Annotated in this window: 54 protein-coding genes and 2 pseudogenes (1 of these 56 only partly in view); 28 read left to right on the forward strand and 28 right to left on the reverse strand. The window is 71.0% G+C overall.

The genetic code is table 11. The features are described 5' to 3' along the window. Nucleotides 1-65: 65 nt before the first annotated feature. Nucleotides 66-767 (reverse strand): annotated as a pseudogene (locus ACFXC1_RS28845) (nitrate- and nitrite sensing domain-containing protein); the annotation flags it as partial. 106 nt (nt 768-873) lie between these two features. Between ACFXC1_RS28845 and ACFXC1_RS28850 the strand changes: the two are divergent. The 8 genes and pseudogenes from ACFXC1_RS28850 to ACFXC1_RS28885 all read left to right on the forward strand — a co-directional run bounded on the left by ACFXC1_RS28850 (nt 874) and on the right by ACFXC1_RS28885 (nt 8,031). Next, a pseudogene (locus tag ACFXC1_RS28850) lies at nt 874-2,243 on the forward strand (IS1380 family transposase). A gap of 151 nt (nt 2,244-2,394) precedes the next feature. Beyond that, complete coding sequence (locus ACFXC1_RS28855) at nt 2,395-2,751, forward strand: zinc-binding dehydrogenase (RefSeq protein WP_381247588.1); 357 nt, start codon at nt 2,395-2,397, stop codon at nt 2,749-2,751. 162 nt (nt 2,752-2,913) lie between these two features. Next, nucleotides 2,914-3,684, forward strand: a complete 771-nt coding sequence (locus ACFXC1_RS28860; RefSeq protein ID WP_381247591.1) for an SDR family NAD(P)-dependent oxidoreductase — start codon at nt 2,914-2,916, stop codon at nt 3,682-3,684. Nucleotides 3,685-3,690: 6 nt separating this feature from the next. Continuing rightward, entirely contained in the window at nt 3,691-4,104 is a 414-nt protein-coding gene (locus ACFXC1_RS28865) for a VOC family protein (RefSeq protein WP_381247594.1), read from the forward strand. Nucleotides 4,105-4,115: 11 nt separating this feature from the next. Continuing rightward, complete coding sequence (locus ACFXC1_RS28870) at nt 4,116-5,648, forward strand: MFS transporter (protein WP_381247597.1); 1,533 nt, start codon at nt 4,116-4,118, stop codon at nt 5,646-5,648. Between the two features lie 144 nt (nt 5,649-5,792). Continuing rightward, complete coding sequence (locus ACFXC1_RS28875) at nt 5,793-6,431, forward strand: YciI family protein (protein WP_381247600.1); 639 nt, start codon at nt 5,793-5,795, stop codon at nt 6,429-6,431. 2 nt (nt 6,432-6,433) lie between these two features. Beyond that, on the forward strand, nt 6,434-6,775 hold the full coding sequence (locus ACFXC1_RS28880) for a YciI family protein (protein ID WP_381247602.1): 342 nt from the start codon (nt 6,434-6,436) through the stop codon (nt 6,773-6,775). Next, nucleotides 6,772-8,031 (forward strand): RNA polymerase sigma factor, encoded by a 1,260-nt coding sequence (locus tag ACFXC1_RS28885; protein WP_381247605.1) that lies wholly within the window; start codon nt 6,772-6,774, stop codon nt 8,029-8,031. The genes ACFXC1_RS28880 and ACFXC1_RS28885 overlap by 4 nt, the downstream gene beginning before the upstream one ends. Nucleotides 8,032-8,044: 13 nt before the next feature. Here the strand turns inward: ACFXC1_RS28885 and ACFXC1_RS28890 are convergent, their stop codons facing one another. Then, on the reverse strand, nt 8,045-8,887 hold the full coding sequence (locus ACFXC1_RS28890) for a helix-turn-helix transcriptional regulator (protein ID WP_381247783.1): 843 nt from the start codon (nt 8,885-8,887) through the stop codon (nt 8,045-8,047). A 154-nt stretch (nt 8,888-9,041) separates the two neighbouring features. Between ACFXC1_RS28890 and ACFXC1_RS28895 the strand changes: the two genes are divergently transcribed. Next, on the forward strand, nt 9,042-10,001 hold the full coding sequence (locus tag ACFXC1_RS28895) for an NADP-dependent oxidoreductase (RefSeq protein ID WP_381247607.1): 960 nt from the start codon (nt 9,042-9,044) through the stop codon (nt 9,999-10,001). A 10-nt stretch (nt 10,002-10,011) separates the two neighbouring features. On the opposite strand, the gene ACFXC1_RS28900 is transcribed toward ACFXC1_RS28895, so the two are convergent. Next, on the reverse strand, nt 10,012-10,494 hold the full coding sequence (locus ACFXC1_RS28900) for a MarR family winged helix-turn-helix transcriptional regulator (protein WP_381247610.1): 483 nt from the start codon (nt 10,492-10,494) through the stop codon (nt 10,012-10,014). Between the two features lie 127 nt (nt 10,495-10,621). On the opposite strand from ACFXC1_RS28900, the gene ACFXC1_RS28905 reads away from it, so the two are divergent. Beyond that, nucleotides 10,622-11,587 carry a zinc-binding dehydrogenase gene (locus tag ACFXC1_RS28905; protein ID WP_381247612.1) on the forward strand — a complete coding sequence of 322 codons (966 nt, stop codon included), beginning with the start codon at nt 10,622-10,624 and terminating at the stop codon, nt 11,585-11,587. A 55-nt stretch (nt 11,588-11,642) separates the two neighbouring features. Further along, nucleotides 11,643-13,442, forward strand: a complete 1,800-nt coding sequence (locus ACFXC1_RS28910) for an FAD-dependent oxidoreductase (RefSeq protein WP_381247615.1) — start codon at nt 11,643-11,645, stop codon at nt 13,440-13,442. A 49-nt stretch (nt 13,443-13,491) separates the two neighbouring features. On the opposite strand, the gene ACFXC1_RS28915 is transcribed toward ACFXC1_RS28910, so the two are convergent. From ACFXC1_RS28915 to ACFXC1_RS28950, 8 genes are all read right to left on the reverse strand, one after another. Next, a complete protein-coding gene (locus tag ACFXC1_RS28915; protein ID WP_381247618.1) occupies nt 13,492-14,262 on the reverse strand; it encodes an SDR family NAD(P)-dependent oxidoreductase in 771 nt (256 codons plus the stop codon). Nucleotides 14,263-14,300: 38 nt separating this feature from the next. Further along, nucleotides 14,301-15,281: a LysR family transcriptional regulator gene (locus ACFXC1_RS28920; protein ID WP_381247621.1), complete on the reverse strand. Its 981-nt coding sequence runs from the start codon at nt 15,279-15,281 to the stop codon at nt 14,301-14,303. A 157-nt stretch (nt 15,282-15,438) separates the two neighbouring features. Beyond that, nucleotides 15,439-16,395 carry a fumarylacetoacetate hydrolase family protein gene (locus ACFXC1_RS28925; RefSeq protein WP_381247624.1) on the reverse strand — a complete coding sequence of 319 codons (957 nt, stop codon included), beginning with the start codon at nt 16,393-16,395 and terminating at the stop codon, nt 15,439-15,441. Nucleotides 16,396-16,398: 3 nt separating this feature from the next. Next, nucleotides 16,399-17,769 (reverse strand): FAD-binding oxidoreductase, encoded by a 1,371-nt coding sequence (locus ACFXC1_RS28930; protein ID WP_381247627.1) that lies wholly within the window; start codon nt 17,767-17,769, stop codon nt 16,399-16,401. Nucleotides 17,770-17,777: 8 nt separating this feature from the next. Continuing rightward, nucleotides 17,778-18,758, reverse strand: a complete 981-nt coding sequence (locus tag ACFXC1_RS28935) for a cyclase family protein (protein ID WP_381247629.1) — start codon at nt 18,756-18,758, stop codon at nt 17,778-17,780. Further along, on the reverse strand, nt 18,755-19,762 hold the full coding sequence (locus ACFXC1_RS28940) for an amidohydrolase family protein (protein WP_381247632.1): 1,008 nt from the start codon (nt 19,760-19,762) through the stop codon (nt 18,755-18,757). Before ACFXC1_RS28940 ends, ACFXC1_RS28935 begins: the two co-directional genes overlap by 4 nt. After that, nucleotides 19,759-20,883 carry an FAD-dependent monooxygenase gene (locus ACFXC1_RS28945; RefSeq protein WP_381247634.1) on the reverse strand — a complete coding sequence of 375 codons (1,125 nt, stop codon included), beginning with the start codon at nt 20,881-20,883 and terminating at the stop codon, nt 19,759-19,761. The genes ACFXC1_RS28940 and ACFXC1_RS28945 overlap by 4 nt, the downstream gene beginning before the upstream one ends. 38 nt (nt 20,884-20,921) lie before the next feature. Further along, on the reverse strand, nt 20,922-21,227 hold the full coding sequence (locus ACFXC1_RS28950) for an antibiotic biosynthesis monooxygenase family protein (protein WP_381247636.1): 306 nt from the start codon (nt 21,225-21,227) through the stop codon (nt 20,922-20,924). Nucleotides 21,228-21,455: 228 nt separating this feature from the next. Here ACFXC1_RS28950 and ACFXC1_RS28955 point away from each other — a divergent pair, with 228 nt between their 5' ends. From ACFXC1_RS28955 to ACFXC1_RS28975, 5 genes are all read left to right on the forward strand, one after another. Continuing rightward, nucleotides 21,456-22,421 (forward strand): fumarylacetoacetate hydrolase family protein, encoded by a 966-nt coding sequence (locus ACFXC1_RS28955; protein WP_381247639.1) that lies wholly within the window; start codon nt 21,456-21,458, stop codon nt 22,419-22,421. Then, nucleotides 22,418-23,353, forward strand: a complete 936-nt coding sequence (locus ACFXC1_RS28960; protein ID WP_381247642.1) for a VOC family protein — start codon at nt 22,418-22,420, stop codon at nt 23,351-23,353. Before ACFXC1_RS28955 ends, ACFXC1_RS28960 begins: the two co-directional genes overlap by 4 nt. An 18-nt stretch (nt 23,354-23,371) precedes the next feature. Then, entirely contained in the window at nt 23,372-24,691 is a 1,320-nt protein-coding gene (hisD, locus tag ACFXC1_RS28965) for a histidinol dehydrogenase (RefSeq protein WP_381247644.1), read from the forward strand. Next, nucleotides 24,688-25,458, forward strand: a complete 771-nt coding sequence (locus tag ACFXC1_RS28970; RefSeq protein ID WP_381247647.1) for an SDR family NAD(P)-dependent oxidoreductase — start codon at nt 24,688-24,690, stop codon at nt 25,456-25,458. The genes hisD and ACFXC1_RS28970 overlap by 4 nt, the downstream gene beginning before the upstream one ends. A gap of 296 nt (nt 25,459-25,754) precedes the next feature. Further along, the gene (locus tag ACFXC1_RS28975) at nt 25,755-27,665 is read left to right on the forward strand and encodes a hypothetical protein (RefSeq protein ID WP_381247649.1); all 1,911 of its coding nucleotides are present in this window, start codon (nt 25,755-25,757) and stop codon (nt 27,663-27,665) included. Between the two features lie 58 nt (nt 27,666-27,723). Here the strand turns inward: ACFXC1_RS28975 and ACFXC1_RS28980 are convergent, their stop codons facing one another. Beyond that, nucleotides 27,724-28,122 (reverse strand): nuclear transport factor 2 family protein, encoded by a 399-nt coding sequence (locus tag ACFXC1_RS28980; protein ID WP_381247651.1) that lies wholly within the window; start codon nt 28,120-28,122, stop codon nt 27,724-27,726. A 70-nt stretch (nt 28,123-28,192) separates the two neighbouring features. Between ACFXC1_RS28980 and ACFXC1_RS28985 the strand changes: the two genes are divergently transcribed. Further along, on the forward strand, nt 28,193-28,756 hold the full coding sequence (locus ACFXC1_RS28985; RefSeq protein ID WP_381247653.1) for a PadR family transcriptional regulator: 564 nt from the start codon (nt 28,193-28,195) through the stop codon (nt 28,754-28,756). 5 nt (nt 28,757-28,761) lie between these two features. Next, the gene (locus ACFXC1_RS28990) at nt 28,762-29,487 is read left to right on the forward strand and encodes a class I SAM-dependent methyltransferase (RefSeq protein WP_381247656.1); all 726 of its coding nucleotides are present in this window, start codon (nt 28,762-28,764) and stop codon (nt 29,485-29,487) included. A gap of 15 nt (nt 29,488-29,502) precedes the next feature. Here ACFXC1_RS28990 and ACFXC1_RS28995 read toward each other — a convergent pair whose 3' ends face one another. Both ACFXC1_RS28995 and ACFXC1_RS29000 read right to left on the reverse strand, forming a co-directional pair. Continuing rightward, nucleotides 29,503-30,309, reverse strand: coding sequence for an alpha/beta fold hydrolase (locus tag ACFXC1_RS28995; RefSeq protein ID WP_381247658.1), 807 nt, complete (start codon nt 30,307-30,309; stop codon nt 29,503-29,505). A 74-nt stretch (nt 30,310-30,383) separates the two neighbouring features. Beyond that, the gene (locus tag ACFXC1_RS29000; protein ID WP_019068970.1) at nt 30,384-31,217 is read right to left on the reverse strand and encodes an alpha/beta hydrolase; all 834 of its coding nucleotides are present in this window, start codon (nt 31,215-31,217) and stop codon (nt 30,384-30,386) included. Nucleotides 31,218-31,360: 143 nt separating this feature from the next. Here ACFXC1_RS29000 and cynS point away from each other — a divergent pair, with 143 nt between their 5' ends. Beyond that, nucleotides 31,361-31,807: a cyanase gene (gene cynS / locus ACFXC1_RS29005; RefSeq protein WP_019068971.1), complete on the forward strand. Its 447-nt coding sequence runs from the start codon at nt 31,361-31,363 to the stop codon at nt 31,805-31,807. 14 nt (nt 31,808-31,821) lie between these two features. Here cynS and ACFXC1_RS29010 read toward each other — a convergent pair whose 3' ends face one another. Next, nucleotides 31,822-32,967, reverse strand: coding sequence for an RNA polymerase sigma factor (locus ACFXC1_RS29010; protein ID WP_381247661.1), 1,146 nt, complete (start codon nt 32,965-32,967; stop codon nt 31,822-31,824). Then, nucleotides 32,964-33,383: a YciI family protein gene (locus tag ACFXC1_RS29015; RefSeq protein ID WP_381247664.1), complete on the reverse strand. Its 420-nt coding sequence runs from the start codon at nt 33,381-33,383 to the stop codon at nt 32,964-32,966. Before ACFXC1_RS29015 ends, ACFXC1_RS29010 begins: the two co-directional genes overlap by 4 nt. A 261-nt stretch (nt 33,384-33,644) precedes the next feature. Between ACFXC1_RS29015 and ACFXC1_RS29020 the strand changes: the two genes are divergently transcribed. Further along, nucleotides 33,645-34,880 (forward strand): glycosyltransferase, encoded by a 1,236-nt coding sequence (locus ACFXC1_RS29020; RefSeq protein ID WP_381247666.1) that lies wholly within the window; start codon nt 33,645-33,647, stop codon nt 34,878-34,880. A gap of 143 nt (nt 34,881-35,023) precedes the next feature. Next, complete coding sequence (gene helR, locus ACFXC1_RS29025) at nt 35,024-37,198, forward strand: RNA polymerase recycling motor ATPase HelR (RefSeq protein WP_381247668.1); 2,175 nt, start codon at nt 35,024-35,026, stop codon at nt 37,196-37,198. Nucleotides 37,199-37,251: 53 nt separating this feature from the next. Here helR and ACFXC1_RS29030 read toward each other — a convergent pair whose 3' ends face one another. The 4 genes from ACFXC1_RS29030 to ACFXC1_RS29045 all read right to left on the reverse strand — a co-directional run bounded on the left by ACFXC1_RS29030 (nt 37,252) and on the right by ACFXC1_RS29045 (nt 40,795). After that, entirely contained in the window at nt 37,252-37,992 is a 741-nt protein-coding gene (locus ACFXC1_RS29030) for a GntR family transcriptional regulator (protein WP_381247671.1), read from the reverse strand. A gap of 154 nt (nt 37,993-38,146) precedes the next feature. Continuing rightward, the gene (locus ACFXC1_RS29035) at nt 38,147-39,313 is read right to left on the reverse strand and encodes a serine hydrolase domain-containing protein (RefSeq protein ID WP_381247673.1); all 1,167 of its coding nucleotides are present in this window, start codon (nt 39,311-39,313) and stop codon (nt 38,147-38,149) included. Between the two features lie 98 nt (nt 39,314-39,411). Continuing rightward, entirely contained in the window at nt 39,412-39,816 is a 405-nt protein-coding gene (locus ACFXC1_RS29040; protein ID WP_381247675.1) for a nuclear transport factor 2 family protein, read from the reverse strand. A 10-nt stretch (nt 39,817-39,826) separates the two neighbouring features. After that, complete coding sequence (locus ACFXC1_RS29045) at nt 39,827-40,795, reverse strand: acetylxylan esterase (RefSeq protein WP_381247677.1); 969 nt, start codon at nt 40,793-40,795, stop codon at nt 39,827-39,829. A gap of 103 nt (nt 40,796-40,898) precedes the next feature. Here ACFXC1_RS29045 and ACFXC1_RS29050 point away from each other — a divergent pair, with 103 nt between their 5' ends. Next, nucleotides 40,899-42,257 carry an 8-oxoguanine deaminase gene (locus ACFXC1_RS29050; RefSeq protein ID WP_381247679.1) on the forward strand — a complete coding sequence of 453 codons (1,359 nt, stop codon included), beginning with the start codon at nt 40,899-40,901 and terminating at the stop codon, nt 42,255-42,257. 36 nt (nt 42,258-42,293) lie between these two features. On the opposite strand, the gene ACFXC1_RS29055 is transcribed toward ACFXC1_RS29050, so the two are convergent. The 3 genes from ACFXC1_RS29055 to ACFXC1_RS29065 all read right to left on the reverse strand — a co-directional run bounded on the left by ACFXC1_RS29055 (nt 42,294) and on the right by ACFXC1_RS29065 (nt 44,378). After that, nucleotides 42,294-42,878, reverse strand: coding sequence for an Rv1733c family protein (locus tag ACFXC1_RS29055; protein WP_463294410.1), 585 nt, complete (start codon nt 42,876-42,878; stop codon nt 42,294-42,296). A gap of 146 nt (nt 42,879-43,024) precedes the next feature. Beyond that, complete coding sequence (locus tag ACFXC1_RS29060; protein WP_381247685.1) at nt 43,025-43,780, reverse strand: ferredoxin reductase; 756 nt, start codon at nt 43,778-43,780, stop codon at nt 43,025-43,027. Then, complete coding sequence (locus tag ACFXC1_RS29065; RefSeq protein WP_381247688.1) at nt 43,773-44,378, reverse strand: sulfite oxidase-like oxidoreductase; 606 nt, start codon at nt 44,376-44,378, stop codon at nt 43,773-43,775. The genes ACFXC1_RS29060 and ACFXC1_RS29065 overlap by 8 nt, the downstream gene beginning before the upstream one ends. Nucleotides 44,379-44,605: 227 nt before the next feature. Between ACFXC1_RS29065 and ACFXC1_RS29070 the strand changes: the two genes are divergently transcribed. Both ACFXC1_RS29070 and ACFXC1_RS29075 read left to right on the forward strand, forming a co-directional pair. Continuing rightward, nucleotides 44,606-45,532, forward strand: a complete 927-nt coding sequence (locus ACFXC1_RS29070; protein ID WP_381247691.1) for an NADP-dependent oxidoreductase — start codon at nt 44,606-44,608, stop codon at nt 45,530-45,532. Further along, the gene (locus tag ACFXC1_RS29075) at nt 45,529-46,251 is read left to right on the forward strand and encodes a GNAT family N-acetyltransferase (protein WP_381247694.1); all 723 of its coding nucleotides are present in this window, start codon (nt 45,529-45,531) and stop codon (nt 46,249-46,251) included. Before ACFXC1_RS29070 ends, ACFXC1_RS29075 begins: the two co-directional genes overlap by 4 nt. A 10-nt stretch (nt 46,252-46,261) precedes the next feature. Here the strand turns inward: ACFXC1_RS29075 and ACFXC1_RS29080 are convergent, their stop codons facing one another. Next, nucleotides 46,262-46,666, reverse strand: a complete 405-nt coding sequence (locus ACFXC1_RS29080) for a MarR family winged helix-turn-helix transcriptional regulator (RefSeq protein ID WP_381247786.1) — start codon at nt 46,664-46,666, stop codon at nt 46,262-46,264. 283 nt (nt 46,667-46,949) lie between these two features. On the opposite strand from ACFXC1_RS29080, the gene ACFXC1_RS29085 reads away from it, so the two are divergent. After that, complete coding sequence (locus ACFXC1_RS29085; RefSeq protein WP_381247697.1) at nt 46,950-47,753, forward strand: putative protein N(5)-glutamine methyltransferase; 804 nt, start codon at nt 46,950-46,952, stop codon at nt 47,751-47,753. Here ACFXC1_RS29085 and ACFXC1_RS29090 read toward each other — a convergent pair. Continuing rightward, a complete protein-coding gene (locus tag ACFXC1_RS29090) occupies nt 47,743-48,474 on the reverse strand; it encodes a hypothetical protein (RefSeq protein WP_381247699.1) in 732 nt (243 codons plus the stop codon). The two genes, ACFXC1_RS29085 and ACFXC1_RS29090, sit on opposite strands and share 11 nt — an antisense overlap. 198 nt (nt 48,475-48,672) lie before the next feature. On the opposite strand from ACFXC1_RS29090, the gene ACFXC1_RS29095 reads away from it, so the two are divergent. Next, complete coding sequence (locus ACFXC1_RS29095; protein ID WP_381247702.1) at nt 48,673-50,688, forward strand: FAD-dependent oxidoreductase; 2,016 nt, start codon at nt 48,673-48,675, stop codon at nt 50,686-50,688. Between the two features lie 21 nt (nt 50,689-50,709). Continuing rightward, the gene (locus ACFXC1_RS29100; RefSeq protein WP_201047635.1) at nt 50,710-51,246 is read left to right on the forward strand and encodes a PadR family transcriptional regulator; all 537 of its coding nucleotides are present in this window, start codon (nt 50,710-50,712) and stop codon (nt 51,244-51,246) included. A gap of 54 nt (nt 51,247-51,300) precedes the next feature. Here the strand turns inward: ACFXC1_RS29100 and ACFXC1_RS29105 are convergent, their stop codons facing one another. The 3 genes from ACFXC1_RS29105 to ACFXC1_RS29115 all read right to left on the reverse strand — a co-directional run bounded on the left by ACFXC1_RS29105 (nt 51,301) and on the right by ACFXC1_RS29115 (nt 54,003). Beyond that, nucleotides 51,301-51,846, reverse strand: a complete 546-nt coding sequence (locus ACFXC1_RS29105) for a hypothetical protein (RefSeq protein ID WP_381247705.1) — start codon at nt 51,844-51,846, stop codon at nt 51,301-51,303. 186 nt (nt 51,847-52,032) lie between these two features. Then, entirely contained in the window at nt 52,033-52,986 is a 954-nt protein-coding gene (locus ACFXC1_RS29110) for a LysR family transcriptional regulator (protein ID WP_381247708.1), read from the reverse strand. A gap of 21 nt (nt 52,987-53,007) precedes the next feature. After that, entirely contained in the window at nt 53,008-54,003 is a 996-nt protein-coding gene (locus ACFXC1_RS29115; protein ID WP_381247711.1) for a fibronectin type III domain-containing protein, read from the reverse strand. 392 nt (nt 54,004-54,395) lie between these two features. Here ACFXC1_RS29115 and ACFXC1_RS29120 point away from each other — a divergent pair, with 392 nt between their 5' ends. Continuing rightward, nucleotides 54,396-54,800 carry the 5' portion of a glycoside hydrolase family 75 protein gene (locus ACFXC1_RS29120; protein WP_381247713.1) on the forward strand. Its footprint extends 333 nt past the window's final position, so only the first 405 of its 738 coding nucleotides appear in the window; the start codon lies at nt 54,396-54,398; its stop codon lies beyond the right edge, outside the window.

Here is a 54,800-nt window from a genome sequence, read left to right on the forward strand (position 1 = left end):
GCGACCACCGTGTTCTACACCTCTCATTTCGACGGCAGGCTCAGATGTGTATAAGAGACAGGTTCTCACACCGTCCAGAGAGCGGCAGCGGCCGCGACGAGGGCGGCGATCACCAGCAGGCCAAGGGCGAGGTAGCCGATTAGGGCGGCAGCGGCATCGGCACTGAGGGCCTTGGCGCGGGCCCGCGCGTCGGCGTCGACCCTGCGTTGCGCGTCGTACACGGTGCGGTCGGCGCGAATCATGTTGTTTGTGAACCCCGTGGCGTCGGCGTCGATCTTCGACCCGTCGGCGGCCTTGAGGGCCGCGTTCTCGATGACGTCGAGGCGCTTGGTCACCGGCGAGGAGAACATCTTCACGACGGCATCGCGCTGGGAGGGGGTGGCGATTCTGAAGAAGCGCGTCATGGCGGATACACGGGTCGCCCGCACCTCCGCGAAGTCCAGGTAGTTGGTTCCCCGGAACGAACCCGCGGCGAGAACACCGCTGAGCCGGCTGCCTTCCTGGCTACCGGCCTCCTTCGCGTCGGCGAGGGCCTGCAGGGCGGCAAGGTCGTCCCGCAACTGCCGGTCGCCGCGCGCGGCCTTCTCCTCGGTGGGGTCCGCGGCATTGAGCGCGCTGATCACGCCGGTGTAGTACGCGTAGGTGTTCTTCGGGTCGGCAGAGCCCGCGTCCACGGCGGCGCGGAACGTGGCCAGCCGGTCCAAGCGGCTCATCGCCCCTGCTACGACCGGCTCGTCGCGAAGCTCACTGCGGAAGGCGTCGACCTGCCCCCGGCTGCTGACGACCTGTCAGGCAGTAACTCAAGTGCTCCTGACCTGCAACGATAGGGCTTGTCGAAGGTCCTGTCGTTGCGAGGGAAGAAGCACTTCCCAGGTGAAGAAGCGTATCGGGTCCTCTCCGCGTGTCCGCGTCGAGGGCGGTGGAGTGGTCAGCCAGGCGGGCGGCGTGCTGCTGGTGGAGACCGTCCGTAAGACCGGGCTGGATCAGGCGATATCGAACGCGCTGACGCCCTGGTGCAAGCCGCGGACTGTGCACGACCCGGGCAAGATCCTGCTGGATGTGGCCCTGGCGGTCGCGCTGGGTGGGGACTGCCTCGCGGACGTAGGCATGTTGCGGGCCGAGCCGGGCGTGTTCGGGCCGGTGGCCTCAGACCCGACGGTCTCCCGCCTCGTCGATGCCCTCGGCTCGTCCGGGCTGAAGGCCCTCGATGTGCTCTGGACGGCACGGGCGGAAGTCCGCGAGCGGGTGTGGAAGTTGGCCGGCGAGGAGGCTCCGGACGCGGGCGGGCAAGTGATCGTGGACCTCGACGGAGTGCTCGTCATCGCTCACTCCGACAAGCAGGACGCCGCCGCGACCTGGAAGAAGACGTTCGGGCACCACCCGCTGATGGGCTTTGTCGACCACGGCCCAGGCGGCAGCGGGGAGCCGGTAGCCGGTCTGCTGCGGCCGGGCAACGCGGGCAGCAACACCGCCGCCGACCACATCGACGCCGCGAAGCTCGCTTTGGCCCAGTTGCCCAAGAAGTACCGGCGCGGACGGCAGACACTGATCCGTACCGACTCCGCCGGCGGTACCCACAAGTTCGTGACCTGGCTGGCGGCGAGGGGCCGGTGGCTGTCGTACTCGGTCGGCATGACCATCACCGATGCCATCCACGCCGCGGCGCTCCGCATCCCGGCCACCGCCTGGACGGTCGCCGTCGAGCCGGGCGACGAGATCCGCGACGGAGCCTGGGTGGCCGAACTCGACGGCGACTGCCTCAAGGGCCGGCCGGCGGGGATGCGGCTGATCGTGCGCAAGGAACGCCCGCATCCGGGCGCCCAGTTGCGCTTCACCGACGCCGACGGCACGCGACTGACCTGCTTCGCCACCAACACCAAGGACGTGCCGATCGCCGCACTCGAACTGCGCCACCGCCAGCGCGCCAGAGCCGAGGACCGCATCCGCGCCGCCCGCGCCACCGGCCTGCGCGACCTCCCCTCCACGACACCGCGCAGAACCGGATCTGGCTGGAGATCGTCCAGATCGCCCTGGACCTGCTGGCCTGGATGCCGATGCTCGCCCTGATCGGCACGGCCCGGCTGTGGGAACCCCGCCGCCTGCGGCTGCGGCTGCTGTCCACCGCCGCCCAGCTCGTCACGACCGGCCGCCGACACATCCTCCGCCTCGCCAAGCACTGGCCCTGGACCCACCTGATCACGGAAGCCCTGGCCCGGCTCGACACCCTCCCGAACCCCGGATGACCAGCACTCTCCCGTCCCCGCGAGCGGCACCATCCCGGCGGAGCCGTGGAACCCGGCGCCCACCCGACGCGACAGCCGGGCCCTCAGCCTGCCCCTCACCAGCCCGACAAGCCGAAACGGCCCGCCAATTGAACTGACGAGCCGTCACGACATGCCGAGGCTGGACGTCGTGATCGACATCGTGGGCGGGGCCCAACTGGTGTCCGCCTACGGCCTGTTGGCCCCGGGCGGCAGTCTGCAGAGCGTCGGCTGGGCCGCCGGGCGGGAGGCCGTGCTGCCCGTGGGTGTCACGCTCGGCAGCAGCACACCCAAGGCGATCGTGTCGGTCTACAACGGCGGTGGACTCACCGACCGGCAGGCGCAGTTGAGGCGGCTGCTCGCGCTGGTCGGCGACGGCCGGCTGCGGGTGCCGGTCGGCTGGCGCGGCCCGTGGGACCGGATCGCGGAGGCCGCCGAGGCGCTGAGCGGTCGCAGCCTGCGCGGGAAGGCCGTCCTCGACGTGCTCTGACGTTTCCTGTGAAACGCGGGGCGAGTCCGCCGCTCCGCGCCTCATACCAGCCATACGAACCCCCGATGGCCCTTCGCCGACCCATTTCTTGTTCTCGCCAATGGCCGTACCTACGCTGCCACCACCGCACCACGGCGGCACGGGACAAGGGACTTGGCAATCATGGGTCGACTGGCCGGGAAAATCGCTTTCATCAGTGGAACGGGGGCAGGAATAGGGCGGGCCGCGGCGCAGATATTCGCGACGGAGGGCGCCGAGGTTTTCGGCTGTGACATCGACGAGGACAGTGCCGCGGAAACCGTGGAACTCGTCGAAAAGGCCGGCGGAATCATGTGGTCCCTGGCCCCCGTGGACCTGTCCACCCAGGACGGCGCCCGCGAGTGGATCGAGGCCGGGATCGCGGCCTTCGGCGGGATCGACATCCTCTACAACAACGCCTCCGCGCTGCGGAACGGCCCGTTCGAGGCCATGCCCGCCGAGGACTGGTACTTCACCATCAAGAACGAGCTGGACATCCCCTACTTCTGCACCCAGGCCGCCTGGCCGCACCTGATCGCCCGTGGCGGCGGGGCCGTCCTCAACGTCGCCTCCGTGGCCGCCGTACGCGGGGCGCCGTTCATGCCGATGGTGCCCCACGGAGCCGCCAAGGGCGGGGTGTTGGCGATGAGCCTGCACCTGTGCGCGGCCGGTGCCCCGCACCGCATCCGCGTCAACACCATCGCCCCCGGCATGACCCGCACCTCCGCCACCGCGCCCTTCCTCGACGATCCGGACGGCCCCAGGGCCCAGTTGGAGGCGCGGATCCCGGTCGGGCGGGTGGGGCAGCCCGAGGACATCGCGCGGGCCGCCGCCTTCCTCTGCTCCGACGAGGCGGCCTTCGTCAACGGCGCCAACCTCATGGTCGACGGCGGCGACAGCGCGATGGCCGGCTGAGCCGCCGTGACCGTCCGACTCGACCACGTGGGCGTCAACGTGCGCGACCTGACCGCCCAAACCGCCTGGTACCAGGGCGCGTTCGGCCTGAAGACCGTCTTCGAGTTCCGCCTCGAAGGGCCCGGTCTGAGAGGTGTCGTACTGGAGCATCCGCGGGGTTGGCGCATCGAGCTGCTCGCCAGACCCGGCTCCGCCCCCGGCCTTCGCGCGCCGGACCCGATGACCGCCGTACTCACCGAGGGATACGGGCACTTCGCGGTCACCACCCCCGAACTCGACCCCGTCCACGAGGCGTTGGTGGCCCGTGGCGCGGGCGAGGTCATGGCACCCGGGCCGTCCCCCGAGCCCGGAGTGCGCATGGCCTGGGTCAGCGACCCCGAGGGAAATCTCATCGAACTCATAGAGAAAAACGCAGAGTGAGGGCACGCACGATGACGGAATCGATCTCCTTGAAAAGACTGGACCCCGGAACACTCATAGCATGCTGTCTCGCGGTCGCGGCGGCACAGTTGTGCATTACCGTTCCCTCGCCCATCAACGGGGAAATCCAGGCCGCATTCGGCGCCTCGGGTTCCCAGGTCGCCTGGGTCACCTCCGCGTTCATTCTCCCCACCGCGATTCTGGAACTGAATTTCGGTGTGGTGGGCGATCTCTTCGGCCGCAAGCGGCTGCTGGTGCTCGGCGGACTCGTCCTCGCGCTCGGTGAACTCCTCAACGCCACCTCGCAGAACATCACCATGATGTGGACCGGGCAGGCCCTGGCAGGCATCGGCGCCGCCGCGCTGTTCCCCAGCTCCCTCGCGGTCATCGCGGCGGCCACACCGGACGGCAAGGACCGGGCGAAAGCCGTCTCCACCTGGGCGCTGTCGATCTCCCTGGCCTCCGCGCTCGGCCCGCTGTCCTCCGGGGTCCTCGCCACGGTCGCCGACTTCCGCTGGGCGTTCGTGCCGCCGGTCGTCCTCGGTCTGATCGTCGCGGTCGCCTGCTGGAAGCTGGTCACCGACTCCAAGGCGCCCGAGGGCCGCGCGCTGGACTGGCCGGGCCAGATCACCATCGCCGTCGGCCTCACCGCCCTGCTCTGGGGCGTCATCGAGGGCGGCGACCGCGGCTGGGGCAGCGCGGCGATCGTGGGCGCGTTGACCCTGGCGGCCGTCGCGCTCGTCGGGTTCGTCGTCGCGGAGACCCGCGCGGCCTCCCCGATGTTCAACCTCGGCCTGCTGAAGATCCCCTCGTTCGCGGCGGCGGCGGTCGTCGCGCTGGCCGGCATGTTCGGCTTCATCGGCACCGCCTACTGCGTCTCGATCCGCCTCGGCGCGGTCATGCACCTGAGCCCGCTGCGGGCCGGAATGCCCTTCGTGATCCTCCAGTTGATCCCGCTGCTGCTCGCGCCGATGCTCAGCAGGATGCTCACCAGGATCGACGCCCGCTGGCTCCTGATGGGCGGCCTGCTGCCCATGGCCGCCGGCCAGTTCTGGATCGCCGCGCTGCCCATCACCACCACCTCCCTCGCCGCCTTCATCGGCCCGGTGCTGCTCCTCGGCGTCGGCTTCATCTGCGTGGTGTCCTCGCTGACGTCCGCCGCCGTGAACGCCGTACCGATCAACATGACCGGCATGGCCAGCGGCGCGACCAGCCTGGTCCGCGAGTTCGGCCAGGGCCTCGGCCCGGCCGTCATCAGCACCATCGCGATGAGCGCGGCCTCCTCCGCCCTCGTCGGCAAGCTCAGCGGGGCCGACGCGGGCATGGAGAAGGCGGCCGGACCCCTCGCCGTCGTCAACGCGGGCAGCGCCCAGGCCAAGGCCGCCGCGCAGACCGCCCTCGGCCACGGCATGGCCCTCGGCGTGGTCATCTGCGGCTGCGCCTCCCTGCTGGGCGCGGTCGTCACCCTGCTGCTGGTGCGCAAGAACACCGAGCGCGCGGCGGTGGGGGCGGCGGAGCCGTCGGTACAGGCCGCCACCGCGTAGGACGTACGTCGTAGAAGGAGGCCGGGGCCTTGTCGCCCCGGCCTCTTCGCGTTCTCCCGAAGAAATTCTTCGAAGGGGGTGTCGATCCGGCCCGGCCGCGTTCGTCGGTGGGGTGTAGGAAGCTCATGAGGACCGGGAGGATCCATGAAGTACATGCTGCTCGTGTGCGGAGACGACACCGCCGACGCCTCCGGTATGGCGCCCGTCGAACCCTGGGTGGAGGAACTGGGCGACCGCGGCGTACGGCTGCACGGCCACCGGCTCGCGCTGCCCGCCGACGCCGTCACCGTACGGGTGCGCGGCGGGGAGGTGCTCCGTACGGACGGGCCGTTCGCGGAGACCAAGGAGTACGTCGCCGGATTCGACATCCTGGAGTGCGACACCCTGGAGGAGGCCGTCGAGGCCGCCGCCAAGCATCCCGTGGCCACCATCGGTGCCATGGAGGTGCGCCCCTTCTGGCCGATGGACGGGGAGGAGGACGGCGAGACACAGATCCGCGCGCTCGACGCCGAACGGCCCGGGACCGCCGCCTTCCGCAAGGCCGTGGAGGACGTCGTCGGGGGCGTGACCTGGCCGCTGACCCGCGAGGTGCTGGAGTTCAGCGTCCACGTCGACGAGTCCGTCGCCTTCGGCCACGCCCTCGTCCGGCTGCGCGGCACCCGCAGCGACGGCCGGCCGCTGGACGACGTACTGCGCGTGACCACCGGCTACCGCAACACCGGCCTGCGCTGGGAGATCATCCACGAGCACATCTCACTCGCCACCGAGAAGACCGGGGAGTAGCCGTGAAGTACGTCCTGCTCATCTGCACCCCCGTCGGAGGCGAGGAACTCAGCCCCGCCGAGATCGCCGCCGACCCCCGTTTCACCTCGTACATCGAGGAGGTCCGCGGTCGTGACCTGATGCGCGGCGGGGCCCGGCTGCGGCCGGCCTCCGACGCCACCACCGTCCGCGTCCAGGGCGACGAAGTCCTGCTCAGCGACGGGCCGTTCGTCGAGTCCAAGGAGTACGTGGCGGGCATCGACATCATCGAGGTCGCCGACCTGGACGAGGCGATCTCACTCGCCTCCCGGCACCCCGCCGCGCTCGCCGGCGGCTCGGTCGAGGTGCGGCCGGTCTGGGAGTGAACGTGCCGGACGTCGAGGAGGCGGTCGCCGCCGCCTTCCGCGAGGAGTGGGGCCAGGTCGTCGCCACCCTGATCCGGGTGACCGGCGACTGGGACCTCGCGGAGGAGTGCGCGCAGGACGCCTTCGCCCAGGCGCTCGACCGGTGGCGGCGCGACGGTGTCCCGCGCCGCCCCGGCGCCTGGCTGACCACCACCGCCCGCAACCGCGCCCTCGACGTCCTGCGCCGGGAGGCGGTCGGGGCGGCGAAACTCCGGGAGGTCGCGGTGCTGGGGCGGGACGAGGGACCGTACGACCCGGAGTACGACGGTGACGACAGCGGGGTCGAGGACGACCGGCTGCGGCTGCTCTTCACCTGCTGCCATCCCGCGCTGCCCATCGAGGCCCGGGTCGCGCTGACGTTGCGCACGCTCGCGGGGCTGACCACTCCCGAGATCGCCCGTGCCTTCCTCGTCCCCGAGGCGACCATGGCGCAGCGGCTGGTGCGCGCCAAGAAGAAGATCCGCAACGCCGGTATCCCCTACCGGGTACCGCCCGCGCATCTGCTGCCCGAGCGCACAACGGGTGTGCTCGGCGTGGTCTACCTCCTCTTCAACGAAGGCTACGCGGCCACATCAGGCGCAGACCTCGTCCGGACGAACCTCTGCGCGGAGGCGATCCGACTGGCCCGTGTGCTGGCCCGGTTGATGCCGGACGAGCCCGAAGTGCTGGGCCTGCTGGCGCTGTTGCTGCTGCACGACGCCCGCCGCGACACGCGCGTGGACGCGGCGGGTGAGTTGGTGACACTAGAGGACCAGGACCGTACGGCGTGGGACCGGTCGGAGATCGACGATGGCGCCGCCCTCCTGGAGACGGCCCTGCGCCGGGGCCGCCCCGGGCCGTACCAGATCCAGGCCGCCATCGCCGCCTGTCACACCACCGCGCCCACGGCCGAGGAGACGGACTGGGCCGATATCGCGGGCCTGTACGGCGAGTTGGAGCGCCTCGTGCCCTCGGCCGTGGTGCGCCTCAACCGCGCCGTGGCGGTCGGCATGGCCCAACACCCGCAAGCGGGGCTTGAGTTGGTGGCCGAGCTGGAGCGCTCGGGTGAACTGGCCGACTACCACCTGCTGCCCGCGACCCGCGCCGATCTGCTGCGCCGCAGCGGTCGTACGGCGGAGGCGGCCGAAGCGTACGGACGGGCGCTGGAGTTGGTGGAGAACGCGGCGGAGCGAAGGTTTCTGGAGCGGCGGCTCGCGGGACTCCGGCCGGGCGGCTGACCGAGGGCCGGCCTCAGCGGACGTCGAGCAGGCCGGCGAGGAGTTGGAGTCGTTCGGCGTCGAGGCTGCCTTCGGCGGCGGTGCAGACCATGAGGGCGGGGCCGGGGTTGCCCGGTATCGGGTAGGCGTCCCAGTCCAGGTTCAGTTCGCCGACCCGGGGGTGGTCGAGGCGCATCTGTCCGCGGGTGGGTTCTTCCACGTCGTGGAGGGCCCACAGGGCCGCGAACTCGTCGCTGCGGACGGCGAGTTCACCCACCAGCTCGACGGCACGCGGGTGGCCGGGATCGGCGGCGACGTGCGTCCGCAGCATCCCGATCAGTTCCGCTACCGTGGCCGCCCGGTTCGGACAGGTCCGGTCGGCCTCGGGGCGGAGGAACAGTGCAAGCAGGTTCCGCTCCCGCTGGGGCTGCCGGGTGAAGTCGCCCAGCAGGGCGCCGCCGAGCGGGTTCCAGGCCAGTACGTCGAGGAAGCGGCCGACGACCAGAGCGGGCGCGGTCATGCCGTGCAGCAGCCGTAGCGTGGTGTCCGGTACCTCCTCCGGCTCGTACGAACGCGGCGGGCGGCCCGGAGTACGCGCGGCGGCGGCGAGGCTGTGCAGGTGGCGCGACTCCTCGGCGGAGAAGTTCAGGGCGCGCGCGAGGGCGTCGAGGACCTGTTCGGAGGGGCGGACGTCGCGTCCCTGCTCCATGCGCTGGTAGTAGTCCGAACTCACCCCCGCCAGCAGGGCCAGCTCCTCGCGCCGCAGCCCCGCCACGCGCCGCCTCCCGCCGGGCTCCAGTCCAACGTCCTCCGGCCGCAGCCGAGTTCGGCGGGTGCGCAGGAACTCCGCGAGTTCGCGTCGGGGATCGTCGCTCATGGCGTGGGAGGAGTCGGTCACCGCGCCAGTATGCCGTCGGTGCGGCCCGCGAGGGTGGGTCTGCCGGACCCAGGAAAGGGAGAACGACCGTGATGTCGCGTGCGGGGTCCAGCATCGGATCAACCACACAGCGGGCCACGGAAGGAACAGCGACATGAAGGCCGTTCAGATCACGGGTTTCGGTACGGCGGACGTACTGCAGGTCAACGAGGTCGACCGTCCCACCCCCGACGCGGGAGAGGTCCTCGTGTCGGTCGAGGCGTCCAGCGTGAACGGGCACGATGTGATCGTCCGGGCAGGGGAGTTGAAGCTGGTGTCGGGGCGCCGCTTCCCGATCGGTGTGGGGCTGGACTTCGCCGGTGTCGTCGCCGCGACCGGCGCCGGTGTCGAGGGCTACCGGGTCGGTGACCGGGTGTGGGGCATGGTGCATCCCCGGCAGCGGCACTCCGTCGCGGGGGCGGCGGAGTACGTCGTGGTTCCGACGGAGCGCATCTCGCACGCCCCGGCGGACCTCTCGTCGGTCGAGGCGGCCGCCCTGGTGGTCGCCGGTTCCACGGCGCTGATCGCGCTGCGCGACAGTGTGCGCCTGGCGAGCGGGGAACGGGTCCTGGTGCGGGGTGCGGCCGGCGGAGTCGGTACGGCCGCCGTGCAGTTGGCGCACGCGATGGGCGGCCACGTGACCGCGCTGGCCCGCGACCGGCACGCCGAGCTCCTCACCGACCTCGGCGCCGACGAGGTGCTGGACTACGGCTCCACCACCTCGGAGCAGATCGGGCCGTTCGACGTCATCGTCGACACCGTCGGCACCGAACTGCACTGCTACCGAGGCCGGTTGGCCAAGGGCGGCCGCATGGTCACCGTGGGACTCTCCCCGTCCGCCATTGCCGCGATCGCCGCGTCGAGCGTGCACGGCTCCCGCCGTATCCGCACCTTCAGCGCCAACCCCGAGACGCCCGTGCTGCGCGAGGTGGCCGACCGGGTCGCCTCGGGTGCGCTGCGCCCTGTGATCGACAGTGTGTATCCGCTCGCGGACATCGCCGCGGCGCACCAGGCGTTCGAGCGCGGCGGTGTCGTGGGCAAGCATGTAGTGACGGTGCCGCGCGGCTCCCTCTGACGGAGTCCGGTCAGCGGGGATCGGTGCGCAGGTCGATGCCGCGGGTGTGGGCGTCGGCGGTCACGATCCGCGTCGCCATCCGCGACAGCCGCTCCCGGTCGGTGCCTGGAAGAGGCTCGACACACCTCTCGATCCGCTCGGCGAACTGCGCGGCGACCTGCTCCACGAGCTGTCGGCCGGCGTCGGTGATCGACACCTGGAACGAGCGGCGGTCGACGGTACTGGCCGTACGGGTGACCAGGCCCCGGCGCTGCGCCCGGTCGACGAGGCCTGTCATCGAGGACTTGTCGAGGCCGAGGTGCCGGCCGAGCTGGTTCATCGTCGGCTCCCGGTCCCGCAGTATCCCGAGCATCCGGGTCTGGACGAGCGACAGGTCGTACTGCGCCGCGATTTCGGCGAGTGCGCTCTGCACCAGGAACGACAGCTGGGCGAGGGCGTCGACCAGGCCGAGGTCCTCGGCCGCCGGGGGCGGGGTGTCGTGCGGTGGGGTCATGTTCCGGATTCTACTTGCAAAGGTACGTGGCACCTACTAATTTAATTTGTGCGACGTACTTTCCGCATCACGTACTTTCTGTGTCGCGTACTTTCCGTGCCACGTACCACACCTGAGGAGAGCTCTCATGGACGTCCACGCCGCGGTGGTCAGCTCGTTCGACAACCCGCCCCGCTACGAGCCCTTCGACCTGCCCGCGCCGACCGACGAGGACCAGGAGATCGTCGACGTCCTCGCCGTGGGCCTGCACCCCCGAGTCCGCACCGGCGCGTCGGGCAGCCACTACACCAGCACCGGGAAGCTGCCGATGGTGCCGGGCGTCGACGGGGTCGGTCGGCGTGCGGACGGGAGCCTGGTGTACTTCGTCGCCGACGACGAACTGGTCGGCCCGATGGCCACCCGGACCGTCATCGACAGTCGGCACAGCATCCCGCTGCCCGACGGCGCGGACGTCGTGAAGATCGCCGCCGCGATGAACCCCGCCATGTCGTCCTGGGTGGCGCTGCGCCGCCGCGTCCCGATCGAGGCAGGGCAGTCGGTGCTCATCCTCGGCGCCACCGGCAACGCCGGACAGATGGCCGTCCAGGTCGCCAAGCGGCTCGGTGCCGGGCGGGTCGTCGGCGCCGGACGCGACCGGGCCCGCCTGGCGGCCCTGCCCGGAATCGGCGCGGACGCGACCGTCGCGCTCACCGACGACGCCGAGGCCACCGCGACGGCGCTGGCCAAGGAGGCCGCCGAAGTCGACCTGGTCATCGACTACTTGTGGGGCAAGCCCGCCGGTGACGCGATCATGGCGGTGCTGCGGGCCCGCGCCGACCGGAGCCGTGCCCTGAACTGGATCCAGATCGGCGCCATGGCGGGTCCCACCATCGAACTCCCGTCAGTGGCACTGCGCTCGGCCAACTTCCGGCTCCAGGGCAACGGCCAGGGCGCCGTGTCGACCAGGACGTACCTGGAGGAACTCCCGTCCCTCGTCGAGGAGATCGAGAGCGGCGGCATCGCGGTCACCGCCAAGGCGGTACCTCTCGCCGACGTCGAGAGCGTCTGGAACGCGCCCGAGGTCCCGGGCGTGCGCACCGTCCTGGTGCCCTGACCCCGGCGTCCCCTTCATGCAACTCGTACTGGAATTACCCAAGGAGCCTGGAGCCATGTCCCACACCACGGACACCGACGTCATCATCTGCGGCACCGGCGCGGCCGGTCTGACCCTCGCCCTCGACCTCGCCCGCAGGAACATCGCCTTCCTGCTGATCGACAAGGCGCCGCAGCCGTTCGTAGGGTCCCGGGGCAAGGGCATCCAGCCCCGCAGCCAGGAGGTGTTCGAGGACCTCGGCGTGATCGACCGGATCGTCGCCTCAGGCGGCGAGTATCCCGTCCAGCGCGTCTACACCGCCGACGGGCCCATCGACCAGGTCGGCGTGGAGATGTCGGAGCCGACGCCCGAGGAGCCGTACCAAATACCCTTGCTCGTCCCGCAGTTCCTCACCGAGCGCCGACTGCGCGAACGGCTGGTCGAGCTGGGTCACGTCCCGCACTACGGCCACGAACTCGTCGGATTCGACCAGGACGGCGACGGCGTGACCGCGCGCATCACCACCCCGGACGGCCAACAGGCCGTACGCGCAAAGTACTTGATCGGCGCCGACGGCGGATCGAGCTTCGTCCGCAAGGCACTTGGCATCGGCTTCCCCGGCAAGACCCTCGGGGTACGGGCGATCGTGGCCGACGTGTACGTCGACGGCGTCTCGGCGGACGCCTGGCACCGCTGGGGCGAGGACACCGCGGGACAGGTGTCGATGTGCCCGCTCTACGGCACCGACATGTTCCAGCTCCAGGCCCCCGTCCCCTTCGACGTCGACCTGGACCTCTCGGCCGAGGGACTCACCGCCTTCTTCCGCGAACGCACCGGCCGCGACGACGTCGTCATCCGCTCCGTGTCCTGGGCGTCCGCCTTCCAGATGAACGCCCGGCTGGCCGACACCTACCGGCGGGGTCGCGTGTTGCTGACCGGGGACGCCGCGCACTGCCACCCGCCGACCGGTGGACAGGGCCTCAACACCAGTGTCCAGGACGCCTACAACCTCGGCTGGAAGCTCGCCGCCGTACTCGACGGCGCCCCGGACTCCCTGCTGGAGACGTACGAGCAGGAACGCCGGCCCATCGCCGAAGCCGTCCTCGGCCTGTCCGAGAAGCTGCTCGAAGCCGCCAAGAACCGTGACATCCACCGGGGCCGCGAGGTCAGCCAGCTCGACCTCGGCTACCTGAACTCGCCCCTCTCGCTGCACAGTTCAGCGCGCGACAAGGGCGTACTTGCCGGCGACCGCGCGCCCGACGCGCCCGTCGCCGGCGCGGGCGGCCTCCCCACCCGCCTGTTCAGCCTGTTCCAAGGACCTCACTGGACCCTCCTCGGCCACGACGTCGACGAGGCTTCCGCCCCGGCACCGCGCCCCGGCCTGCACATCCACACCATCGGCACCCGGGGCGACATCGTCGACAGCGGCGACCGCGTCCAGAGCGCCTACGGACTCTCCTCCGAGCAGTGGGTGCTCGTCCGCCCGGACGGATACGTCGCCGCCGTGGTCGACACCGCCGAACTCCCCACCGTAGAAGCCTACTTGGACACCGTCGGCGTACGGCCCCTCGCGGCGACCCGACCCACCGCCACGGAAGCGAGCACCGACATGCCCACAGAGACCTCGTCCGACAGCACCGGCACTCCGCGCACCCGGCGCGAGCACCGGCAGGCCCGAAGCGCCGCCGAGCAGCGGCTCGCCACCGCCCAACGCGAACTCCACCAGCTCTCGCGCCAGGTCCAGCGCGACCTGCGCAGCGTCCGGCGGCACGGCGAGACGACCGCCATCGTCGCCCGCTCGAACTTCGCCGAACTCGCGGTCAAGAGCATCAACCGGCTGACCGCCAACTTCCGCACCGACCGCACCGATCAGTAGCGCCGCACTCCTCGCCCACGACGGCCGGTGTCGCTCAGGACGCCGGCCGTCACGTGGCGTCGAGGGCGTTCGTGATCGCCTTCACCCCGCCGTGCGCCGCGTACCCGCCGTCCACGGTGATCTCCGCGCCGTTGACGTACGACGCCTCGTCCGACAGCAGATAGACGACCAGCGGCGCCACTTCGTCCACCGTCCCCGCCCGGCCCTGGGGCGTCAGCGACAGATGGGCCTGGACGAACACCGGGTTCGCGGACGCCATCAGCGGGGTCTCGATGTAGCCGGGGTGGATCACGTTCGTACGGATGCCGCGCGGCGCCAGCTCCAGTGCGGCGACCTTCGAGAGGCCGCGCAGCGCCCACTTGCTCGCGGTGTACGCGACCGCGTGATGCGCGGTGAGACCCGCGACCGAGCCGACGTTCACGATGGACGATCCGGCCGGCATCAGCAGGGTGAGCGCCTGGATGCCGAGCAGGGCGCCCGTGGTGTTCACCGCGAACGCCTGGTTCCAGTCGGCGAGTTGGACGTCGCCGAGCCGCGCCCGCATGGGGATGCCCGCGTTGTTGACCAGGCCGTGGACTTCGGTGAGGGAAGCCGCGAGGTCCGCCCAGTCGTCCTCGGACGACACGTCCAGGTGCCGGTAGACGACGTCCAGGCCGTCGGCGCGCAGGGACGCGGCGAGCTTCTCGCCCGCCTCGTCCAGGACGTCGGTCGCGATCACCGTCGCCCCCTCCCGGGCCGCGGCCGTCACCTCGGCGGCTCCCTGGCCCTGCGCGGCCCCGGTGACGACGACGGTACGACCGGCCAGACGCGTGCGGCTCACGGTTGCCTCCAAGGGGTGCGGGCTGTCTCCCGTCCACGCTAGGAAGCCGCGGTCAGCTCCGGAAACGCACGATCGGCATGGGTGGCATCCGCGCCGGCGATCTCGCGCGCCACCGGGTCGTCCAGCGACGCGCCCACCTCGCGGACCGTCTCCCGCAGCCAGCGGTGCGCCGGGTCCGCGTGCCGGTTGTGGTGCCAGTACATGGCCTCCACCAGCGGTACGTCCGGGAAGGGCGTCGGTACGACGGCGCAGCGCGCGAAGCCCTCGTAGCGCCGGGCGAGCCGCTCGGGCACTACGGCGACCAGGTCGGTGCCACTCACCAGGAACGGCAGCACGTTGAAGCCGGGCGTGCTCACCTGCACCCGAGGTGTGATGCCCAGGGTCTCCAACTGCCGGTCGGCGGGCGTGAGTTTGCCGACCGCGCAGGCCGCGTGGGGCATCTCGGCGAGGTCACGCAGCGAGAGCCGACCGTCCACCAGACGAGGGTTGTCCGGGTCGACGAGACATACGAACCGGTCGTGCATCACGGCCTCGCTCACCCCCGGCAGCTGATAGCCGAGCGGCACGATCATCAGGTCGTGACAGCGCAGATGCGTCTCGGTCTCCAGTTGCCCCATGACGATCGGGTGGAAGTCGATCCGAATGCCGGGGGCCTCCTGCGCGAGGGCCCGCAGCAGCGGTTCCACGAACACCGTCATGACGTAGTCGGACATCACGACCGAGAACCGCTGCCGACTGCGCGAGGGATCGAAGTGCCTGGTCAGGGACAGTGCCTCCTCCGCCTTGTGCAGGGAGGACCGGACGACCGGCAGCAGCCGCTCCGCGAGCGGGGTCAGCTCGTACTCGCGGCCCACCCGCACCAGCAGCTCGTCGTTGAAGTGCCGCCGCAGCCGGGCCAGGGAGCCGCTCATCGCGGACTGGCTGGTGGACAGCCGCACCCCCGCGTGGGTGACGTTCTTCTCCTCCAGGAGGGCTTCCAGAGCCACCAGAAGATTCAGGTCGATTGCTCCCAGACCCATGCGCCTGTCCTTCCGGCCGCGTCGTTGAAGCTCGGTGAAACCGGAGCGTAACGACCGCCTTCCCGCCGAGGAAGAGTTCGGGAGGCAAGTCACAGGGATCCGATAGCTGCCATCGGATCCCCGGATGATTGCAGGTCGGAAGGGTTGGCGATCGGGTCTACGGCCGTGGGGTCCGGCCGCGCTTGCGGGCGCGCGGCAGGTATACGTCCGTACGGCCGGGCACCACGCGGTTGGAGAGGGTGCCGAGGCGCTCCACCGCGAGGGTGACCTCGTCGCCCGGCTTGAGTGGTGGCGGGGTGCGCTCGCCGACCCGGCCCCAGAACTCGGCCAGCGCGCCCCAGCCGCAGGTGCCCGAGCCGAGGATGTCCCCGGGGCGCACCCAGGCGTCGCGGGAGGCGTAGGCGATCATCTCCTCGAAGGTCCAGGAGACGTTGGCGAGGGTGTCGCGGCCGATCAGTTCGCCGTTGAGGGTGACCGTCATCTCCAGGTCCAGGAAGCCGTCCGGGTCGCGCCGGTCCTCGACCTCGTCGGCGGTGACCAGACAGGGACCCAGCGTGTTCGCGAAGTCCTTGCCCTTGGAGAAGCCGAGCCCGAGGTTCTTCTCCGGCTTCTGGAGATCGCGAGCCGACCAGTCGTTGAAGACCAGATAGCCGGCGATGTGCTCGCGCGCCCGCTCCGGCGTGAGATCACGCCCGGCGCCGCCGATGACCACGCCGACCTCCAGCTCGAAGTCGAGCACCGAGCAGCCCGCCGGGACAGGTATGTCGTCATGCGCGCCGTACGCGGCATGGGGGTTGGTGAAGTAGAAGTTCGGAGCCCGGTACCACTCCTCGGGCACGTGCTCAAGACCGTCCAGTGACTTCGACACCCCCTCGATGTGCGCCTCGAACCCGACGAAGTCCCGGATGGACGGCGGCTTCAGCGGAGGCAGCAGCCGCACCTGATCCACCGTCAAGTCGCTTGCCTGGCGCAGCGCTTCGGTACCGGCTGCGTGCAGCACCTCCTGCTCCAACAGGGTCAGTACGGTGACGCCCTCGGGCAGCGGATGGACGGTCCCGTCCCGGACGACCCCGGCGCGCTCCACGCCCTCGTACTCATATGTCGCGAAACGCATCGCTCACTGCTCCCAGTGGTTGGTGTTGGTGACGGTCTCCGCGCTCAGATAGCCGGCGAAGAGCCCCTTGGGGTCGCGTGCGGTCCTGATTTCCCGCAGCCGCCGCCACTGTTCGTCGCCCATGAACCTCAACTGCCGCACGGTGAAGTCGGAGTCGCCGAGGTACTGGCCGGCCGTGACCGGTCGCATGTCCGCCATCGCTTCGTCCAGCCAGGTGCGCAACTCCGCGTCCCGTGCGGGGTCGTCGTGGATGACGTACGTGGCGCAGTAGATCTCCGACTGCAACGAGAAGGCCATGTCGGGGAGTTGGCGCAGCGGGGCCATGGAGAACCAGATGGTGAAGGTCTGCCGGGTGGGCTGCTCCGTGAACGCCTTGCGGATAGCCGGTACGACCTCGTCGGCTGGGCCCGTCAGCCAGGCGTTGTCGACCAGGTAGCGGTGGCCCTCGGGGTTGGCGATGCGCTGGCCCGCCAACTGCGCTGCCAGCGTGGTCTGTTGGGCCTCCACGCGGAACAGGGCCCGGTCCGCGTACGGGTTGGCGTGCAGTGGCGCCAGCGCCTCGGCGGCCTGCTCGGCGGTGTCGGTCATCGACACGCCCGTGACCAGCAGCACCGGTTCGTCCAGGTCGGGTGGTGTCTGTGTGAGCGCGACGATCTCCACCAGGCCCGAGACCGTGTGATGCATGCCGTGCAGCCAGGTCATGACCTCGTCGAACAGATCCAGCGGATACGCGTGCACCGTGTGTCCGAGGTACTTCGGCAGCGGGCGGGTGCGCAGATGGAAGCGGGTGACGATGCCGAAGAAGCCCGGGCCCGCGCCGCGTGCCGCCCAGAACAGGTCGCTGTGCCGGCTCTCGTCGGCGCGTACCAACTCGCCCTCGGCGGTGACGACATCGATCGCCACGATGTTCTCCGCCGCCCAGCCCCAGCCCCGCGCGTTCCAGCCCTGCCCGCCCTGGAGCAGGAAGCCGCCGATGCCGACGGAGGGACAGTGCCCGCCGTTGAAGAAGCGTCCGAACTCCCCGAGATACGGGTTGAGTTCGTCGCCGCCCCTGACGCTGGGGGTCGCCGTCACGATCCCGGTCCCCGGGTCGTACGCCATCTCGCGGAAGCCCCCGAGGTCGATCAGCAGCGCGTCCTCGCGCACCGACCAGGCGGCCCAGCTGTGGCCGCCGGAGCGGACGGCGACCTGCCAGCCCCGCTCCAGAGCGAGTCGTACTCCCTCCACCACGTCCTGCTCCGACTCGGCCATCAGGACGGCGGCCGGTGAACGGTCGTACGGGCGGCGGGCGTTGAAGACCCGGCCGAAGCACGCCGTCTCGAAGTCCTCGTCGTCGGGGAGGTGGAGGGTGCCGGAGAATCGGTTGAGATTCATGCGCGTGCTCACTTGATCGCGATCGGGTTGACGGGGGCGCCCACCGCGCCGGTCACCGGCAACGGCGCGGCGACCAGCAGGAACTCGAAGACACCGTCGGCCGCGCAGTCCTCCGCCAGTGCCTCCAGGTCCCACATCTCGCCCAGTGGGAGGCCCATGTTCGGGATCGCGATCTGGTGCAGCGGAGACATCGCGGGCTGCGGGAACTCGTACGGCCGTACCTCAAGTCCCCAGGTGTCGGAGGCGATCGCCGCGATCTCGGTGCGGTGCAGCCAGCCGAGGGTGGTGAAGGAGAGGCCGGGGGCGTCACCGGCGGCGTAACCGCCCCACGCGCCGAGCCGCCGTACGCGGCCGAGTTGGCCGGTGCGGATCAGGACGAGGTCGCCGCGCCGGACCGAACTGGTGGCGCCCTGCGTCTCGATCGTGGCGCGCAGATGCTCCTCCAATATGGGGAATCCGTCCGGGAGTTCACCGTGCTCGTCGCCGACCGCACGGCCCACGTCGAGGAGGACTCCGCGGCTGGTGAAGGCGTCCTTCATGTGCTCGATGCCGGTGACGGAGTCGCCGTCGCCGTTGACGATGGTGCACGGACGGCCGTTCCACGCCTGCTTGTTGTCGTAGATGTGGCCCAGGCCGTCCCACTGCGTGGAGGCCTGCAGGGGCATCACGATGTGGTCGTCGGCGCCGCCGAAGCCGTGCGGGAAACCCTGGGTGCCGGCCGCCGCGTCGGAGCCGGTGTCCTTCATGTAGTGCACGGGGTTGATGCGGCCGCGGAAACCGCGTTGCGGACCCGACTCGTTGAACTCCTGGGCGAGGGAAAAGGACCGCCCGCGCCGCACCAGGCCCACCGCGTGGGCGCGGATCGCGTCGTCGATGAAGTTCAGGGTGCCGAGCACGTCGTCCTCGCCCCAGCGGCCCCAATTGCGGTAGGCGGAACGGGCCTTGGCGAGCTCTTCCTCGATCGGGCCGAGAGCGGGGCGTGTCGTCATCGGGTGTGTCCTTTCAACAGCAGGTCGAGAGCGTTGCCCCCGGCGATCGCGGCCCGGTCGGCGGGGTCGAGCCCGGCCGCGTCCAGGCGGGCCACCGGGTCGTCGACGCCCATGTCGAAGGGATGGTCGGTACCGAGGACGACCCGGTCCACGCCCACCTCCTCGACGAGTCGGCGCAGTCCGCGCGGGGTGTACACCAGCGCGTCGAACCACATCCGCCGCAGATAGGAACTGGGCAACTCGGCGCAGCCGCGCGCGTCCTCACGCACCCCCCAGGCGTGGTCCGAACGGCCGATGTACGTCGGCAGATAGCCGCCGCCGTGCGCCGCCACCAGCTTCAGGCGCGGGAAGCGGTCGAGGACACCGGTGAAGATGAGCTGCGAGAGCGCGACGGTCGTCTCGACGGGCTGACCGACCGTGTTTCCCAGGTAGTTGGTCGCCAGGCGTTCGCCGAGTGAGCAGCCCCAGGGGTGGACGAACACGACCGCGCCCAGTTCCTCGGCCCGCTGCCACAGCGTGTCGTGTGATGGGTCGGCGAGTTCGCGGCCGTCGACCGTGGTGGAGACGCTGATGCCGTACAGGCCATGGTCGTTGACCGCCTGGTCGAGCAACGCGACGGCCAGGTCCGGGTGTTGGAGCGGGACGGTGCCCAGGCCGAACAGGCGGTCCGGCGCGGTGGCGCAGTGGGCGGCCACGGCCTCGTTGACGGTACGGGTGAGCCGGATCGCGAGGTCCTGGTCCGCCCAGTAGTGGTGCATCGGCATCGGGCCGACCACCTGGATGTCGACGCACATCGCGTCGAGGTCCGCGAGACGGGCGGTGACGTCCGTCAACTTGGTTGCCAGGCGCTGGAGTTGGGCGCGATTGACGGCCAAGGACGCGGGGGAGTGGGCGCGCTGCTCGGCGGCGAGTTCGGTGGCGAGACCCGGGGTGCCCGCCACCAGGGTGTCGGCGGCGGGGACGGCGAGGTGGCCGTGGAAGTCGACCACCGGTGAGCCGGTCACGCCGCCGCCGTCAGGTTGGCCAGCGTCTCCGACATGATGCGGGCCGGGTCGGCGCCGGGTGTGCCCGGGTGGATCTCCCAGTCGGCTAGCCGCAGGGAGTTCTCCAGGACCATCCGCACCCGGGGGAGCCGCCTGGCCATGAAGCGGTCCAGGGCCTTCTCCGTAGGCTCGTCCGCCGTCACCAGCTCCGCCAGCAGCACCGCGTCCTCCATGCACATCGCCGCGCCCTGCGCGATCAGCGGGGGGCAGGCGTGCGCGGCGTCACCGATGACCATCGCGCGGCCCCGGTGCCAGGGTTCGTCGACGAGGATCGCCTCGATCCAGCGGTAGTCGACCGCCGTGTCGTCGGGCAGCGAGGCGAGGATCTTCCCCCAGGTCCCGCCGTACCCGGCGCCGCGCTCGCGCAGCAGGGAGAGCGGGGCGCGCGGGCCGATGAGCGAGGCGTCGAGGTTCTCGTCGAGGAGGTAGGCGTAGCACTGGTCCGGCGAGATCGGGCTGTAGCCGGCCTTGAAACGGGGGCCGCCGTAGTACACCTCGGCGCAGTCCATCTCGGCCGGGCGCTCCGCGACGACCCGGAAGATCGACATGCCGACGGGAGCGGGCTTGGCGTCGATACCGATCAGGGCGCGCATCGCCGAGTTGATGCCGTCGGCGCCCACGACGAGGTCGTAGCGGCCGGTCGAACCGTCCGTGAAGGACACGTCCACATGGCCGGGCGACTGGTCGAGCCCCTCCACGCTCAGCCCGAGGCGGACCCGCACCCCGTGTCCGCGCACCGCGTCGCACAGCGCGTCCTGCAGATCCGACCGCAACGCGCCCGCCGTGGACGGCAGTTCGGGCCCTCCGGTGTGCGGGGTGTTCAACTCGGTGATCAGCCCGCCGTCGGCCGTACGCAGCCGCATGATGTCGAACGGCACCGCCCGGGCCAGCACCCGGTCCAGAACACCCACGGAACGCAGCGCCTTGAGCGCGTTGCCCTGGACGGTGATGCCATGGCCCACACCGAACCACTGCGGAGAGATCTCGACGAGCTCCACCTCGGCGCCCCGCTGGGCGAGCGCGAGACACAGCACGCTACCGGTGATGCCGCCGCCTACGACGAGCACCTTCTGTACGGGCATGGGCGATCCTTGAGAACGTAGACAGCGGAGCGGGGGTGTCAGCCGGAGAAGCGGGCGCCGAGTTCGTGGAAGTGCTCGACCGCCGGCGCCCCGGCGAAGAACGGTCCGACCAGGGCCCGCCAGCGCGCGAAGGCCTCGGACTCCCGGAAGCCGGCCATGTGTGCCTCGACCGAGTCCCAGCCGACCAACAGCAGGAAGACTCCCGGCCGTTCGACGCCGCGCAGCAACTCGGCCCAGCGGAACCCCTCGGCCTCGGCCAACACCTCGCGGGCCTTGCCGAACACCTCCGCGAACTCCCGCTCCCGACCCGCCTCGACGGTCAGCTCGGCATGCTCGACTATCACGTTCTTCTCCTCGGGAAAGTGGGTGCTCCGAGCCTGCGTGGGCGGTCGATCCACGGTCAACGGATCGAGGCATCGGCAAGGGGGACGTCATGCATCCCGTACGGCGATGGAGGCCCAGTTGAGGGCCTGCGCGGCCGGTGATGGCAGGCATCGCGGATCGTCATTTCCGCCGGATGTCCGGGCTGCCTAGCGTCGAGGGCGAGCCCCCACCCGTACGAGGAGAGCGCCGTGCCCGATCCACAGCCCACCCATGCCGGACCCTTCGCACTCGGTACGTTCGCTGCCGGCGCGGCGGTCTTCCCCGGCCTGGTCACCGGTTCCCGAGTGCGCGACCTCTCCGACCTCGTGCCCTCGGTCCGGGCGCTCGTCGAGGACTGGGACGACTGGCTGCCCCGGTTGGGTGACATCGCCCGGTCTTCCGAAGGCACGTGGCACGAGCTGGCCGCCCTGCGGGTCCTGACCCCGATCGAGCCCGGCCAGATCCTGCAGAGCGGCGCCAACTACCGCAAGCACGTGGTCGATCTGGTCGCCGCCGAGAAGGAGAGCGTGCACGGCGCCACCCCCGAAGAGGCCCGTGCCGACGCCGAGTCGATGATGGACGAGCGCGCCCGCAACGGCGTTCCGTACGTCTTCCTGGGCTCCCCGCGCGCGATCAGCGGTCCCTACGACGACATCGTGCTCCCCGCGCTCGGCGAACAGCACGACTGGGAACTCGAACTCGCCCTGGTCATCGGCAAGTCGGGCAAGAACATCCAGGCCGAGGACGCGATGGATCACGTCGCCGGATACACGATCTCGAACGACCTCACCACCCGCGACCGCCTCTACCGGCCCGACCTGAAGGCCATCGGCACCGACTGGTTCACCGCCAAGAACGCCGACACCTTCCTGCCGACCGGGCCCTTCCTGGTACCGGCGGCCTTCGTCGGAGACCCCGGAGACCTGCGGATCACCCTGCGCCACAACGGAGTTGTCCGCCAGGACGAGTCCACGAAGGACATGATCTTCGACATCCCACGGCTCATCGCCTACGTCTCCACGACCACCACGCTGCGCCCCGGCGATCTGCTGCTCACCGGTTCCCCGGCCGGCAACGGCGCGCACTGGGGCGTCTTCCTGAAGCCCGGCGACGTCCTCGAGTCGGAGATCACCGGTCTCGGGCACCAGCGCAACACCGTCAGGAGCGGACAGTGACCTTTCAGCCCATCACCCATCTGCGCCATGTCGACCTGGCCGTACCGGACTTCGCCCGCCAGCGCGCCTTCTACGGCAGCACCTGGGGCCTGACCGAGGTCGCCGGCGACAGCGGTGTCGCCTTCTTCGCGGCCGAGGGCAGCCCCGAGCAGTACATCGTCCGCATCCGCGAGGACGAGCGGAAGCGGATGGACCTGGTGGCATTCGGGGCCGTCTCGCCGACTGCGGTGGATGAGTTGCATGGGCGCCTCGGGCGGGCTGGCGTCCAACTCCTGGGCGAGCCGGGCGCGTTGGACACCCCGGGCGGTGGCTACGGTTTCCGGTTCTTCGACCCGGACGGCCGGGTCGTCGAGATCTCGGCCGACGTCGCCACCCGCAGCCACCGGAAGATAGCGGAGCGCGAGGCGATCCCCGTCCGGCTCTCGCACTGCGTGGTCAACTCCCAAAACCCGGAAGGGCTCAGGGACTTCTACGTCCAGCACCTCGGGTTCCGGCTCACCGACACCCTGTACTCGACGCACATGGGCGACCTCATGTACTTCCTGCGGTGCAGCCCGCTCCACCACTCCTTCGCCATCGCCCGAGGGCCCCATGTCTCCCTGCACCATGCCTCGTTCGAGATGCGCGGGGTCGAGGAGTACATGCGCGGCACCGGGCGGGCACTGCGCGCCGGGACCCGGTTGACCTGGGGGCCCGGCCGGCATCTCGCGGGCGACAACACCTTCTCCTACTTCCACGACCCGCACGGCAACACCGTCGAGTACACGACCGAACTCGCCGTCCTCGAAGAGGACTTGTGGCACCCCGGCCGCCACGACGTCGACGACCCGATCACCCAGGACCAGTGGGGCACCGCCGACCCGATGAGCGAGTCGGTCGCCAAGGAGCAGTTCAACGACCCCGACGTGCTGTTCGAAGCGCCGCCGGTCTGAGCAGAACACCCAACCCGCATGAGAAAGGCCGCAGTTGTGGCAACGATCCTGAAGCACGCCGTGCCCAAGTCAGAGGTGACCGCCTCCCTCGACCAGGTGCGGGAGACGGTGACCGGCGTCATCGCGGACATCCGCGCGCGCGGCGACGAGGCGGTGCGCGCCTACTCCGAGAAGTTCGACAAGTGGAGCCCCGACTCCTTCCGGCTGACGGACGAGGAGGTCGAGAAGATTGTCGCGTCGGTGCCGCAGCAGGTCATCGACGACATCCGCTTCGTCCAGGACCAGGTGCGTACCTTCGCCCGCCATCAGCTGGACTCCCTGCGGGAGTTCGAGGTCGAGACGCTGCCGGGCGTGCGCCTCGGCCAGAAGCACATCCCGGTGCAGGCGGCGGGTGCCTACATACCCGGTGGCCGCTACCCGCTCACCGCCTCCGCCCACATGACCATCGTCACCGCCAAGGTCGCGGGCGTGCCGCGGGTCGTCGCCTGCACACCGCCCATCCACGGCGAGATCCCGGCCGCCACCGTCGCCGCCATGCATCTCGCCGGCGCCGACGAGATCTGGCTGCTCGGCGGAGTGCAGGCGGTGGCCGCCATGGCCGTCGGGACGGACACGATGCGGCCGGTGAACCTCATCGCCGGACCCGGCAACGCCTATGTCGCCGAGGCCAAGCGGCAGTTGTTCGGGGAGATCGGCATCGACCTGTTCGCCGGGCCGACCGAGATCCTTGTCCTCGCCGACGAGCAGGCCGACCCGTTCGTCTGCGCCGTCGACCTGCTCTCCCAGGCCGAGCACGGCCCGGACTCCCCGGCCGTCCTCATCACCACCTCCCGCGAGGTCGCCGAGCGGACCATCGCCGAGGTGGAACGCCTCCTGCCCGGCATGCCCACCCGCGACTTCGCCGGTCCCGCCTGGCGCGACCACGGCCAGGTGCACGTCGTCGACACGCTCGACGAGCTGTACGCCCTCGCCGACGAGTTCGCCTTCGAGCACGTCGAGGTGCTGACCGCCGAACCCCGCCTCGCGCTGGAGCGGATGACCCAGTACGGCGCCCTGTTCCTCGGCGAGGGCACCTGTGTGTCGTTCGGCGACAAGGTCATCGGCACGAACCATGTGCTGCCCACACGTGGGGCCGCGCGCTATACGGGCGGCCTGTGGGTGGGGAAGTACCTCAAGACCGTGACCTACCAGGAGGTCACCGACACCCACTCCCAGACACTGCTCGGCCGCCTGTGCGGACGGGCGGCCCGCGTCGAGCTGTTCGAGGGGCATGCACGCTCCGGTGACGTACGGGCGGCGAAGGCGGCGGGCGACGAGCTGCCGTGGAACACCGCATGACCCTGGACGGACGTACGGCGCTGATCACCGGTGGCGGCGGACCGCTGGGGCGCGCCTTCGCGCTCGCCCTCGCGGACGCCGGCGCCCGGGTGATCCTGGTCGGGCGCAACGAGGCGGCGCTGGCGGAGGCGGCGGCACGTGTGGTCAAGGACGGCGGACAGGCCCGTACGGCTTCCTGTGACGTCTCCGATCCGTCGGCGGTGAGCGGCCTGGCCGCCCAACTCGCCGACGAGGACGTGTCGTTGCTCGTCAACAACGCCGGAGTCGCAGGCCCCGTCCGGCCCCTCGTCGACATCGAGCCGGACGAGTGGGACGACGTGTTCGCCGCCAACGTCCGGGGCGTCTATCTGATGTGCCGGGCCTTCCTGCCCCCGATGCTCGCGGCCGGACGCGGCGACATCGTCAACGTGGCCTCGGTCAGCGGCAAACGCCCGCTCCTCAACCGCACCCCGTACACCGCCTCCAAGATGGCGCTGCTGGGACTGACGCGGACCCTCGCCGGGGAGGTCGGCCCGCAGGGGATCGCGGTCAACTCCCTTTCCCCCGGCCCGGTTCGGGGCCCGCGTATGGACCGCAACTTCCGGCTCACCGCCGAACTGACCGGCTGCACCGTGGCCGAGGCAGAACGCGACTTCGCCTCCCGGGCGGCCCTCGGCCGGCTCGTGGAGGAGCACGAGGTCGCGCAGGCGCTGGTGGCGATGCTCGCGATGCCCGGCCTGTGCGGGGCCGACATCGACCTGTCGGCGGGGATGATCGCCCCGGCGTAGCCGCGGCGCGTACGAGAACGGTGAGGTGGACGGCCGACGAGCCGCCCGCCTCACCGTCGTGCGTACGGGCGTTGCCCCCCTATGACGACTCTGTGTGACCGCCATGAAATGGTCGGCACGATCCGAGGCATCGGGCTCCCGTATGTGTGTGCCGCCCGCCTGTTCCCTGGTTCTCATGGCTGCTTCACTCCCTCGTGCGCACCTTCGGTGCCTCCGCCGGGCCCGTCCGCGTCCCGCGTTCGACGGCCGGCCGGTCACACTGCGCAACGGCGCATCGATCCCTGGGAAGGCAAGCAATGACGCTGATCACCCGACGCTCGGTCCTGATCGCCGGTACCGCCACGGCCGGAGCCGTACTCGTGCCGACGGTCTCCGCCACCGCCGCGCCGAGCGCGACGAAGGCTTCGGGCACGCGGATCTCGGTCGGATCCGGTGAGACGTACACGGTCTCCGCGACCACCCGCGTGAGCGAGCTGACCATCGTGCCCGGCGGGAAGATCGTCGCCCCGGACGGCGCCGGCCTCTCGCTGACCGTCGGCGGCGTGGAGACCGGCCAGCTGCTCACCGCCACCGGCGCCACGGCCACCCTGATCCAGGCCGGCACCTACCGAGGCGACGTCGTCCTGACCGTCACCGCCGCCAACGAGGTGACGTACGAGACGCTCACCTTCCCCTTCCGGCAGGCGGTGTACGTCGACGGCGACGGCGTGGTCAAGGACAGGTCCGTCCTCGCTGCCGTCCTCGGCGGCAGGCTCACCGATGCCTACGCCAGGAACGTGTCGATCACCTCGACCGGCGAGTGCTTCGACGGCGTGTACGTCCAGGACGCCACCTACACCCTCGACCGGCCCTCCATCTCCCTGACCGGCAACGGCCGTTGCGACTTCGCGGGCTACGGTGCCGCAGTCGTCGGCGACGGTGCCTCGACCACGCTCGTCGTGGACGGCGCCCGGATCGACAACAAGGGAGTCGTCCGCACCGCAGTCATCGCCAACGACGGCGCCAACGTCATCGTCAAGGACTCCGTCCTCCGAGCCCGCAACGGCGTACTGCCCGCCGACTACCAAGCCACCGTGGAAACGCCGTACATGGAGTCCGTGCCCTGGATGCTGGGCCTCGACGGCAATGTCCGCGCCACCAACCTGATCGGCAAGAACAGCAGGGCCACCTACCTCAACTCGATGATCTTCTCGGAGACTTGGGGTGCCCTGTCGGTCGAGGGCGGCAGCGGGCTCAAACTGACCGCTGTCAACAGCCACTTCGGCAACACGGGGGAGTACGGCTACGGCACCTACGCCATCGGCGACGCGACCGTGCGGGTGCTCGGGTCCCGGCTCGACGTCGGCAGCTACGCGACCATCATCGCGGGCCCCGCAGCCGTCGTGCACTACGGCGACAGTACGAAGGCGGCCGTCTCCGCGCTCAACACCGAGCTGGAAATCGGGCTGTCCAAGGGTGAGTTGGCGTCGATCCCGGTGCGCAACACCGTCGTGAACTCCGGGCGCTTCGGCTACATGTTCTTCGGCACCGGCCAACTCACCCTCGACGGCGGCACGGTGATCAACTCCGAGCGGGCGACCTTCCTCAACAAGGGCCAGCAGACCACGATCAGCGTCGACGGCTCCCAGGGCGCCCGGCTCAACCCGCGCGACGGGATCATCCTCCAGATGATCGAGCTGGACGACCCGGGCCCGGTCCCGGTCAACGGCAAGATGATGAACATCGGCGTCTACACCGAGCCGACGGGCGCCCCGGCGAAGGACGCGAGCTTCGACCCGACCGCCGTGCACACCACCGACGGCGCCGCGACCTTCAACTCCATAGCCCTGAAGGGCGACTTCTACAACGGCATGCGCAAGGGCAAGAACATGGTCCTCACCTTCGAGGACGCGAGCGTCGAGGGCGTCATCTCCGCGACGGCGGCCAGGCACCGGGTGTCCAGCATCGACGCGTCGACCTTCTACGAGCTGGGCATCGTCACCAACACCGCGCAGGCCGCCGTCAACAACGGCGCGATCGTGCAGCTGAACAGCGGCTCGACCTGGACGGTCACCGGCACCTCCTACCTGACCCGGCTCGCCCTCGCCGCCGACGCGACCGTCAAGGCGCCCCGGGGCAAGAAGGTCACGCTGACGGTCGACGGGACGGCCACGGCCATCACGGCCGGCCGGACCTACACGGGCGCGCTCACCCTGACCTTGGCGTGACCCGTGGCGGAGGCGTGAGGCCAAACCGACCGGCGCCTCCTCCTCGTTGGCGATCCGCTCAACCGATCCGCGCCTCCGCCTCCTTGGCGATGGTCTCGAACTGCGCGGCCATCGCCTCCTGGAGCGCCTGCGCCCCCGACAGCGGTCGGACCATGACCATCAGGTCGTCGATCAGGCCCTCCTCGTTGACGTGGATGAAGTCGCAGCCGGTCAGTTGACGGTCGCCGACCCGCGCGCTGAACACCAGCGCGTGGTCGGTGCCGTCCGGGTCGCCGATCTCCCGCTCGTAGCGGAAGTCCTCGAAGACCCGCGCGACGGCGTGCAGGATCGCCGCGGTGATCGCCTTCCCGGGGTACGGCTTGAACACGACCGGGCTGGTGAAGACCACGTCGTCCGCCAGCAGCGCCTCTACGGCGTCCATGTCCTGTGCCTCGACCGCCTCACGGAACGCACGCATCGGCTCACCTCGTAGTCAATTAGTTGAGTAGGTGTGGATGAGACTAATCAACCGCTGTTAGCGTGTCCACATGTCCCTCAAGTACGCGGTCCTCGCGGCCCTCCTGGAAGGCGAGGCCTCGGGCTACGAACTGGCCAAGACCTTCGACGTGTCGCTGGCGAACTTCTGGCCCGCGACCCCGCAGCAGCTCTACCGCGAACTGGAGCGCCTCGCCCAGGACGGACTGATCGCGGCACGGGTCGTACAGCAGGAACGCAGGCCCAACAAAAGGATGTTCACGCTCACCGAGGCCGGCCGCCGCGACCTCGACACCTTCGCCGCCGAGCCGCCCAGGCGCCCCACCGCCATCCGCGACGAGTTCCTCATCAAGATCCAGGCCATGGACGGCACCGACCCCGCCGTCATCCGCGAACTGATCGAGGAGCGCAGGTCGTGGTCGCGCGGCAAGCTGGACCGCTACGAGCGGGTACGGGACCGGCTCCTCGACGGGCGGACCGAGGAGGAGTACCTCCGGGACGCCGAGCGCATCGGGCCGTATCTCACGCTGATGGCCGGGATCACCTTCGAGGAGGAGAACCTGCGCTGGTGCGAACGCGTTCTCGCGATCCTGAAGCACCGGGTTGCCCTAGGCTGACCCGGATGTTCAGCCCCGAAGGTCCCAGCCTGCGTGAACTCGCCGTCCAGGCACTGTCGTCCGTCGAGCACGGCTACGACCTCCTCGCGCCCAAGTTCGACCACACCCCCTTCCGGACACCGGCCCCGGTGCTCGACGCGGTCGCCTCCGCACTGCGCCGCATCGGCCCCTTCGACGACGGACTCGACCTGTGCTGCGGCACGGGCGCGGGAGCCGAGGCGCTCACGACGGTGTGCCGACGGAGCGTCACCGGCGTCGACTTCAGCGCGGGCATGCTCGCGGTCGCGCGAGAGCGCGTGAAGAGCGACGAACCCCGTCTGTCGTGGGTGCGCGGCGACGCCCGGGCCCTGCCGTTCGGGCCCGACTTCGACCTGGTGGTCAGCTTCGGCGCGTTCGGCCACTTCCTGCCCCGCGAACTGCCGGGCCTGTTCGGCCAGGTCCACTCCGTGCTGCGACCCGGCGGATGCTTCGCGTTCCCCCTCCTCGCGCCGCCACGCCCCACCTCGCCCGCGTACTGGATGCTGTCCGGCTTCGACACGGTGATGAAGATCCGCAACGCCGTCTGGCGACCGCCCTTCGTCATGTACTACCGGGACTTCCAACTCGGCTTCGTGGAGCGCGAGTTGCGGCGGATCGGCTTCGACGTCGACCTCTACGCCCTGCCCGAGTTCGGGTACCGGGGCGACGGCAGCCCCCGCGTCCGCATGGTCGCGGCGCGACGGCTGCCGTAGCGGCTGGTGCGGGTGTCAACTCGTTGTGGATGCCGCCGACTTGATGACCTTTGTGACCAGGTCGGGGTGGGAGATCATCACCACGTGAGAGGCGTCCACCACGACCGTGTGCGAACCGGCCCGCTTGGCCTCGAAGCGTTCCAGGTCGGGCGCGATCGCCCGGTCCTGCGCCGCCACGACCGCCCACGAGGGGATGTCGTGCCAGGCCGCCGCCGTGGTGACGTCCGTGAACGCGGCTGAGCTGATGGGGCGTTGGGAGGCACCAAGCAGTGCGGAGGTGGACACCGGGAGGTCGGCGGTGAACACCGTGTGGAACTTCGCGGTCTGGATGGCCAGATCGGTGCCGCCCGAGCCGTCGGGCAGCGGCTGCAAAGCGTCGTTCAGCTGCGACCCGGGGAATCGCGCGGCGAGTTCGCCCAGCTGCTCGCCCTTGTCGGGCACGAAGGCCGCGACGTACACGAGCGCCTTGACGCTCGGGTCGCCGGCGGTCGCCTGGGTGATGACCGCGCCGCCGTAGGAGTGGCCTACGACGACCTTCGGGCCGTCGATGGTCTTGAGGAGCGCGGAGAGATAGGCGGCGTCCGAGGTCAGTCCGCGCAGCGGATTGGCGGGTGCCACGACGGTGTAGCCCGCCTTCTGGAGGCGGGAGGTCACGGCCGACCAGCTCGACGCGTCGGCGAACGCGCCGTGCACCAGGACCACGGTGGGCTTGGGTCCGTTGGGCTTGCCTCCGGTGGCGGATGCCGCCGAGGCGGGGAGAGCGGTGGCCGCGAGGGTGCCTGCTGCGGCAACTGCCCCCAGCAGCAAGGGTCTACGGGACATCGTCATCGGTCAGCTCCAGAGAAGGTCGAGGAGATCGGCGTAGAACGGTTGCTCGTAGGTGCCCGTCCGGGAGTTCAGGCGTAGCGGCGCACGAACGACAGGGCGGTGTCCGCGACTTCCTGCCAGCCGTGGTCGATGGTCAGTGCGTGGCCCCGGCCCTTGATCTCGGTGATCTCGGTGACGCCCTTGTTGTGCTGCTGCTTCTTGTAGGAGGCGTTGGCGATCGACCAGGGCACGGTGTGGTCCTTCTCGCCCGAGATGATCAGGAGCGGCCCGCGCTCGGGGTTCTCCGTGTCGACCTTCGCCTCGGTCCACGGGTTGAGGTTCGCGGTCGCCGCCTGGAACAGCGGGGCGCCGGGCGCGGGCACCGCGAACGTCTCGTACAGCTCCCGTGCCTCCTCCTCGCTCACGGCGTTGGCGAATCCGTAGCGGAACTGGTCGTAGGTCAGGGGGACCGCGCGATTGCGGTTGGCGGGGTTGCTGAGGACAGGTGCGGAGGAGCGCAGTGCGGACACCGGCAGGGGCAGCACGCCCCGGAAGGGTGCCGGGTCGATGGCTACGGACACGGCGGACAGCCCGCGCCCGGCGAGGATCTGGGTGAGGAGTCCGCCGAAGGAGTGGCCGACGATCGCCGGTTTCCGCGTCAGTGTGCCGATCAACTGCGCCAGATGATCGGCGACTTGGCCGACCGTCTTGCCGGCCATGACCTCGGGGTGCGCGTTGGCCTCCGCGACCGTCTCCGGGTCGTCGGGCCAGGACAGGGAGACCGGCGCGTACCCGGCCTGCTCGAAGTGGGCTGCCCAGCGGTCCCAACTGCTCGGCAGCAGCCACAGACCGTGGACGAAGACGACCGGCGTACGTTCGACGGCGTTCGCCTTTTCGATCTGTTGTACGTCGATGTGGGTCATGTTCGGAAGTATGCGTCCAAGGCTGTCCTGGAGTCCGGCATATGACAGCACTGGGTGGAGAGCGACGCCATTGTCGCCTTGCGGGTGATCTCCTACGCTGAGCGGCGTGTGGTCAAGCACGCTGTCCGGGAACGGAGTTGTGCATGCTCAGCAAGGGTGAAGCCGCCGAAGCGGTCCGGCAGGCCAAGGTCAAGACCGGTGTCACATGGGCCCAGTTGGCGGAGGCCGTGGGCCGACCGCTCGCCTGGACCACCGCGGCCCTGCTGGGCCAGCACCCCATGAACAAGGACGAGGCGGCGACAGCCGCCGCCCTCCTCGAACTCGGTGAGGACGCCGCTCTCGCCTTCCAACTCCAGCCGACCCGCGGCGCGTTGGACGCGGCCGTCCCCGTGGACCCCACCATCTACCGGCTCTACGAGGTCATCCAGGTCTACGGCCCCACCATCAAGGAACTGATCCACGAGCAGTGCGGCGACGGCATCATGAGCGCCATCAACTTCCGCCTCGACGTCAGTCGCGTGCCCGATCCCGCGGGCGACCGGGTCGTCATCACCCTGGACGGGAAGTATCTGCAGTACCAGTGGGAGTGACCGGGGCTCCAACGTCAGTGATTCCGGCGGGAGTTGAGCCGGGCCGCCTGCCGGGTCAGGTGGTCGCGTTCGGCGAGGTTGGGGGCCTTGAGCGCCGCCTCCGCGTACAGCCGGGCCGCCGTCGTCAGGTCGCCGTCCCGTTCGTGGAGGTAGGCCGCCACCGCCGTATGACGCGGGAGTGAGTCGTCGAGTGCGGCGAGCGCGGCCAGACCGGCACGCGGGCCGTCTGCCTCGCCGACCGCCACCGCGCGGTTGAGGCGGACCACCGGGCTGTCGGTCAGGGCGACGAGTTCGTCGTACCACTCGACGATCTGCACCCAGTCCGTCTCCTGGGCGCAGGGCGCGTCCGCGTGCAGCGCCGCGATCGCGGCCTGCGCCTGGAACTCGCCCAACCGGTCGCGGGCAAGGGTGAGTTGGAGGATCGTGACGCCCTCGGCGATCAATGTCGTGTCCCACCGGGCGCGGTCCTGCTCGGCGAGCGGTACCAGGCTGCCGTCGGGCGCGGTCCGGGCGGCGCGGCGGGCGTGGTGGAGCAGCATGAGCGCGAGCAGGCCCGACACCTCGGGGTGGTCGATCATGCCCGCGACCTGCCGGGTGAGCCGGATGGCCTCGGCGGCGAGATCGACGTCACCGGAGTAGCCCTCGTTGAAGACCAGGTAGAGGACGCGCAGCACGGTGGCCACATCGCCGGGCTGGTCGAACCGCACCCCGGACACGGTGCGCTTGGCCCGGCTGATGCGCTGCGCCATGGTCGCCTCGGGCACCAGATAGGCCTGGGCGATCTGCCGGGTGGTGAGCCCGCCCACCGCGCGCAGCGTGAGCGCGACCGCCGACGACGGCGTCAACGACGGGTGCGCGCACAGGAAGTAGAGCTGGAGCGTGTCGTCCGTCGCGGGCGTGGGACCGGGCGCCGGCTCCTCGTCCACCAGGTCCTCGCGTCTGCGGCGGGCCGTGTCCGCCCGCGTCGCGTCGAGGAACCGCCGCCAGGCCACCGTGACGAGCCACCCCTTCGGGTCGCGCGGCGGCTCGTCCGGCCACACCCGGACCGCCTCGACCAGTGCGTCCTGTACGGCGTCCTCGGCCGCCGCGAAGTCTGCTCCGCGGCGGACGAGGATCCCGAGCACGCTCGGCGTGAGGCTTCTCAGCAGGACCTCGTTCACTTGAAGGTGCAGTCCGTGGTGGTCGAGTGCGTGCCCAGGAACGGGCGCAGTTCCAGCCACTCGTGGATCGGCCTGCCACCGGCCCCGGGCGCGGCCGACAGCTCACCGGCCAGTTCCACGGCGCGCTCGTAACTGTCGACGTCGATGATCATCCAGCCGGCGATGACGTCCTTGGTCTCGGCGAACGGGCCGTCGGTGACCGGCGGGCGCCCCTCACCGTCGTAGCGGACGAACGTCCCCTCGGGGGAGAGTGCCTGGCTGTCGACGTACTCGCCGGTCTGCTCCAGCCGGGCCGCGAAGTCGTTCATGTACTGCACGTGGGCCGTGATCTCCTCGGGCGTCCACTGGTCCATGGGGACGTCGTTCACGGCGGCGGGGGCGCCGCGGTAGTGCTTCAGCAGCAGGTACTTGGCCATGGTCGTTCTCCTCGGTGCCGGCACGACCCATTGTGGTCGCGTTCACCTCGGGGACGGAGCCGGGCGCCGGTTCTCGACATCGGCGGGCAGACTTTTTCGCCGCGAGTTCCGCGGGGCCTGCGGGGGAGGGCGGAAAGGGAGGCGTGCTCACTCCTCTTCCCTTCTTAACGTATAGCGCACCGGGGGCCTTGCGGCAAGGCCCCCGTCGTACCGCAGAATGTCCGGCCTGAGGGCATGACCTGCGGAAATGGGAGTCGCGGAATGCGTGTGCTGTTGACGACGTGGGGGTCGCGCGGGGATGTCGAACCCGTCGCGGGACTCGCTGCCCGACTGCTGGAACTCGGCGCGGAGGTGAGCGTCGCCGCGCCGCCGGACGATGAGTTCGTGGAACTGCTGGACCGGGCCGGTGTGCCGCTGCTGCCGCTCGGCCCGACTGTGCGCTCGGTGGTGACCGGGGCGAAGCCGCCGACGGCGGCGACCGCGTTCCGGCTCGCGCCCGAGCTGGTCGCCGCCCGCTACGAGACGCTGCTGCCGGCGGCCGAGGGGTGCGACGTGCTGCTGGCGACCGGCCTGATGCCGACCGGCGCCCGCTCGGTGGCCGAGAAACTTGGCATCCGCTATGTGTTCGCCTGCTTCCACACGGCCGGGCTGCCGTCGTCGAAGTACCGGCAGCTGTCGCGGCCCGGCCATCAGTCCTCGCCGGACGAGACCGACATCAAGGTGCTGTGGGACGAGGACGCCCAGCGCGTGAACGCCCTGTACCGCGAGGCCGAGAACCGGCATCGGGCGGCGATCGGCCTGCCGCCGGTCGACAACGTCCGCGACCACGCCTTCACCGAGCGGCCGTGGCTCGCCTCGGACCCGGACCTGTTCCCGTGGCAGGAGCAGACGGATCTCGACCTCGTGGTGACCGGACCGTGGATCCTGCCCGACGAGCGCCCGCTCCCCGCCGATCTGGAGGCGTTCCTGAAGGCGGGCGGGGAGCCGGTGTACGTAGGCTTCGGCAGCATGGCACTGCGTAACTCGCCCGACATTGCCCGGGACGCGGTCGAAGCGGTGCGGGCGCAGGGCCGCCGAGTCGTTCTCGGCCGTGGCTGGGCGCAGCTGGCTTCCGTCGACGACCGGGACGACTGCTTCGTCGTGGGCGAGGTCAGTCACCAGGCGCTGTTCCGCCGGGTGGCCGCGGTCGTGCACCACGGCGGTGCGGGCACCACGACGGCGGCCACGATGTCCGGCACCCCGCAGGTGGTCGTGCCGCAGATCGTGGACCAGCCATACTGGGCCACACGGGTTGCCGAACTGGGCATCGGCGTCGCACACGACGGTCCTACGCCGACCTACGACTCCCTGTCGGCCGCTCTCACCACCGTCCTGGCCCCCGAGGTCCGGGCAAGGGCACGCACGGTGGCCGGCATGCTCCGCACCGACGGGACGACAGTGGCCGCGAAGATGCTCCTCGACCCGGCCGGCGGGGGAAGGCAGCCCACCCGCGCGTGAACCGGCCGAACCCCGCACACGAGAACCGGCCGAACCTCGCACGACAGAGCCGGCCGAACCCCGCACACGAGAACCCGTACGCACCGGTCCCCACGGCCTGCCGCCCGCACGGCCGTGAACGACCGCAGATCGGAATTGATGCCGTGAACCCCCTGACCACCAGCGCCTTCGACCTCCCCGACCGCCTCTCCGCCAAGGCCGACCCGGCGCTGATCGCCGCCGACGAGCAGCACTTCGCGGCCATAGCGGAGTCCCTGGCCCAGTCGATCGCGGAACTGACCGGGCGCCTCGACGCCGAGCGCAGGGCGCCCGGGGGCATCGGCCGGGCGGCGATGGACCGGGACACGGAGATCCACCGGCTCACCACACGGCTGCGGACCCTGCGTCGCTTCGGCCTGGACCTGTGTCTGGGCCACATGGTCGACGCCACCACATCCGAGCGCGTCTACATCGGGCGGCTCGGCCTCACCGACAGCACGGGCCGCCGCCTGCTGCTCGACTGGCGCTCGCCCGCAGCCGAGCCGTTCTTCGGCGCCACCCACGCCAACCCGATGCGCCTGGCGAGCCGCCGCAGGTACCGCTGGACCCGAGGCCGGATCAGCGACTACTGGGACGAGGTGTTCACCGCCGACGGCTTCGCCGGGCATGCCGCGCTCGACGACCAGTCGGCGTTCATCGCCAGCCTCGGCGGCAACCGGTCCGGCCGGATGCGCGATGTGCTCGGCACCATCCAGGCCGACCAGGACGCCATCATCCGCGCGGGATCACGCGGCGCGCTCGTCGTGGACGGCGGCCCGGGCACCGGCAAGACCGTCGTCGCCCTGCACCGCTCCGCCTACCTCCTCTACTCCGACCCGCGCCTCGGCCACCGCAGGGGCGGGGTCCTGTTCGTCGGTCCGCACCGGCCCTATCTGGACTACGTCGCCGATGTCCTCCCCAGCCTCGGCGAGGAGGGCGTGCAGACCTGCATCCTGCGGGACCTCGTCGACGAGGGAGCCGCGGCGGGCATCGAGGCCGACCCGGAGGTGGCCCGTCTGAAGTCGTCCGTGCAGCTGGTGCGGGCGATCGAGCCGGCCGTGCGGTTCTACGAGGAGCCGCCCACCAAGGGCATGAACGTCACCACCCACTGGTCCGACATCTGGCTCAGCGCCGAGGACTGGGCCGTCGCCTTCGAGGCGGCCGAACCCGGTACCCCGCACAACGAGGGACGCGAGCAGGTCTGGCAGGAACTGCTCACGATCCTCGTCGACAAGCATGAGGACACCGGCTCAGCCCCGGACGGCGCGGTCACCCCCGCACTGCTGCGCAAGTCGCTGCGCCAGAACCGCGAACTGCTCACCGCCTTCAACCGCGCCTGGCCGCTCCTCGAAGCGGCCGACCTCGTCGGAGACCTGTGGACGGTCCCTGCCTATCTGCGCAAGTGCGCCCCCTCCCTGAGCCGCGAGGACGTCCAGCGGCTGCAACGCGCGGACGCCCAGGCCTGGACGGTGTCCGACCTGCCGCTGCTCGACGCGGCACGGCAGCGGCTCGGTGACCCGGAGTCGGCGCGCCGCAAGCGCCGGCAGGAAGCCGCGGTGGCCGCCGAACACGCCCGCAGGACCGACGTCATCGACAGCCTCCTCCAGAACGTCGAGATCGACGAGAGCGAGGGCGCGATGGGCATGCTGCACGGACAGGACCTGCGCGACGCCCTGATCGACGAGGCCGCCCAGCCCGGCATCGAACCCGACCTGCTCGCCGGGCCGTTCGCGCACATCGTCGTGGACGAGGCCCAGGAACTCACCGACGCGGAATGGCAGATGCTGCTCCTGCGCTGCCCGTCCCGCAGCTTCACCATCGTCGGTGACCGCGCCCAAGCCCGGCACGGCTTCACCGAGTCGTGGCAGGAACGGCTGAAGCGGATCGGCCTCGACCGGATCGACCTGGCCTCCCTGACCATCAACTACCGCACCCCGGAAGAGATCATGACGGAGGCCGAGCCGGTCATCCGCGCCGTGCTCCCGGACGCCAATGTGCCGACCTCCATCCGCAGCAGCGGCATCCCCGTCGTCCACGGACCCCTCGCCGACCGGGAGTTGATCCTCGACACCTGGCTCGCCGAGCACACCGAGGGGATCGCCTGCGTCATCGGTGACCCGGCCTTCCGGGCGACGCCCCGCGTCCGGTCGCTGACTCCCGAACTGTCCAAGGGACTTGAGTTCGACCTGGTCGTGCTCGTCGACCCGGAGACGTTCGGCGAGGGCATCGAGGGAGCCGTCGACCACTATGTGGCGATGACCCGGGCGACTCGGCAACTCGTCGTGCTGACGAGTGCTTGACGCCGGTCGGCGCGCGGCGAGTTCGGCATCGGGCCCGCCGTGCGCCACCGGGTTCAGCCTGCCGAAGGAACCGTGAACTCGTAGATCAGCGCGTCCTGTTGGGCCTCCACCACCAGGTCGGTGATCTCCAGCGGGCGCGCGTACTGGTCGTGCACGCGCCGGGTCACCCGTACCGAGGGCGCGTTCGCGACCTGGGTGATGGCGTCCCGGTGATGCAGGGTCAGACCGGCCCGGCGCATCCAGTCGTAGGCGCGCCGGAGTTGGGCGGAGGCGGAGCCGCCGGCGCGGTCGCGGTAGCGGGCCAGCTCCTCCACCTCGGCCAGTGCCACCGCCGAGAAGGAGGTGACGGCCGTACGCAGTCCGCTGCCGTCGGCCGCTGCGGACGCGTACCGGTGCACCAGGGTCGGCCGGTCCGGGGCGATCCTCAGGGCCTCCGCGTGCTCCGGCGGGGGAGTCTCCCAGGCCACGGAGGTCCGGTCGAAGCCGGTCGGGTCCGTGCTGCGGGCGCCGACCGGGAAGGTGAGGGAGGACGGGGTCTCGACGGGCAGGCCGGGGAGTGTGGCGTGGCTGCCGCGCCGGTCGGTGGCGACCAGGCCGTCCCTGCGCAGCACCTCCAGCGCCTGGCGGACGGTCTCCCGGCTGACCTGGAAGTGTTCGGCCAACTGCCTTTCGGCGGGCAGGCGTTCGCCGGGCGGGATGGTGCCGTCGTGGAGTTCGGCGAGCAGCTGGGTGGCGACCTTCCCGTAGAGGGGCTGGTCGTCGGCGGTCGGGTGGTGGGGGGTGGTGCGGGCCATGCCGCGCCTCCTGTTGGTGACAAGACTGAGGGCAGAACTGGTGACAAGACGTAGCCGTGCGGGCTCGTTGCGCGACCAGATCTAGCATTGGTCTAAACCACCAGGGAAGGGCGGCAGGGCAGTTAGGCCGAAACCGACCCGCGCCGATCACTTCTCACAGCGCCCCGTACAGGGCGTCGATCAGCGCCAGCTTCCTTGGGTCGTCGGCGATATGGGGGCCCATCCGGTTCATTACGTAGCCCAGCGACACGCCCGCGTCCGGGTCGGCCAGACCGCAGGAACCGCCGAAGCCGTCGTGTCCGAAAGCCCTCGGGTCGGGACCGTACGAGCCGTTCGGACCGCTGAGCCACAGGCCGAGCCCGATCTCCGTCTCGTGCGCGAAGCCCGCGCCCAGTACCAGATCGCGGCAGCTGCCCTGGCCCTCGCGCACCCGCTCGGCCGCCTCGGGGGAGAGGATGCGGCGGCCGCCGTAGGACCCGCGCCCGGCGAAGACGCCGTAGAGCGCGGCTACGGCCCGTGCCGTGCCGTGGCCGTTCGCCGCCGGGATCTCCGCGGCGCGCCACTCCGGGGTGTTGGCCTCGGCCGCGCCCGCGATCGGGTTGGTCAGCGCGGCGATCGCGGCGGGCGCCAACTGGCTGAAGATCGCGGCCTGTTCACTGCTCGACGCGACGGGCGGATGCACCAGCTCGGCTGCCCGCCCGGCTTCCTTCTCCGGCAGCCCGATGGTGAAGTCGATCCCGAGCGGGCCGGTGACCTCCCGCTCCAGGAAGGCGCCCGGGAGCAACCCCGAGACGCGGCGCACCACTTCGCCGACGAGGAAGCCGTAGGTGAGCGCGTGGTAACCGGACCGGGTCCCCGGCTCCCACCAGGGCTCCATGGCCGCGAGCCGCCGAGTCGTCAACTCCCAGTCGTAGAGCTGCGCGAGGGAGTGCGGCTCCCGCAGGCCGGCCAGTCCCGCGCGGTGCGACAGCAGGTGCCGTACGAGAATGTTCTCCTTGCCGGCGGCGGCGAACTCCGGCCAGTAAGTGGCCACTTGGGCGTCGAGGTCGAGCAGGCCCCGGTCGGCGAGGATGTGGGCGCACAGGGCCACCGGGCCCTTGGTCGTGGACCACACGTTGACCACCGTGTCCCGCTCCCAGGGGCGGGACCGTGCCGCGTCGGCCCAGCCGCCCCACAGGTCGACGACGGTCTCGCCCTCCAGGGTGACGGTCACGGCGGCGCCCAGTTCGTCCCGGTCCCGGAAGTTCTCCTCGAACGCCGTGCGCACCGCCGTGAAGCGGGGGTCGCAGTGGCCGTCGATGGCTGGCTGGTGCTCGGACATGGTGCCTCCGTGGTCCGCCGTGGGTCCGGGCCGCGACGCTGCGACCCGGATCCACTGAACATACCGACTGGTCGGACTGGGTGGAAGGTGTCGTACGTTCAGTTGAAGAACAGCTCGCCCGCCGGCTCCCTATGGCCCGGTTCCGTGTGCCAGTAGTCGCGGGTCTCCACCGCGAGACCGGTGTCGTCGAAGCGCACGAAGACACAGCCGGCGAGCGTGGACGGCTCACCGTCCTCCTCGGCCAGGACCCTGAACTCGGCCACGGCGACTCGGTGTTGACCGACGACCGGTGCCGAGAACCGCACGTCGCGCACCCGCTCCGCCGCGAACGACCAGCGCAGATACGCGGCCAACTCGGCCTGCCCCCGGTGCGGTTCGCGGAACGGCATCGAGCGGTGGACGCAGTCCTCGGCGTACAGCTCCAGCAGCGCGTCCATGTCGTGCTCCGCCCAGGCGTGGGCCCAGACGCGCACGAACCGTTCCGCGGCCTCAGCGGTGTTCATCGCGCGCCCCTCAGACGTACGACCGCAGCCAGTCCAGCTTGGCCGCCTCCTGGTAAGGGCCGCCGCCCTCATGGTCGTTGAAGTCGTAGACCTCGATGCGCTTGTCCTCGTGCGCCCAGGCGTTGAACGCGGCGAACACGGTCGAGGGCGGGCAGGTCTCGTCCTCCAGACCGGTCGAGAAGAGGGCGGGGGCGCGGCCGCGGGCCGCGAAGTGGACGCCGTCGAAGTACGAGAGCGTGCGCAGCGCGTCCTCGGTGCGGCCACGATGGGTCTTGAGGTAGTTGCCGATCTCGCGGTACGGGTCGCGGTTCGTGAGGGTCACCGCGCGCGGGTAGTCGCACAGGAACGGCACGTCCGGCGCGATCCCGGCCAGGTCGCCGACCAGCCCGCCCACGGCGAGGGTGATGCCGCCGCCCTGGCTCGCGCCGAGCGCCACCGTGCGGGTGGGGTCGACCGACGGGTGCGAGCGGGCCGCCTCGACGGCCCGCACCCCGTCCGTGAACACCCGGCGGTAGTAGTAGTTCTCGGCGGCGTCGATGCCCCGGGTCATGAAACCGGGGTACGCGGGCGCGCCGCCCACCGGGTCCGGGGTGCCACCGCCGCCGCCCCACGCGCTGCCCTGGCCGCGCGTGTCCATGATGAAGTGGGCGCGGCCGGTCGACGCCCACAGCAGGTTCTCGTGCGGGAGACCCCGCCCGCCGCCGTAGCCGACGAACTCCACGACCAGCGGCAGGGGTTGGGCCGCGCCGGCGGGCAGCCGCAGCCAGCCCTTCACCGGGTGACCGCCGAACCCGGCGAACGTCACGTCGTACACCCGCACTGTCGAGAGTCCCGTGTCGACCGGTTCGAAGCGGGCGTCGAGATCGTGCTCGCGGGTCTCCTGAAGGGTCTTGGACCAGAAGGCGTCGAAGTCCTCGGGTTCGGCGGACGCGCTGCGATACTCGCGGAGTTCGCCGAGCGGAAGGTCGAACAGGGCCATCGATGACCACCTTTGTGAAGGGTGAGCGCGGATGATCACACCGTACGTGTGACATCGGAGGACTCGCCAGGCTTGTGCGGCGCCCCGCGCTTACCATGTCGGCATGTCGTCAGCCGTGGATCTGCTGGTCAAGGACGCCGAACTGCTCGTGGTGGACGGGGAACGCGAAATCCCGGGCGGCTGGGTGGCCGTCACGGGTGGTCGGGTCACCGCCGTCGGCGAGGCAGGGGCCGAGCCCGAAGCGCGTACGACCGTCTCCGCGGCCGGGAGGCTCGTCACCCCGGGTCTGATCAACACCCATCACCACATCTACCAGAACCTCACCCGCTCCTACGCGCCCGCCGTCAACGGCACCCTCTTCGACTGGCTGACCACGCTCTATCCGCTGTGGGCGAGCCTCGACGAGGAGGCCGCGTACGTGTCGGCGTACGTCGGCATGGCGGAACTCCTCATGGGCGGCTGCACCACATCCTCCGACCACCTCTATGTGCATCCACGCCCCTATCTGGTCGACGCCGAGATCCGTGCCGCCCGCGACATCGGCTTCCGCTTCCACGCGACCCGCGGTTCGATGACGCGGTCCGTCGAGGACGGGGGACTGCCGCCGAGGAGCGTCACGCAGAGCACGGACGAGGTGCTTGCCGACAGTGAGCGGCTCATCAAGGCCCACCACGATCCGGAACCCGGCGCGCTGATCCGGGTCGCGCTCGCACCCTGCTCGCCGTTCTCGGTCACCAAGGACGTGATGACGGCGACCGCGGAACTCGCCGAGCGGTACGACGTACGGCTGCACACCCACCTCGCCGAGGACCGGGACGAGGACACCTACTGCCTGGAGACCTACGGCTGCCGGCCCGTCGAGTACTTCGAGGACACCGGGTGGATGAGCGACCGCACCTGGGTCGCGCACTGCATCTATCCGAACGACGACGAACTGCGCCGTCTCGCCGCCGCTGGTGTCGGTGTGGCGCACTGCCCCAGCTCCAACATGCTGATCGGCGGCGGCACGGCACGGGTGAAGGAGATGCGCGAACTCGGTCTGCCGGTCGGCATCGGCTGCGACGGCTCCGCCTCCACCGACCACGCCTCGCTCTGGATGGAGACCCGGGGCGCCCTGCTGCTCGGCCGCTACCGGGGCGGCCCCGGCGCGATGACCGCGCGTGACGCCCTCGACATCGCGACCCGCGGCTCGGCGCGCTGCCTGGGCCGTGCCGACGAACTGGGGCACCTGCGACCGGGCGCGTGTGCCGACCTGGTCGTCTGGGACCTCCACGAAGTCGCCCTGGCCGGCGCGCTGAGCGACCCCGTCGAGGCGTGGCTGCGCTGCGGGCCGGCACGGGCGTGGACCACGGTCGTAGGCGGGCGGGTCCTCGTGGACCGGGGCGAACCGGTGCTGCCCGCGCTGGGGGATGCGCTGCGGGACCATGGGCGGATCGCACGGCGTATGCAGCAGGGGGTGTAGCGGCGGTCGCGCGGCCCCCGTTGCGTGGCTCTCGCGTCACGCCCGCCGTCGGGTCCACTGCGGTTCGGTGAGCGCCCAGTCCCGTTCCCACTCGGCCAGCCGGTGCCGCAGGGAGACCCGGCGGACGACTGCGGACCCGAGCAGCACCAGCCCCGCCACACCGCCCGTGGTCCAGGCGCCGATCGTCAGCGTGTGCTGCCAGACGGCCACTTCACCCGCGGGCCGTGCGACGTTGTGGCCCTGGGCGTCGAACCAGACGTCCACCACGTCACCGCGCCCCGTACCCGCCGGGACCGCGGCCGTGGCCGTACGCGGTCCCTTGCCCGGTTCCGTCCAGCGCACCGCCACCAGGAAGCTGCGCGGGCGGCTGCCCTCCACTGAGGGGAGTTCGGCGGGCGGCTTGCCGATCACCTCGGCGCGGACGCGATGGCGGTCGGCGCGCTGGGCGGCGGCGACGGTCCGGGCCTGGTCGTGGGCCCACAGGCCCGCGGCGGCCCCGGCCAGTGGCGCACAGACGAACAGGACGACGGCGACGGCGACCGCCGTCCACGTCTCCACGACGTCCGACCGGCGCCGCAACGGATTGTGCCGTCTGCGCCGACTCCGTACCCGGTTCCGCACGTCGACCTCCTCGCCGTCACCGGAGCCGAGGAGCGACGATTCCGCCGCCTCGACACCGCGCACGCATGCGAGCGTCCACACAGCAGTCGTACCCCCTTTGGGGCACTTCCCTCAACCGGAGCCGGAGAGATCGGCAGGCGCGGGCCTCAGCCGAAGCGCTCGATGCGGATGCGGTCCACCGGCTGTCCCGCCTCGACCAGCAGCCGCGACGCGTGCTCGGCGAAACCGTTGGAGCCGCACACATAGGCCTCCCACCCACCGGGAGGCTGCTCCGCCAGGAGCGGTGCCACATGTGCCGCGGCCATACGTCCCACCGGCACCCCCTGTGGCGCGCTGCGCGTGAACACGGTCGTCGTCTCCGCGCCGTACTCCCGCGCGTAGATCAACTCCTCGGGACCGCGCGCCGACACCACCAGCCGCAGCGGCACGGACAGATTCCGCACCCGGTGCTGCCGGAGCATCGACATCAGGGGTACGACCCCGGAACCGGCGCCCAGCAGCAGCGCGGGCCGGTCGCCGGGCCAGGCGAAGAAGCCGCTCAGCGGGCCGCGCACCTCGACCGTGTCACCGGGCTCGGCCACCGTGTGGAACCAGCCGGAGACCTCACCGCCCTCGACATGGTCCAGGGTCAGCTCCACATGCCCGGTGTCGTCCGGGTGCGAGGCGATCGAGTAGTGGCGCTGCGCCACATAGCCGTCCTCGGCGCGCAGCCGAAGCATCAGGTGCTGGCCCGCCAGATGGCCGCTCCAGCCGGGCACCGCGAACCGGAACGTCGAGGCGTGCGGGGTCTCCCGGCGGATCTCGGCGAGCGTGGCGGTCTGCCACACGGCGGCGGCCCGGTTGCTCACGGCGATGCGTCCCGGCACCGCGAACTTCGTGGTGGGCGAGAAGGCGTCAGTCACCGGAGTACCGCTGTTCCTCCCAGGGGTTGCCCCGGGCGTGATAGCCGTTCTGCTCCCAGAAGCCCGGCTCGTCGTGGTCGAGGAGACGCAGGCCCGCGATCCACTTGGCGCTCTTCCAGAAGTACAGGTGCGGCACCAGCAGCCGGGCGGGGCCACCGTGCTCGGCCGGCAGCGGCTTTCCGTCGTACTCCCAGGCGATCCAGGCGCGTCCGCCGGTGACGTCGGAGAGCGGGAGGTTCGTGGTGTACCCGGTGTGCGAATAGGCGACCACATGTGTGGCGGACACATGGGGCCGCACCACATCGAGGAACGCGTCCAGCGAGACGCCCCCGAACCGCACGCCGAACTTCGACCAGCTCGTCACACAGTGGATGTCACCCTCGTAGGCCGACGCGGGCAGTTCGTGGGCCTGCGTCCAGTTCCAGGTGCGCGGCTCCTCGACCAGTCCGTCCACACGGAAGGTCCAGTCGGCGGGCGCCAGGTCGGGGGTGACCTCGGCGGACAGGACGGGCCAGTCGTCGCCCGCGTCGTACTGACCGGGCGGCAGACCGGCGTCGGGGACGCGGGGGCGTCCGGTGAAGCCTCGGGTGACGTGCATACGGGTGGAGCCTCCAGGTCGCTGCGGCGCGGGTCCGCCGGGCGAGCGTGATCAGTGGTTTCTGGTTTCAACCGTACGCGTCCACCGGGTATGCCCAGGTCCGAGGGGTACCGCCGATCATTGCGGCCGTATGAACTCTCCGGGCTCCGGGGAATAGCCGTCCGGTGGTCGACCTTGGTGCTGAGTGCCGGGCGATGTGGTGACTGCGAAGGAGAGTGAGGGAGCAGATGCCGAAGGCATACGTCTTCACGCGATACGGGGGACCCGAGACGGAGGCGCTGGCCGAGGTCGACCGGCCGAGCCCGGGTCCCGGTGAAGTCCTTGTCGCGGTGCGCGCGGCCGGGGTGAACCCGATCGACTGGAAGTTGCGCAAGGGCTATCGGCGGCCCGGCGAGACGGATTCCCGCACGTTCCCCGCGGTCTTCGGGAGTGAGGTCTCCGGGACCGTGGAGGAGATCGGCGCCGGTGTGGACGGGTTCGCCGTCGGCGACGAGGTCTTCGGCAACGCGATGGCCGGCGGCTACGCCGAGTACGTCCTGCTCCCCGCGGCCATCACCGCGCACAAGCCCGCCCAGCTGTCATTCCGGGACGCCGCCACCCTCCCCGTCGCCGCGGCCACCGCGTACGACGGCGTCCGCCAGCTCGACCTGCCCGCCGGCGCGACCGTGCTGGTCACCGGCGCGGGCGGCGGCGTCGGCTCCGCGGCCCTGCAGATCGCCCGGGCCTTCGGACTGCGTACCGTGGGCGTGGCGAGCGAGGGCAAGAAGGACTTCGTGGAGTCGCTGGGCGCGGTCCACGTCCCGTCCGGCCCCGACCTGGCCGCACGGGTGCGGGCGGCCGCGCCGGACGGCGTCGACGGCGCCTATGACCTCGTCGGCGGCGAAGTGCTCGCCGAGGCCGCGGCCCTGCTCACCGACCGCACGAAGCTCGTCACCGCCGGGGCCCCCGCCCCCGAGGTCGAGAAGGTCGGCGGCGCCCGCGTCGAACGCGCCCGCAACGCGGCCGTACTGGACGAGGTCGCGCAGCTCGTGGTGAATGGGCAACTGGATCCGCACGTGACCCGGACCTTCCCGCTCGACCAGGCAGGCGAGGCCCTGCGTTCCGTCGAGGACGGCCACGCACGCGGCAAGATCGTGATCGAGGTCTCCGCATGAGCACGTCCGACGAACGCCTCCTCGACAACCCCGCCCGCGCCGCCCTCACCGGCCCGCACGCGCACTTCGCGGAGCGGCGCGGCCGGATCCTGCGCTACCCGGTCGACGTGACCCCGTGGCTGGCCCTGCCCGACGAGCCCGACGCCGACGACTGGGCGGACGTCGCCGCGCTCGCAGGCCCCGGCGCGGAGATCCCGCTCCTCGGTTTCCGGGGCCGGGTCCCGGACGGCTGGGAGATCACCTTCGACATCGACGGCGTACAGATGGTCGACGACGGGCTGGCCGCCGCACCGGACCCGGAGGCGATCCTCCTCGGCCCGGCCGACGTGCCCGAGATGCTCGACCTGGTGGAGCGGACCAGGCCCGGTCCCTTCCTGCCCCGCACCGTCGAACTCGGCACCTACCTGGGCATCCGCCGCGGCGGCGCCCTCGTCGCCATGGCCGGCGAGCGTCTGCACCCGCCCGGCTGGACCGAGATCAGCGCCGTCTGCACCGACCCCGCCGTTCGAGGCCAGGGCCTCGCCAGCCGCCTGATCCTCGCCGTCGCCCACGGCATCCGCGAACGCGGCGAGACCCCGTTCCTGCACACCGGGGCGGGCAACACGACCGCGATACGGCTCTACGAGTCCCTGGGCTTCCGGCTGCGCAGGACCACCGCGTTCCTCGCGGCACGGGCGCCGGAGCACCTGACCGAGAACCGGGCCGTCGGGGTGTCGTAGGACCGACTCCTCAGTTCTCCTCGGCGGGAACCTCGCCAGGCCACGCGTTGTAGCGCTCCAGATAGCCGGCGAACCGCCGCAGATCCTCCTCCGGCCAGTCCGCCAGCCGTTCACGGAAGGCGGCCTGGCGGTTCTCGGTGACCTGGGCGAGGATCCGGCGGCCGGCGTCGGTCAGATGCAGGACCTGGACGCGGTGGTCCTCGGGATCGGGGCGCCGTTCGATGAGGCCGGCGCGCTCCAGGGCGGCGACCTGGCGGCTGACCGTGGACTTGTCGAGGGCGTAGTGCGCGGCCAGGTCGGTGGCCCGGCGGCCGTCGCGCTCCTCCAGGTGACTGAGCAGGGTGTACGACACCAGGGACAGCTCGGGGTGCAGCCGGCCGGCCGAGGCCCGGGCGCGCCGCGCGAAGGTCGTCATCTCGCGCTGGATGGTCTCCACGGCCCGGTCCGCTCGCACTGCGTCTCCTTCGCTCTCCTGGTTGCACAGTACAACTCAGAGGGGAGCCCGGCTCCTCGTCAGCCCTCTGCCTCGGGTACTGTTGCCCTCCGTCGCGGACGTCCGCGGCCCTGAACTCCTGGGAGGTGAGACCCATTTCCGCTGTGTCATGCCGGGTGCTCTCACCTCAGGACAGCTCGGATCACCGGTAGCAGGTGACCGCGAGAGCGCCCTTCGGCCACCTTCCGAAAGGCTCTCGGCTTCCATGCCTCCTCTTTCCCCCGTTTCCCCCGCCTCCGTCGTCGCCGCGCTCCGTGCCGCGGGCTGTGTCTTCGCCGAGGACGAGGCGCGGCTGATCCTCGCCGCCGCCCGCACCCCGGACGAGGTCGCCGCCATGGTGGGCCGCCGCGTCGAGGGCCTGCCCCTCGAACTCGTCGTCGGCCACGCCGAGTTCAGGGGTCTGCGCATCGCCGTGGAACCCGGTGTGTTCGTGCCCCGCCGCCGTACCGAGTTCCTCGTCGAACAGGCCCTCGCCCACGCCCCGCGCGCGTCCGTCGTCGTGGACCTGTGCTGCGGTTCCGGCGCGGTCGGCGCGGCCCTCGCCGCCGCCCTCGGCCAAGTCGAACTGCACGCCGCCGACATCGACCCCGCCGCCACCCGCTGCGCCCGCCGCAATGTCGCCGCTTTCGGCGGGCACGTCCACACCGGCGACCTGTTCGCCGCGCTGCCCGACGAGTTGCGCGGGCGCGTCGACATCCTCGCGGCCAACGTGCCCTACGTCCCCAGCGGCGAGGTGGGTCTGCTGCCCGCGGAGGCGCGTGAGCACGAGCCGCTGGTCGCTCTCGACGGCGGCGCGGACGGCCTCGACATACTCCGCGAGGTCGCCGCCGGGGCACGCGACTGGCTCGCCCCGGGCGGCTGCCTGCTCGTCGAGACCAGTGAGCGCCAACTCCCGTCAGCGGTCGAGGCGTTCAGGAGCGCCGGTCTCGAGACGCGGTCGGCCTACTCCGAGGAGCTGTACGCCAACGTCTTGATCGGTGTCGTTCCGGCCGGCTCCGTCAGGTCGTAGCGCCGCTGCCGGACGGGCTGGGCGAAGGTGAACCGCTCGGGCCGCCGCGTCCCCACGGGCCGTGGCCGTCCGGGAACCCGCCCGGTCCGTCCTGGTCCTTGCGGTCGAGGGTGCCGGTGAAGGCCCGGTCGGCGGTCCTGGTGCCGCTGTCGGAGCGGGTGCCGATCAGGGAGGCGGTGTCGCCCTTCTTGAGGGCGGCGGAGTTCTGGGCCGTGGCATCGGAACCCACGGTCCAGGTCCACGAGGTCCCGTCGTCGCTCTTGACGGTGACCTGGTCGCCGGCGACCTTCGTGACCGTGCCGCGCTGCCAGATCCGCACGACCCACTTGCCGGTGGAGTCGTCCTTGACCGTCGCCTCGCCGTGCACGGCCTTGCCGCCGACCCCGAAGCCGAACCACATGCCGCCCCCGTGCCGGAAGCCGGGCCCGCCGGGCGACGGCGAACCGGACGGCGCGGGGGACCCGGCGGCGGGCATCGCGTCGCTGCCCGAACCTCCGGAGGTAGCCGCGTAGGCGACGCTTCCGCCCAGCGCGAGCACGCCCACGGTGACCGCGGCGATCACCGCCCGGGCCCGCTTCGAACGCTGCCGCCACAGCCGGTCGAGACCGTGGTCCCGCTCGGCGCCGCCGGGCCCGGTGAGCACCTCCCACTCGGGTGCGTGGTCCGGCATCGGCGGTATCGCCCCAGCGCTGTGGTCGTCGTGTTCAGGGTCGTGCGTCACGGCTCGCTCCCTCGCCCCGGGCGTCCGGCATCCCGCGGCACGCCTCCCTGTGATTCTCGACTCCCCCCGATAAGGAACAGGTAACGGCTCCCTGTGAATCCGGGACGTCCGGCCCGTCCATCGCCTTTATGCAACTAGTTGCACAAACACTGCTCCGTCCTCTACAAAAGAGGCACGACACCGCGTACGGAGGGCCCGATGAGCCGTTACCCGCACCTGCTGAACCCCCTCGACCTGGGCTTCACCACACTGCCCAACCGGGTCCTCATGGGCTCCATGCACATAGGCCTCGAAGAGGCCGAGCGCGGTTTCGAGCGCATGGCGGAGTTCTACGCGGCCCGCGCGCGGGGCGGAGTCGGCCTGATCGTCACCGGCGGCATCGCGCCCAACGAGGCCGGCCGGCCCTACGAGGGCGGCGCCAAGCTGACCACCGACGCCGAGGCCGCCCAGCATGCCGGGATCACCGCCGCCGTGCACCGCGAGGGCGGCCGGATCGCCATGCAGATCCTGCACTTCGGCCGGTACGCATACCACCAGGACCTCGTCGCGCCGAGCCCCCTCCAGGCGCCGATCAGCCCCTTCCAGCCCCGCGAGCTCACGGACGCCGAGGTCGAGCAGACCATCGAGGACTACGTCCGCACGGCCCGCCTCGCCCGGCAGGCCGGCTACGACGGCGTCGAGATCATGGGCTCCGAGGGCTACCTCATCAACGAGTTCGTCGCCGCCCAGACCAACCACCGCGACGACCGCTGGGGCGGCTCCTACGAGAACCGCGTGCGCTTCCCCGTCGAGATCGTCCGCCGGGTGCGCGAGGCGGTCGGCGAGGACTTCATCATCGTCTACCGGCTGTCCATGCTGGACCTCGTCCCCGGCGGCTCCACGCTCGACGAAGTCATCAGTCTCGCCAAGGCGGTTGAGGCAGCCGGGGCGACCATCATCAACACCGGCATCGGCTGGCACGAGGCCCGCATCCCCACCATCGCGACCTCGGTGCCGCGCGGCGCGTACACCTGGGTGACCAAGAAGCTGATGGGCGCGGTGGCCATCCCCCTCGTGACCACCAACCGCATCAACACCCCCGAACTGGCAGAGCAGTTGCTCGCCGACGGGTACGCCGACATGGTGTCGATGGCCCGCCCGATGCTCGCCGACCCGGACTTCGTCGCCAAGGCCGCCGCCGGCCGCTCCGACGCCATCAACACCTGCATCGGCTGCAACCAGGCCTGCCTCGACCACACCTTCAGCGGGAAGATCACCTCCTGTCTGGTCAACCCGCGCGCCTGCCACGAGACCGAACTCGTCCTCACCCCAACGCGGTTGCGCAAACGCGTCGCGGTCGTGGGTGCCGGACCGGCGGGACTCGCGTGCGCGGTCTCCGCCGCCGAACGCGGCCATCAGGTGACGTTGTTCGACGCCGCGAGCGAGATCGGCGGCCAGCTCAACGTCGCCCGACAGGTCCCGGGCAAGCAGGAGTTCGACGAGACGCTGCGCTACTTCCGCACCCGGCTCGCCGAGCACGAGGTGGACGTACGCCTCAACACCCCTGCGGCGGCAGATGACTTGGAGGACTTCGACGAGGTGGTCGTCGCCACCGGCGTCACCCCGCGTACCCCCGAGATCCCCGGCGTCGACCACCCCAGCGTCGTCGGCTACCTCGACGTCCTGCGCGACCGCGTCCCCGTCGGCGAGCGCGTCGCGATCCTCGGCGCCGGCGGCATCGGCTTCGACGTCGCGGAGTTCCTCACGGACGGCGGCGACAAGGCGAGCGAGGACCCGGAGACGTACTTCCGCGCCTGGGGCGTCGACATGGACTACGCGGCACCCGGCGGCCTCGCCGCACCCGAGCGGCCCGCCCCGCCGCGCACCGTCCACCTCCTCCAGCGCAAGGAGACCAAGGTCGGCGCCGGACTCGGCAAGACCACCGGCTGGATCCACCGCGCCGAACTCAAGCACCGGGGCGTCACCATGGTCCCCGGCGTCCGCTACGACCTGATCGACGACGCGGGACTGCATGTCACCGTGGGCGGGGAGAGCACGGTCCTCGCCGTCGACACGATCGTGCTGTGCACCGGACAGGACCCGCGCCGCGACCTCTACGACCAACTGGCCGCCGCCGGACGCAGCGTGCACCTGATCGGCGGTGCCGACGTGGCCGCCGAACTGGACGCCAAACGGGCCGTCAAGCAGGGCACCGAGGTCGCCGCCGCCCTCTGACGACCTCCCTAGGATGACCCCATGTCACTCCCGCACGCGATCCTCACCGCCCTTCTGGAGAAGCCGTCCTCGGGGCTTGAGCTGACCCGGCGCTTCGACAAGTCGATCGGCTACTTCTGGTCGGCGACGCATCAGCAGATCTATCGCGAGCTGGGAAAACTGGAGGCCGAGGGCCAGATCAGGGCGCTCACCCCCGAGCAGCCGGCCCGCGGCCAGAAGAAGAGCTACGAGGTCCTGCCCGCGGGCCGCGCAGAACTGGCCCGCTGGACCGCCTCCGCCCAGGACCCCAAGCCGCTGCGCGACACGATGCTGCTGCGGCTGCGCGCGGCGGCGGTGGTCGGCACGGACGGCATCGAGGCCGACCTGCGCCGCCATCTCGACCTGCACCGGCGGCAGTTGGCGGAGTACGAGGAGATCGAGAAGCACGACTTCCCGCCGGACAGGGACAGCCCGCAGGACCGGCTCCGGCATCTCGTGCTGCGCGCGGGCATCGACCTGGAGACCTTCTGGACGCAGTGGCTCACGCACGCGATCGAGGAGTTCGCCGAGTTGCCGTAGGACATGGGGGAGGGGCCGCCCGAGGACAGGGCGGCCCCTCACTCGTGGGGACGGTCAGAGTCGGTACGGCTTCGCGCGTCTGCGCAGGAACCAGGCCGTCGCGATGACGCCGGTTCCCACCAGGCCCGCGCCGACTCCCAGGGTGAGCGGGCCGTAGTCCTTGGCGGCCCCGCCGAGCCCGCCCATGACACCGCGCGAGGGCGAGGCCGTGGCGGTGACTGTGGGGGTCGCGGCGGCGGAGACGATCACGGACTGGGTGCCCGCGGGCGTAGAGGCGTTCTGGCACATGACGATGACGGTGTAGGTGCCCGGAGTGACGTTCGTCCAGGCGGTGGACTGGCTGACGGTGGTGCCCGCCAGGGTCGCCTTCCGGCCCTCGGCGAAGCTCGCCTGGCTGCTGGTGAGCAGTGAGCCGGTGCCCCAGACGCCGGTGGTGCGGTTCTGGGAGCACGCGCTGGTCGTGACCGAGACGGTGGTCCCGGTCGTGCTCACGGAGATCCCCGAAGCCGCGCCGGCCGGGCCGGCGGTCAGGGCGAGGGGGAGAACTGCGGCGGCTGTCACGGTCAGGCCGGAGCGGAGTAGTAGCTGGAAAGTGCGCATGGGACTGCCCTCCAACGGCACGGTTGGCGGAACATCCCTTGCGCCGCCGGGATCGGGAAACGGCCGTGCTGCCTCCAAGGAAGCCAACGCGCCCCGGGCCCGTCCCGCATGCGGACGGCGACCGGGCAGGTGACGGATTCCTTCGTCCGGCTCAGGGACGGGACGCGGCCCGGGTCACGCGCGCGCTCACCAGGCGGGCGCCGCCCGCAGCAGTCGCTCCCGTACGAGGGTGACGTGCGGGTTGTCCGGAGAGCCGGGGCGGCGGGTGAGATACGAGGTGTTGATCGGTGGGTCCTCGGGCGTCAGCAGCGGCACCAGCGCGCCGGACGCCAGCTCGTCCAGGCAGAGATACCGGGGGAGCACGGTGATCCCGGCACCCGCCACGACCGCCGCCAGCACCCCGCGCAGATCGGGCACGGTGATCGCGGCCTGTCCGCCGAGCCGGGTGCCGAACACGTGCCGCCAGTAGCGCCGGGCGATCGGCAGATCCTCCGCGTACGACACGAGGGGCACCCCGCGCAGCGCGGCGGGCCCCTCCGCCGCGACCCGCCCGGCACCGATGCGCTCGGCCCACGCCGGCGCGGCGACCAGCACGAACTCCTCGTCCGCCAGCGGCTCCCAGGTCAGTGTCCGCCCGCGCGGCCGGGCGGTGGCGATCACCAGGTCGTAGCGGCCGCCCCGCAGCCCGTCGAGGAGATCGTCCGTCAGCCCCGGGCTGATCCGCAGCCGTACGCCCTCGTCGGTCAGCGGTGCCAGTGCGGGCAGTACCCGGGTGCACAGCAGCTCGGCCGGTCCCGCCAGCTGTACGGGCTCCGGGGGCTGGTCCGCGCCGACGGTGCCGCGGTCCGCCACGACGGCGAGCTCGTCCAGCGGCGCCGCGACCTGCGCGGCCAACTGGTCCGCCACCGAGGTCGGCACGACACCGCGCGACCGCCGCTCGAACAGCTCCCGGCCCAACTGGTCCTCCAGCGACCGGATTTGAGTCGTCACCGTCGGCTGCGACAGCCCGAGCAGCCGCCCCGCCGCCGTGAACGAACCGGCCCGGTGCACGGCGAGGAACGTGCGCAGGAGGGAGAGGTCGAGCGGTGCGGCGGTGGCCGGGGCGGGGTGCGGCGAGCCATTGGAATTCCCATGGGGCATGAGCCGAATCCTACGGTTCTCCTATGGCCCGGCCGCGCCCGTCGTCACCGTCCGCTCGGCCGAGAACCCTCCCCACGTACCGTCCGGCAGCCGTGCCCTGAGCCGCACCCGGTGGCTGTCCCCGGTCTTCCGGCCCACATAGAAGCTGTACGTCGCCCGGTCGCTCGGGGCGGTCCCGCCCCAGACCAGGGAGGTGGCCGGCTGTCCGTCGAGGTGGATCTGGTACTCCGTGACCACCCCGTCCGTGTGCGGCGGCACCCAGGACAGGTCGATGTAGTACGCCCCGTCGTCGCCCCGGTGCGTCTTGGCGCTGAAGTCGGTGGGAGCGGTGCCCGACCCGTCGTCGCTGCCCGGCGCCGTGGTGAGCGGGACGGCCGTACTCGCGGGGGAGAGGTTGTCGGCGGCGTCCCGGGCCCGCACCGTGAAGGAGTAGCGCGTGCCGGGCCGCAGCCCCGTGACCACGGTCGCCGTCTGGGCGCCGCCCACACTGTGGATCTTCGCCCCGCCCTGGTAGATGTCGTACGACACCACATCCCGGTCGTCCGTGGAGCCGCCCCAGGACAGCTGGACCGCCCCGCTGCCGATGGCCCGGCCCCGCGGTGTGCTCGGGCGGGTGGGCGCCGAGTGGTCGGCCGCGACGGCGACCGGTGTCCGCGCCCTCACCTCCCGGCTGCGCGGTCCCAGGCGGCCGTCGGTGTCCCGGGCCCGCACGGAGAAGGAGTACATGGTCGCGGGCTTGAGCCTGGTGACGTCCATCATGTGCTCGGAACCTGGTACTTCCTTCACTTTCGTGGTGCCCCGATAGATCTCGTAGGTGCTGACGGCCGGGCTTGCCGTCACCGCGTCCCACATGACGTGCACGCTGGTCGCACTCCCCGCCGCGGCCGTGACTCCGGCCGGGGCTCCGGGTGCGTGGCCGTCTCCGTCGCCACCCGTGCCGCAGGAGGCGAGCAGCAGGAGAACGGCACAGGTGAGGGCGGCACGAGGGAGAGCGAGGGTGGCCCGGACGCGTCGCACGATTCTGCCTCCCCGGCGTTGCACGGGCATCACACGAGCTGAAAGGTCCGGACCAATATGACGCGGGTGGGGCAATCGCATCAAGAGGGGCGCCGTTGAAGATCGGTCGCGAACGTTACGTATGCTGAGTTCCTCACGGCTGAACTCACCCCTGTGAGTGGGGAGTTCATGCCGGTGGCGCGGACCGCTGTCGTCGCTGATCCCGCGCCGGCGCGGGCGGTCGGGCGGCCGGAGCCGACATGGCTCGGCCCCCCGGCCCCCGTCGGGAGTGACCCGGACTCGCCGGGATTCGGGGCCGTGCACCGTCCGGCCCCCTATCAGTGGCCGCGTGACCGGACCGGTACCAGGGTGGGCTGAGTGTCCGTCAGATCCCCCAGGAGAGGGTCCTCATCGTGCGTGTCCAGACGCTGACGCTGGTCGCGGCCGGCGCCGCCCTGCTCGCCCCGACCACGCTGCCCGCCTCACCCGCCGCGTTCGCCCGACCCCAGGCGGGACCGGCGGCGCCGCGCGAGGGCGAGGTCGCGGCGGCCGACCTGCTGGCCAAGGTGCGTGACTGCGCCCCCGTCTCGCGCGGCCGGTACCGCACCGACGACGGCGAACCCGCGACGATCCCGGTCTGCGGCACCAAGGAGGCCGTCTACTGGAAGGCCGACATGGACATCGACTGCGACGGACAGGCCGGCGCGCGCTGCAACGCTCGCACCGACCCGCTCTTCTCGGCCATGACGGCGTACCAGCAGTCCGACGGCCGCTATCTGGACGCCGAGCGGCTCCCGTACATCGTGGTCCCGGCCGCC

It is taken from the genome of Streptomyces hokutonensis, assembly GCF_042751305.1.
Taxonomy (GTDB): domain Bacteria; phylum Actinomycetota; class Actinomycetes; order Streptomycetales; family Streptomycetaceae; genus Streptomyces; species Streptomyces hokutonensis_A.

What these genes read in the sequence shown, in the direction of transcription:
- ACFXC1_RS28855 (WP_381247588.1), top strand. Translation starts at nt 2,395, where the DNA reads ATGCCGAGGCTGGACGTCGTGATCGACATCGTGGGCGGGGCCCAACTG.
- ACFXC1_RS28860 (WP_381247591.1), top strand. Translation starts at nt 2,914, where the DNA reads ATGGGTCGACTGGCCGGGAAAATCGCTTTCATCAGTGGAACGGGGGCA.
- ACFXC1_RS28870 (WP_381247597.1), top strand. Translation starts at nt 4,116, where the DNA reads ATGACGGAATCGATCTCCTTGAAAAGACTGGACCCCGGAACACTCATA.
- ACFXC1_RS28875 (WP_381247600.1), top strand. Translation starts at nt 5,793, where the DNA reads ATGAAGTACATGCTGCTCGTGTGCGGAGACGACACCGCCGACGCCTCC.
- ACFXC1_RS28890 (WP_381247783.1), bottom strand. Translation starts at nt 8,887, where the DNA reads ATGAGCGACGATCCCCGACGCGAACTCGCGGAGTTCCTGCGCACCCGC.
- ACFXC1_RS28895 (WP_381247607.1), top strand. Translation starts at nt 9,042, where the DNA reads ATGAAGGCCGTTCAGATCACGGGTTTCGGTACGGCGGACGTACTGCAG.
- ACFXC1_RS28900 (WP_381247610.1), bottom strand. Translation starts at nt 10,494, where the DNA reads ATGACCCCACCGCACGACACCCCGCCCCCGGCGGCCGAGGACCTCGGC.
- ACFXC1_RS28905 (WP_381247612.1), top strand. Translation starts at nt 10,622, where the DNA reads ATGGACGTCCACGCCGCGGTGGTCAGCTCGTTCGACAACCCGCCCCGC.
- ACFXC1_RS28910 (WP_381247615.1), top strand. Translation starts at nt 11,643, where the DNA reads ATGTCCCACACCACGGACACCGACGTCATCATCTGCGGCACCGGCGCG.
- ACFXC1_RS28920 (WP_381247621.1), bottom strand. Translation starts at nt 15,281, where the DNA reads ATGGGTCTGGGAGCAATCGACCTGAATCTTCTGGTGGCTCTGGAAGCC.
- ACFXC1_RS28925 (WP_381247624.1), bottom strand. Translation starts at nt 16,395, where the DNA reads ATGCGTTTCGCGACATATGAGTACGAGGGCGTGGAGCGCGCCGGGGTC.
- ACFXC1_RS28930 (WP_381247627.1), bottom strand. Translation starts at nt 17,769, where the DNA reads ATGAATCTCAACCGATTCTCCGGCACCCTCCACCTCCCCGACGACGAG.
- ACFXC1_RS28935 (WP_381247629.1), bottom strand. Translation starts at nt 18,758, where the DNA reads ATGACGACACGCCCCGCTCTCGGCCCGATCGAGGAAGAGCTCGCCAAG.
- ACFXC1_RS28945 (WP_381247634.1), bottom strand. Translation starts at nt 20,883, where the DNA reads ATGCCCGTACAGAAGGTGCTCGTCGTAGGCGGCGGCATCACCGGTAGC.
- hisD (WP_381247644.1), top strand. Translation starts at nt 23,372, where the DNA reads ATGAGAAAGGCCGCAGTTGTGGCAACGATCCTGAAGCACGCCGTGCCC.
- ACFXC1_RS28970 (WP_381247647.1), top strand. Translation starts at nt 24,688, where the DNA reads ATGACCCTGGACGGACGTACGGCGCTGATCACCGGTGGCGGCGGACCG.
- ACFXC1_RS28975 (WP_381247649.1), top strand. Translation starts at nt 25,755, where the DNA reads ATGACGCTGATCACCCGACGCTCGGTCCTGATCGCCGGTACCGCCACG.
- ACFXC1_RS28980 (WP_381247651.1), bottom strand. Translation starts at nt 28,122, where the DNA reads ATGCGTGCGTTCCGTGAGGCGGTCGAGGCACAGGACATGGACGCCGTA.
- ACFXC1_RS28985 (WP_381247653.1), top strand. Translation starts at nt 28,193, where the DNA reads ATGTCCCTCAAGTACGCGGTCCTCGCGGCCCTCCTGGAAGGCGAGGCC.
- ACFXC1_RS28990 (WP_381247656.1), top strand. Translation starts at nt 28,762, where the DNA reads ATGTTCAGCCCCGAAGGTCCCAGCCTGCGTGAACTCGCCGTCCAGGCA.
- ACFXC1_RS28995 (WP_381247658.1), bottom strand. Translation starts at nt 30,309, where the DNA reads ATGTCCCGTAGACCCTTGCTGCTGGGGGCAGTTGCCGCAGCAGGCACC.
- ACFXC1_RS29000 (WP_019068970.1), bottom strand. Translation starts at nt 31,217, where the DNA reads ATGACCCACATCGACGTACAACAGATCGAAAAGGCGAACGCCGTCGAA.
- cynS (WP_019068971.1), top strand. Translation starts at nt 31,361, where the DNA reads ATGCTCAGCAAGGGTGAAGCCGCCGAAGCGGTCCGGCAGGCCAAGGTC.
- ACFXC1_RS29015 (WP_381247664.1), bottom strand. Translation starts at nt 33,383, where the DNA reads ATGGCCAAGTACCTGCTGCTGAAGCACTACCGCGGCGCCCCCGCCGCC.
- ACFXC1_RS29020 (WP_381247666.1), top strand. Translation starts at nt 33,645, where the DNA reads ATGCGTGTGCTGTTGACGACGTGGGGGTCGCGCGGGGATGTCGAACCC.
- ACFXC1_RS29030 (WP_381247671.1), bottom strand. Translation starts at nt 37,992, where the DNA reads ATGGCCCGCACCACCCCCCACCACCCGACCGCCGACGACCAGCCCCTC.
- ACFXC1_RS29035 (WP_381247673.1), bottom strand. Translation starts at nt 39,313, where the DNA reads ATGTCCGAGCACCAGCCAGCCATCGACGGCCACTGCGACCCCCGCTTC.
- ACFXC1_RS29040 (WP_381247675.1), bottom strand. Translation starts at nt 39,816, where the DNA reads ATGAACACCGCTGAGGCCGCGGAACGGTTCGTGCGCGTCTGGGCCCAC.
- ACFXC1_RS29045 (WP_381247677.1), bottom strand. Translation starts at nt 40,795, where the DNA reads ATGGCCCTGTTCGACCTTCCGCTCGGCGAACTCCGCGAGTATCGCAGC.
- ACFXC1_RS29050 (WP_381247679.1), top strand. Translation starts at nt 40,899, where the DNA reads ATGTCGTCAGCCGTGGATCTGCTGGTCAAGGACGCCGAACTGCTCGTG.
- ACFXC1_RS29065 (WP_381247688.1), bottom strand. Translation starts at nt 44,378, where the DNA reads ATGCACGTCACCCGAGGCTTCACCGGACGCCCCCGCGTCCCCGACGCC.
- ACFXC1_RS29070 (WP_381247691.1), top strand. Translation starts at nt 44,606, where the DNA reads ATGCCGAAGGCATACGTCTTCACGCGATACGGGGGACCCGAGACGGAG.
- ACFXC1_RS29075 (WP_381247694.1), top strand. Translation starts at nt 45,529, where the DNA reads ATGAGCACGTCCGACGAACGCCTCCTCGACAACCCCGCCCGCGCCGCC.
- ACFXC1_RS29080 (WP_381247786.1), bottom strand. Translation starts at nt 46,666, where the DNA reads ATGACGACCTTCGCGCGGCGCGCCCGGGCCTCGGCCGGCCGGCTGCAC.
- ACFXC1_RS29085 (WP_381247697.1), top strand. Translation starts at nt 46,950, where the DNA reads ATGCCTCCTCTTTCCCCCGTTTCCCCCGCCTCCGTCGTCGCCGCGCTC.
- ACFXC1_RS29095 (WP_381247702.1), top strand. Translation starts at nt 48,673, where the DNA reads ATGAGCCGTTACCCGCACCTGCTGAACCCCCTCGACCTGGGCTTCACC.
- ACFXC1_RS29100 (WP_201047635.1), top strand. Translation starts at nt 50,710, where the DNA reads ATGTCACTCCCGCACGCGATCCTCACCGCCCTTCTGGAGAAGCCGTCC.
- ACFXC1_RS29105 (WP_381247705.1), bottom strand. Translation starts at nt 51,846, where the DNA reads ATGCGCACTTTCCAGCTACTACTCCGCTCCGGCCTGACCGTGACAGCC.
- ACFXC1_RS29110 (WP_381247708.1), bottom strand. Translation starts at nt 52,986, where the DNA reads ATGCCCCATGGGAATTCCAATGGCTCGCCGCACCCCGCCCCGGCCACC.